Source organism: Stenotrophomonas sp. 85239_Sma, assembly GCF_056481725.1.
Map to the genome: position 1 here is coordinate 3,735,300 of NZ_CM151163.1, position 54,454 is coordinate 3,789,753.

Annotated in this window: 57 protein-coding genes, 1 tRNA gene and 1 other RNA gene (2 of these 59 only partly in view); 30 read left to right on the forward strand and 29 right to left on the reverse strand. The window is 67.4% G+C overall.

Going from position 1 to position 54,454, the window contains the following annotated elements:
- Positions 1–5: transfer RNA gene (locus ACYKG1_RS17335), tRNA-Sec, on the forward strand; it begins 91 nt to the left of the window's first position.
- Between the two features lie 26 nt (positions 6–31).
- Entirely contained in the window at positions 32–1,111 is a 1,080-nt protein-coding gene (gene selD, locus ACYKG1_RS17340; protein WP_478471002.1) for a selenide, water dikinase SelD, read from the forward strand.
- A gap of 65 nt (positions 1,112–1,176) precedes the next feature.
- Here selD and ACYKG1_RS17345 read toward each other — a convergent pair whose 3' ends face one another.
- Complete coding sequence (locus tag ACYKG1_RS17345) at positions 1,177–2,037, reverse strand: YicC/YloC family endoribonuclease (protein WP_005410888.1); 861 nt, start codon at positions 2,035–2,037, stop codon at positions 1,177–1,179.
- Positions 2,038–2,161: 124 nt separating this feature from the next.
- On the opposite strand from ACYKG1_RS17345, the gene rph reads away from it, so the two are divergent.
- From rph to pepQ, 7 genes are all read left to right on the forward strand, one after another.
- Complete coding sequence (rph, locus tag ACYKG1_RS17350) at positions 2,162–2,887, forward strand: ribonuclease PH (RefSeq protein ID WP_478471003.1); 726 nt, start codon at positions 2,162–2,164, stop codon at positions 2,885–2,887.
- A complete protein-coding gene (locus ACYKG1_RS17355) occupies positions 2,884–3,273 on the forward strand; it encodes a VOC family protein (protein ID WP_478471004.1) in 390 nt (129 codons plus the stop codon). Before rph ends, ACYKG1_RS17355 begins: the two co-directional genes overlap by 4 nt.
- Entirely contained in the window at positions 3,270–3,866 is a 597-nt protein-coding gene (gene rdgB / locus ACYKG1_RS17360) for an RdgB/HAM1 family non-canonical purine NTP pyrophosphatase (RefSeq protein WP_100473801.1), read from the forward strand. Before ACYKG1_RS17355 ends, rdgB begins: the two co-directional genes overlap by 4 nt.
- A gap of 57 nt (positions 3,867–3,923) precedes the next feature.
- Positions 3,924–5,150 (forward strand): radical SAM family heme chaperone HemW, encoded by a 1,227-nt coding sequence (hemW, locus tag ACYKG1_RS17365; protein WP_262083748.1) that lies wholly within the window; start codon positions 3,924–3,926, stop codon positions 5,148–5,150.
- Positions 5,151–5,285: 135 nt separating this feature from the next.
- Positions 5,286–7,559 carry a DUF1631 family protein gene (locus tag ACYKG1_RS17370; protein WP_478471005.1) on the forward strand — a complete coding sequence of 758 codons (2,274 nt, stop codon included), beginning with the start codon at positions 5,286–5,288 and terminating at the stop codon, positions 7,557–7,559.
- Positions 7,556–7,930, forward strand: coding sequence for a PilZ domain-containing protein (locus tag ACYKG1_RS17375; protein ID WP_262227656.1), 375 nt, complete (start codon positions 7,556–7,558; stop codon positions 7,928–7,930). Before ACYKG1_RS17370 ends, ACYKG1_RS17375 begins: the two co-directional genes overlap by 4 nt.
- Positions 7,931–8,005: 75 nt before the next feature.
- Positions 8,006–9,337 carry a Xaa-Pro dipeptidase gene (gene pepQ / locus ACYKG1_RS17380; RefSeq protein WP_478471006.1) on the forward strand — a complete coding sequence of 444 codons (1,332 nt, stop codon included), beginning with the start codon at positions 8,006–8,008 and terminating at the stop codon, positions 9,335–9,337.
- 554 nt (positions 9,338–9,891) lie between these two features.
- On the opposite strand, the gene ACYKG1_RS17385 is transcribed toward pepQ, so the two are convergent.
- Complete coding sequence (locus ACYKG1_RS17385) at positions 9,892–11,214, reverse strand: aminopeptidase P N-terminal domain-containing protein (protein ID WP_100475244.1); 1,323 nt, start codon at positions 11,212–11,214, stop codon at positions 9,892–9,894.
- Positions 11,215–11,219: 5 nt separating this feature from the next.
- Positions 11,220–11,768, reverse strand: coding sequence for a YecA/YgfB family protein (locus ACYKG1_RS17390; RefSeq protein ID WP_262083745.1), 549 nt, complete (start codon positions 11,766–11,768; stop codon positions 11,220–11,222).
- Positions 11,769–11,921: 153 nt separating this feature from the next.
- Here ACYKG1_RS17390 and ACYKG1_RS17395 point away from each other — a divergent pair, with 153 nt between their 5' ends.
- From ACYKG1_RS17395 to ACYKG1_RS17430, 8 genes are all read left to right on the forward strand, one after another.
- The gene (locus ACYKG1_RS17395; RefSeq protein ID WP_005410898.1) at positions 11,922–12,143 is read left to right on the forward strand and encodes a TIGR02449 family protein; all 222 of its coding nucleotides are present in this window, start codon (positions 11,922–11,924) and stop codon (positions 12,141–12,143) included.
- A complete protein-coding gene (locus ACYKG1_RS17400; RefSeq protein ID WP_262083744.1) occupies positions 12,140–12,460 on the forward strand; it encodes a cell division protein ZapA in 321 nt (106 codons plus the stop codon). Before ACYKG1_RS17395 ends, ACYKG1_RS17400 begins: the two co-directional genes overlap by 4 nt.
- A gap of 131 nt (positions 12,461–12,591) precedes the next feature.
- A non-coding RNA gene (ssrS, locus tag ACYKG1_RS17405) (6S RNA) lies at positions 12,592–12,777 on the forward strand.
- Positions 12,778–12,860: 83 nt separating this feature from the next.
- Positions 12,861–13,454, forward strand: coding sequence for a 5-formyltetrahydrofolate cyclo-ligase (locus ACYKG1_RS17410; RefSeq protein WP_478471007.1), 594 nt, complete (start codon positions 12,861–12,863; stop codon positions 13,452–13,454).
- On the forward strand, positions 13,451–13,930 hold the full coding sequence (locus ACYKG1_RS17415; RefSeq protein ID WP_100473809.1) for an EVE domain-containing protein: 480 nt from the start codon (positions 13,451–13,453) through the stop codon (positions 13,928–13,930). Before ACYKG1_RS17410 ends, ACYKG1_RS17415 begins: the two co-directional genes overlap by 4 nt.
- Before the next feature lie 22 nt (positions 13,931–13,952).
- Positions 13,953–14,600: a ribose-5-phosphate isomerase RpiA gene (gene rpiA, locus ACYKG1_RS17420; protein ID WP_478471008.1), complete on the forward strand. Its 648-nt coding sequence runs from the start codon at positions 13,953–13,955 to the stop codon at positions 14,598–14,600.
- A gap of 21 nt (positions 14,601–14,621) precedes the next feature.
- Positions 14,622–15,065: a DUF192 domain-containing protein gene (locus ACYKG1_RS17425; protein WP_262083741.1), complete on the forward strand. Its 444-nt coding sequence runs from the start codon at positions 14,622–14,624 to the stop codon at positions 15,063–15,065.
- Between the two features lie 145 nt (positions 15,066–15,210).
- Positions 15,211–16,056: a SirB1 family protein gene (locus ACYKG1_RS17430; protein ID WP_100473812.1), complete on the forward strand. Its 846-nt coding sequence runs from the start codon at positions 15,211–15,213 to the stop codon at positions 16,054–16,056.
- Between the two features lie 59 nt (positions 16,057–16,115).
- Here ACYKG1_RS17430 and ACYKG1_RS17435 read toward each other — a convergent pair whose 3' ends face one another.
- Positions 16,116–16,340 (reverse strand): rubredoxin, encoded by a 225-nt coding sequence (locus tag ACYKG1_RS17435; protein ID WP_006467103.1) that lies wholly within the window; start codon positions 16,338–16,340, stop codon positions 16,116–16,118.
- A 34-nt stretch (positions 16,341–16,374) separates the two neighbouring features.
- Between ACYKG1_RS17435 and thiE the strand changes: the two genes are divergently transcribed.
- Positions 16,375–17,001 (forward strand): thiamine phosphate synthase, encoded by a 627-nt coding sequence (thiE, locus tag ACYKG1_RS17440; RefSeq protein ID WP_262083740.1) that lies wholly within the window; start codon positions 16,375–16,377, stop codon positions 16,999–17,001.
- A 16-nt stretch (positions 17,002–17,017) separates the two neighbouring features.
- A complete protein-coding gene (gene hemL, locus ACYKG1_RS17445; RefSeq protein WP_100473814.1) occupies positions 17,018–18,307 on the forward strand; it encodes a glutamate-1-semialdehyde 2,1-aminomutase in 1,290 nt (429 codons plus the stop codon).
- 88 nt (positions 18,308–18,395) lie between these two features.
- Here hemL and azu read toward each other — a convergent pair whose 3' ends face one another.
- Complete coding sequence (gene azu, locus ACYKG1_RS17450; protein WP_100475245.1) at positions 18,396–18,845, reverse strand: azurin; 450 nt, start codon at positions 18,843–18,845, stop codon at positions 18,396–18,398.
- A gap of 123 nt (positions 18,846–18,968) precedes the next feature.
- On the opposite strand from azu, the gene ACYKG1_RS17455 reads away from it, so the two are divergent.
- Complete coding sequence (locus tag ACYKG1_RS17455) at positions 18,969–19,571, forward strand: HAD-IA family hydrolase (protein ID WP_262083737.1); 603 nt, start codon at positions 18,969–18,971, stop codon at positions 19,569–19,571.
- Between the two features lie 53 nt (positions 19,572–19,624).
- On the opposite strand, the gene ACYKG1_RS17460 is transcribed toward ACYKG1_RS17455, so the two are convergent.
- The gene (locus ACYKG1_RS17460) at positions 19,625–20,851 is read right to left on the reverse strand and encodes an acetylornithine transaminase (RefSeq protein WP_478422796.1); all 1,227 of its coding nucleotides are present in this window, start codon (positions 20,849–20,851) and stop codon (positions 19,625–19,627) included.
- A gap of 63 nt (positions 20,852–20,914) precedes the next feature.
- Between ACYKG1_RS17460 and ACYKG1_RS17465 the strand changes: the two genes are divergently transcribed.
- Entirely contained in the window at positions 20,915–21,787 is an 873-nt protein-coding gene (locus ACYKG1_RS17465; RefSeq protein WP_049439908.1) for an ion transporter, read from the forward strand.
- Positions 21,788–21,849: 62 nt separating this feature from the next.
- Here ACYKG1_RS17465 and ACYKG1_RS17470 read toward each other — a convergent pair whose 3' ends face one another.
- The 3 genes from ACYKG1_RS17470 to ACYKG1_RS17480 form a co-directional block, all read right to left on the reverse strand.
- Entirely contained in the window at positions 21,850–22,791 is a 942-nt protein-coding gene (locus ACYKG1_RS17470) for a YiiG family protein (RefSeq protein WP_478471009.1), read from the reverse strand.
- Positions 22,792–22,951: 160 nt separating this feature from the next.
- On the reverse strand, positions 22,952–23,944 hold the full coding sequence (locus tag ACYKG1_RS17475) for a YiiG family protein (protein WP_478471010.1): 993 nt from the start codon (positions 23,942–23,944) through the stop codon (positions 22,952–22,954).
- 93 nt (positions 23,945–24,037) lie between these two features.
- Positions 24,038–24,856, reverse strand: coding sequence for an SDR family oxidoreductase (locus ACYKG1_RS17480; protein WP_262083734.1), 819 nt, complete (start codon positions 24,854–24,856; stop codon positions 24,038–24,040).
- Between the two features lie 108 nt (positions 24,857–24,964).
- On the opposite strand from ACYKG1_RS17480, the gene ACYKG1_RS17485 reads away from it, so the two are divergent.
- Complete coding sequence (locus ACYKG1_RS17485; RefSeq protein WP_100473820.1) at positions 24,965–25,648, forward strand: hypothetical protein; 684 nt, start codon at positions 24,965–24,967, stop codon at positions 25,646–25,648.
- 193 nt (positions 25,649–25,841) lie between these two features.
- Here the strand turns inward: ACYKG1_RS17485 and ACYKG1_RS17490 are convergent, their stop codons facing one another.
- From ACYKG1_RS17490 to ACYKG1_RS17500, 3 genes are all read right to left on the reverse strand, one after another.
- The gene (locus ACYKG1_RS17490) at positions 25,842–26,201 is read right to left on the reverse strand and encodes a DUF6984 family protein (RefSeq protein ID WP_478471011.1); all 360 of its coding nucleotides are present in this window, start codon (positions 26,199–26,201) and stop codon (positions 25,842–25,844) included.
- 175 nt (positions 26,202–26,376) lie between these two features.
- Positions 26,377–26,883: a DUF2867 domain-containing protein gene (locus ACYKG1_RS17495; RefSeq protein WP_262083732.1), complete on the reverse strand. Its 507-nt coding sequence runs from the start codon at positions 26,881–26,883 to the stop codon at positions 26,377–26,379.
- On the reverse strand, positions 26,880–27,542 hold the full coding sequence (locus ACYKG1_RS17500; RefSeq protein ID WP_478471012.1) for a serine/threonine-protein kinase: 663 nt from the start codon (positions 27,540–27,542) through the stop codon (positions 26,880–26,882). The genes ACYKG1_RS17495 and ACYKG1_RS17500 overlap by 4 nt, the downstream gene beginning before the upstream one ends.
- A gap of 85 nt (positions 27,543–27,627) precedes the next feature.
- Here ACYKG1_RS17500 and ACYKG1_RS17505 point away from each other — a divergent pair, with 85 nt between their 5' ends.
- Entirely contained in the window at positions 27,628–29,625 is a 1,998-nt protein-coding gene (locus tag ACYKG1_RS17505) for a bifunctional DedA family/phosphatase PAP2 family protein (protein ID WP_100473824.1), read from the forward strand.
- Between the two features lie 125 nt (positions 29,626–29,750).
- Here the strand turns inward: ACYKG1_RS17505 and ACYKG1_RS17510 are convergent, their stop codons facing one another.
- The 3 genes from ACYKG1_RS17510 to ACYKG1_RS17520 form a co-directional block, all read right to left on the reverse strand.
- Positions 29,751–30,329, reverse strand: coding sequence for an LON peptidase substrate-binding domain-containing protein (locus ACYKG1_RS17510; protein ID WP_100473825.1), 579 nt, complete (start codon positions 30,327–30,329; stop codon positions 29,751–29,753).
- The gene (mpl, locus tag ACYKG1_RS17515; RefSeq protein ID WP_478471013.1) at positions 30,326–31,690 is read right to left on the reverse strand and encodes a UDP-N-acetylmuramate:L-alanyl-gamma-D-glutamyl-meso-diaminopimelate ligase; all 1,365 of its coding nucleotides are present in this window, start codon (positions 31,688–31,690) and stop codon (positions 30,326–30,328) included. The genes ACYKG1_RS17510 and mpl overlap by 4 nt, the downstream gene beginning before the upstream one ends.
- Positions 31,691–32,019: 329 nt before the next feature.
- On the reverse strand, positions 32,020–32,583 hold the full coding sequence (locus tag ACYKG1_RS17520; RefSeq protein WP_100473827.1) for an adenylate kinase: 564 nt from the start codon (positions 32,581–32,583) through the stop codon (positions 32,020–32,022).
- 136 nt (positions 32,584–32,719) lie between these two features.
- Here ACYKG1_RS17520 and ACYKG1_RS17525 point away from each other — a divergent pair, with 136 nt between their 5' ends.
- From ACYKG1_RS17525 to ACYKG1_RS17535, 3 genes are all read left to right on the forward strand, one after another.
- Complete coding sequence (locus ACYKG1_RS17525) at positions 32,720–33,976, forward strand: 6-phosphofructokinase (protein ID WP_100473828.1); 1,257 nt, start codon at positions 32,720–32,722, stop codon at positions 33,974–33,976.
- A gap of 167 nt (positions 33,977–34,143) precedes the next feature.
- The gene (locus ACYKG1_RS17530) at positions 34,144–34,938 is read left to right on the forward strand and encodes a hypothetical protein (RefSeq protein ID WP_019338785.1); all 795 of its coding nucleotides are present in this window, start codon (positions 34,144–34,146) and stop codon (positions 34,936–34,938) included.
- Between the two features lie 120 nt (positions 34,939–35,058).
- The gene (locus ACYKG1_RS17535; RefSeq protein ID WP_478471014.1) at positions 35,059–35,448 is read left to right on the forward strand and encodes a DUF488 domain-containing protein; all 390 of its coding nucleotides are present in this window, start codon (positions 35,059–35,061) and stop codon (positions 35,446–35,448) included.
- Between the two features lie 56 nt (positions 35,449–35,504).
- On the opposite strand, the gene ACYKG1_RS17540 is transcribed toward ACYKG1_RS17535, so the two are convergent.
- The gene (locus ACYKG1_RS17540) at positions 35,505–36,008 is read right to left on the reverse strand and encodes a hypothetical protein (RefSeq protein ID WP_100473829.1); all 504 of its coding nucleotides are present in this window, start codon (positions 36,006–36,008) and stop codon (positions 35,505–35,507) included.
- Between the two features lie 282 nt (positions 36,009–36,290).
- On the opposite strand from ACYKG1_RS17540, the gene ACYKG1_RS17545 reads away from it, so the two are divergent.
- Positions 36,291–38,318 (forward strand): sodium-translocating pyrophosphatase, encoded by a 2,028-nt coding sequence (locus ACYKG1_RS17545; RefSeq protein WP_100473830.1) that lies wholly within the window; start codon positions 36,291–36,293, stop codon positions 38,316–38,318.
- A gap of 78 nt (positions 38,319–38,396) precedes the next feature.
- Here the strand turns inward: ACYKG1_RS17545 and ACYKG1_RS17550 are convergent, their stop codons facing one another.
- From ACYKG1_RS17550 to ACYKG1_RS17570, 5 genes are read right to left on the reverse strand one after another with little or no spacing between them, the layout of a single operon-like run.
- Entirely contained in the window at positions 38,397–39,116 is a 720-nt protein-coding gene (locus ACYKG1_RS17550) for an energy transducer TonB (RefSeq protein ID WP_262227666.1), read from the reverse strand.
- Positions 39,113–39,538 (reverse strand): TonB system transport protein ExbD, encoded by a 426-nt coding sequence (exbD, locus tag ACYKG1_RS17555; protein WP_262227667.1) that lies wholly within the window; start codon positions 39,536–39,538, stop codon positions 39,113–39,115. The genes ACYKG1_RS17550 and exbD overlap by 4 nt, the downstream gene beginning before the upstream one ends.
- A gap of 9 nt (positions 39,539–39,547) precedes the next feature.
- Positions 39,548–40,276, reverse strand: coding sequence for a tonB-system energizer ExbB (gene exbB, locus ACYKG1_RS17560; protein ID WP_478471015.1), 729 nt, complete (start codon positions 40,274–40,276; stop codon positions 39,548–39,550).
- Positions 40,263–40,730: a YbaN family protein gene (locus ACYKG1_RS17565; protein ID WP_478471016.1), complete on the reverse strand. Its 468-nt coding sequence runs from the start codon at positions 40,728–40,730 to the stop codon at positions 40,263–40,265. Before ACYKG1_RS17565 ends, exbB begins: the two co-directional genes overlap by 14 nt.
- 31 nt (positions 40,731–40,761) lie before the next feature.
- The gene (locus ACYKG1_RS17570; RefSeq protein WP_100473835.1) at positions 40,762–41,349 is read right to left on the reverse strand and encodes a biliverdin-producing heme oxygenase; all 588 of its coding nucleotides are present in this window, start codon (positions 41,347–41,349) and stop codon (positions 40,762–40,764) included.
- A 108-nt stretch (positions 41,350–41,457) separates the two neighbouring features.
- Between ACYKG1_RS17570 and ACYKG1_RS17575 the strand changes: the two genes are divergently transcribed.
- Positions 41,458–41,715, forward strand: a complete 258-nt coding sequence (locus ACYKG1_RS17575) for a DUF2789 domain-containing protein (RefSeq protein WP_006390068.1) — start codon at positions 41,458–41,460, stop codon at positions 41,713–41,715.
- 97 nt (positions 41,716–41,812) lie between these two features.
- Here ACYKG1_RS17575 and ACYKG1_RS17580 read toward each other — a convergent pair whose 3' ends face one another.
- The 5 genes from ACYKG1_RS17580 to ACYKG1_RS17600 all read right to left on the reverse strand — a co-directional run bounded on the left by ACYKG1_RS17580 (position 41,813) and on the right by ACYKG1_RS17600 (position 47,648).
- Positions 41,813–44,731: a TonB-dependent receptor gene (locus ACYKG1_RS17580; protein WP_478471017.1), complete on the reverse strand. Its 2,919-nt coding sequence runs from the start codon at positions 44,729–44,731 to the stop codon at positions 41,813–41,815.
- Positions 44,732–45,055: 324 nt separating this feature from the next.
- A complete protein-coding gene (locus tag ACYKG1_RS17585) occupies positions 45,056–45,991 on the reverse strand; it encodes a FecR family protein (protein WP_478471018.1) in 936 nt (311 codons plus the stop codon).
- Positions 45,992–46,095: 104 nt separating this feature from the next.
- Positions 46,096–46,596, reverse strand: a complete 501-nt coding sequence (locus tag ACYKG1_RS17590; RefSeq protein ID WP_100473838.1) for an RNA polymerase sigma factor — start codon at positions 46,594–46,596, stop codon at positions 46,096–46,098.
- An 84-nt stretch (positions 46,597–46,680) separates the two neighbouring features.
- Positions 46,681–47,157: a hypothetical protein gene (locus ACYKG1_RS17595; RefSeq protein ID WP_262083722.1), complete on the reverse strand. Its 477-nt coding sequence runs from the start codon at positions 47,155–47,157 to the stop codon at positions 46,681–46,683.
- Entirely contained in the window at positions 47,157–47,648 is a 492-nt protein-coding gene (locus tag ACYKG1_RS17600; RefSeq protein ID WP_478471019.1) for a hypothetical protein, read from the reverse strand. The genes ACYKG1_RS17595 and ACYKG1_RS17600 overlap by 1 nt, the downstream gene beginning before the upstream one ends.
- 184 nt (positions 47,649–47,832) lie before the next feature.
- Between ACYKG1_RS17600 and ppa the strand changes: the two genes are divergently transcribed.
- Positions 47,833–48,369, forward strand: a complete 537-nt coding sequence (ppa, locus tag ACYKG1_RS17605; protein ID WP_057497596.1) for an inorganic diphosphatase — start codon at positions 47,833–47,835, stop codon at positions 48,367–48,369.
- A gap of 158 nt (positions 48,370–48,527) precedes the next feature.
- Positions 48,528–49,649: an HDOD domain-containing protein gene (locus ACYKG1_RS17610; RefSeq protein ID WP_014038392.1), complete on the forward strand. Its 1,122-nt coding sequence runs from the start codon at positions 48,528–48,530 to the stop codon at positions 49,647–49,649.
- 222 nt (positions 49,650–49,871) lie between these two features.
- Here ACYKG1_RS17610 and ACYKG1_RS17615 read toward each other — a convergent pair whose 3' ends face one another.
- The 3 genes from ACYKG1_RS17615 to ACYKG1_RS17625 form a co-directional block, all read right to left on the reverse strand.
- Positions 49,872–52,721 (reverse strand): TonB-dependent receptor, encoded by a 2,850-nt coding sequence (locus tag ACYKG1_RS17615; RefSeq protein ID WP_100473841.1) that lies wholly within the window; start codon positions 52,719–52,721, stop codon positions 49,872–49,874.
- A gap of 49 nt (positions 52,722–52,770) precedes the next feature.
- Positions 52,771–53,670, reverse strand: coding sequence for a helix-turn-helix transcriptional regulator (locus tag ACYKG1_RS17620; RefSeq protein WP_478471020.1), 900 nt, complete (start codon positions 53,668–53,670; stop codon positions 52,771–52,773).
- Between the two features lie 116 nt (positions 53,671–53,786).
- Positions 53,787–54,454 carry the 3' portion of a winged helix-turn-helix domain-containing protein gene (locus tag ACYKG1_RS17625; RefSeq protein ID WP_478471021.1) on the reverse strand. The gene runs 1,654 nt beyond the window's last position, so only the last 668 of its 2,322 coding nucleotides appear in the window; its start codon lies beyond the right edge, outside the window; it ends in the stop codon at positions 53,787–53,789.

Here is a 54,454-nt window from a genome sequence, read left to right on the forward strand (position 1 = left end):
CGCCATTCGTGTTTCCGCAGGAGATGTCGGCATGGCCACGCACGCGCAGTCCCCCGCTCCTTCAACGGCCGATGTCCCACAACGACTGACGTCTCTCGCGCATGGCGGTGGCTGCGGCTGCAAGATCGCGCCGGGCGTGCTGGCTGATCTGCTGCGCGGGGTCCCCTCGCTTCCGGCACCGGCTGAGCTGCTGGTCGGCCGCGAGACCAGCGACGACGCGGCGGTGTATCGCCTTGATGACCATCAGGCGATCGTCGCCACTACCGACTTCTTCATGCCGATTGTCGACGACCCGTTCGACTTCGGCCGCATCGCCGCCACCAACGCGCTGTCGGACCTGTATGCGATGGGCGCGCGCCCGCTGTTCGCGCTGGCCATCGTCGGCATGCCGATCAACACCCTGCCGCAGGACACCATCCGCGGCATCCTGCAGGGTGGCGAGCGCGCCTGCGCCGATGCCGGCATCGTGGTTGCCGGCGGCCACAGCATCGATTCGGTGGAACCCATCTACGGCCTGGCCGCGATCGGCGTGCTCGATCCGCAGCGGCTCAAGCGCAATGCCGATGCCCGCGCCGGTGATGTGCTGGTGCTGGGCAAGCCGTTGGGCGTGGGCATGTATTCATCGGCGCTGAAGAAAGAAGTCCTGGATGCCGAGGGCTACCGGCAGATGATCGCGTCGACTACCCGCTTGAACAGCGTGGGCGTGCCACTGGCCGCGCTGGACGGCGTGCACGCGATGACCGACGTCACCGGCTTCGGCCTGCTCGGCCACCTGCTGGAAGTGTGCCGCGCCAGCGGCGTCGCCGCCGAAGTGGACAGTGCACAGGTGCCGCTGCTGCCGCAGAGTCTGGACCTGCTGCAGCGTGGCTGCGTGACCGGTGCCTCCAGCCGCAACTGGGCCTCGTATGGTGCCGAGGTGCGCTTCGACGAGGGCTTGGCCGCACACTGGCAGCCGCTGCTGACCGACCCGCAGACCAGCGGCGGCCTGCTGGTGTCCTGTGCCCCGGAAGCGGTGGATGCGGTGCTGGCCTGCTTCCACGACGCCGGATTCGGCCAGGCGGCCGTGGTGGGGCGCTTGAGCGAGGGAGCGCCGGCCGTCAGGGTGCACTGATGCACTGATGCGCTGAAACAACAAGGGCACCCGAAGGCGCCCCTGCTGTACGGCTGGATGCAACATCACTCGATGTTCTGCACCTGTTCGCGGATCTGGTCGATCAACACTTTCAGCTCCACCGCCGCATTGGACGTACGGCTGTCCACCGACTTGGAGCCCAGCGTATTGGCTTCGCGGTTGAACTCCTGCAGCAGGAAGTCCAGGCGGCGGCCGACCGGTTCGCGCTGCTTGAGCACGCGCCGGATCTCGACGATATGGCTGCCGAGGCGGTCCAGCTCTTCATCCACGTCCAGCTTCTGCAGCCACAGCACCAGTTCCTGCTCGGCGCGGCCGGGGTCGACCGGGTGTGGCAGGTCGGCCAGGCGTGCGGCCAGCTTGGCGCGCTGCCCGTCGCGAATGGCCGGAATCAGGGTGCGGACTTCGGTGGCGATGCGTTCGATGCCGTCCACACGCTCGCTGATGGCCGCGGCCAGCTTGCCACCTTCGCGCTCACGGGCCTCGACGAAGCCGTCCAGCACCTGGTCCAGCAGGGCCAGCGCCTCGACCTGCAGGGCGGCGGCATCCGTGGCCTCGCCGCGGGTCACGCCCGGCAACTGCAGCAGATCGGTGAAGCTGACCTGCAGGTTCGGGAAATCGGAGGTCAGGCGGTGGGCCAGGCGGCCCAGCTGGCCCAGCAGGGCCTCGTCCACCTGCAGGTTGGCCGCCGCTTCCGGCGCGCGCAGGCGCATCACCAGATCCAGCTTGCCGCGGCTCAGGCGTGCGGCAATGCGCTCGCGCAGCTGCGGCTCCAGCGCCCGCAGTTCCTCGGGCAGGCGGGTTCCGACCTCCAGGAAGCGGTGGTTGACCGAGCGCAGCTCGCAGCCCAGCGTGCCCCACGGGGTGACCCGCTCGCCGCCGGCGTAGGCGGTCATGCTTCGAATCATGGATTGTGTCCGGTGCGTGCAAAGGGGGAATGGTACCCTAGCGCCCTCACCAGAGCCCCCTTGCCCGCCCCGTGAAGGCCGCGGGCGTGGCGGCGTACTCCCACGCCATTACGGAACCCGCACCATGTCCGATTCCCGCCCCAGCGGCCGCCAGCCCGACCAGCTCCGCCCGGTCGTCATCCAACGCGGCTTCACCCGCCACGCCGAAGGTTCGGTGCTGGTGTGCTTCGGTGAAACCCGTGTGCTGTGCACCGCCAGCGTCGAGAACCGCGTGCCGGGCTTCCTGCGCGGCAAGGGCGAAGGCTGGGTGACCGCCGAGTACGGCATGCTGCCGCGCGCCACCCACACCCGCAGCGACCGCGAAGCGGCCCGTGGCAAGCAGGGTGGCCGCACGCTGGAGATCCAGCGCCTGATCGGCCGCAGCCTGCGTGCCTGCGTGGATCGCAACGCGCTGGGCGAGCGCACCATCACCCTCGACTGCGACGTGCTGCAGGCCGACGGTGGCACCCGCACCGCTGCCATCACCGGCGCCTACGTGGCGCTGGTCGATGCGGTGAACGTGCTGATGAAGCGTGGCGACATCAAGCGCAACCCGATCCTGGGCGCAGTGGCCGCCGTGTCGGTGGGCGTGTACCGCGGCACCCCGGTGCTGGACCTGGACTACGCCGAAGACAGCGACTGCGACACCGACATGAACGTCGTGATGAACGACGGCGGCGGCTTCATCGAGCTGCAGGCCACCGCCGAAGGCCATGCCTTCCGCCGCGATGAACTGGACGCGCTGCTGGGCCTGGCCGAAAAGGGCGTGCGCGAGCTGCTGGACGCGCAGCAGGCGGCGCTGTCGGCATGAACCGCCGCATCGCCCTGGCCACCCTGGTGGTGGCCGACTATGACGAAGCCATTGCCTGGTACACCGGCAAGCTCGGCTTCGCGCTGCTGGAGGACATCGACCAGGGCCACAAGCGCTGGGTGGTGGTCGGCCCGACCGACGGCGGCGCTGCCGCCCTGCTGCTGGCCCGTGCCAGCGACGAGGAACAGCGCAGCCGCATCGGCAACCAGACCGGTGGCCGGGTCGCCTTCTTCCTCAACACCGGTGACTTCCACCGCGACCACGCGGCGATGCTGGCTGCCGGGGTCGAGTTCCTGGAAGCGCCGCGCGAAGAACCCTATGCAACGGTCGCGGTGTTCCGCGATCTTTATGGCAACACCTGGGACCTGCTGGAGCCCCGTCAATGAAGAAACTGGTACTGGCCAGCCACAACGCCGGCAAGCTGGTGGAGATGCAGGAGATCCTCGCCGACCTGCCGCTGCAGATCACCTCGGCCGCCGAACTGGGCCTGGGCGATGTGGAAGAAACCGGCCTGACCTTCGTCGAGAACGCGCTGCTGAAGGCGCGCGCGGCCTGCGAAGCGACCGGCCTGCCGGCGCTGGCCGATGATTCGGGCCTGATCGTCGATGCCCTCGGCGGTGCACCGGGCCTGTACAGCGCGCGCTATGCCGGCCACCCGACCAATGCTGCAGCCAACAACGCCAAGCTGCTGGACGCGATGGCCGACGTTCCCGATGGTCAGCGCAGCGCCCGCTTCTATGCGGTGATCGTGCTGCTGCGCCACGCCAGCGACCCGCAGCCACTGATCTGCGAGGGCCGCTGGGAGGGCCAGATCATCCGCGAACTGCGTGGCACGAATGGCTTCGGCTACAACCCGGTGTTCCTGGACACCACCCACGGCCTGACCGCTGCAGAAATGGAGCCGGCCCTGAAGAACGCCATCAGCCACCGTGCCCTCGCCCTGCAGCAGCTCAAGCAGCAGCTGGCCACCTGGCTTTGACGCCTTGCTGAATACCCCAGGGAAGCCGGCCAGCGGCCGGCACTACCGATGACGCCCATGCCGCACGCCCACGACCACTGCAACCACCTGCCCGGCGAAGCCTGCCCAGGCGACCATGACACCGCGCCGCGCCTGGTACCACCGCCACTGTCGCTGTACGTGCACCTGCCGTGGTGCGTGCGCAAGTGCCCGTACTGCGATTTCAATTCGCACCAGGCCAAGGGCGAGCTGCCGTTCGATGCCTACATCGATGCACTGCTGCGCGACCTGGACCAGGACCTGCCGCTGGTCTGGGGCCGGGTGGTGCACAGCGTGTTCTTCGGTGGCGGCACGCCCAGCCTGTTCCCGCCGGAAGCGATCGACCGCTTCCTGCAGCAGGCCAGCGCCCGCCTGCGCTTCGCACCCAATGCCGAAATCACCCTGGAAACCAACCCGGGCACGGCCGAGCATGGCCGTTTCGACCGCTACCGCGCAGCCGGCGTGAACCGCCTCAGCTTCGGCATCCAGAGTTTCGACGATGCGATGCTCAAGCGCCTGGGCCGCATCCACGACAGTGGCGAAGCCGAGCGCGCGGTGAAGATGGCGCAGGACGCGGGCTACGACAACTTCAACATCGACCTGATGTACGCGCTGCCGGAACAGACCCTGGCCGGTGCCGAGGCCGATCTTGAACGCGCGTTCGCGCTGCAGCCGGCGCACATCTCGCACTACCAGCTGACCCTGGAACCGAACACGGTGTTCTTCGCGCGGCCGCCGCAGGGCATACCCGATGAAGACAACGCCTGGGACATGCAGGAACACTGCCAGGCGCTGCTGGCGCAGGCCGGTTTCGGCCAGTACGAGGTCAGCGCCTACGCGCGCCCCGGCCGGCAGAGCGCGCACAACCTGAACTACTGGCGCTTCGGCGACTACCTGGGCATCGGTGCCGGCGCGCACGGCAAGATCAGCTCGGGTGCCGAGGAACACGTGCTGCGCCGCTGGAAGCTGAAGCATCCGCAGGCTTACCTGGACAGTGCCGGTACTCCGGGCTCGTTCGGGGGTGACGATGTGATCGCACCCGAGCGCCTGCCGTTCGAGTACATGCTCAACCTGCTGCGCCTGCACGAAGGTTTCAGCCTGCGCGATTTCGAGTCGCGTACCGGGCTGCCGCGCAGCGTGCTGGACGCCCCCCTGGCCGAGGCCGTCCAGCACGGCTGGCTGGAAGTGACCGACGGCCATGTGCGGCCGACTGAACTGGGCCGCCGCTTCACCAACGATGTGGTGAGCCTGTTCCTGGAGGCGTGATCCCTGCCGCGGCAACGGGTAGTGCCGGCCGCTGGCCGGCGCAGGCAAGCGACATTCACCCTAAAGTAGCGCCAACCGCGGCCGACACGGTAGATTCACAGAATCGATCCGCGGGAATCCGGGTACCGCTCGCCGATGTCAGCTGTCTTTTCCATCACCTCTGCCGACAAAGCCCGCCTGGCCGCCAGCGACCTGCCACCGCGGGTGCGTGAGCTGCTGGGTGCATTGATCGGCCTGTGCCGGCAAACGCTGGCCGCCCCCCTGATCCTGACCGTCGAAGCGCTGGAGCAGACGCTGCTGCACGACGCCGACCGCGCGCGCAATCCCATGCAGCAGGCGGACCTGATGGCCCAGCGTGGCCAGCTGCATGCCTTCGCCGGCCATTTCGCCGACCGCATGCTCGATGCCGTGGCCGAGGCGCTGGCGACCCTGCGCGCGCCGTCCACCGCCGCTGCAGCCAACGCCACGCCACCGCCCCTGCCAGGCACGCTCGGCCTTTCACTGGTCGATGAGCACGAGGTTGATCGCGACCTGCTGCTGACCGAGATGGTGCGCCGGGAGACGCTGCGCTCGGCCAACACGCTGAACCTGCTGGGCCAGCGCCTGGGTGTGCTCGCTGCGGCGCCCGCCTTCGAGGCCGATACCCTGCCCCTGGCACCACAGGCCCTGTGCACGATGGTGCGCCGGATCGCCGAGCAGGACGCCCTCGGGGTGGAGGTGCAGCTTGCGCTGTACCGCAGCTTCGAACGGCAGGTGCTGGAACGCCTGGGCGAAGTGCTGGACCGCGCCAATGCGCTGCTGGCCCAGCACGGCGTGCTGCCGGGGCTGGTCTACACCCCGTACCTGGCACGCTCGTCGAGTACCCGGCGGATCCTCACCCAGTCGGTGGGCGGTGGCCGCGCAACCCAGCCTGCCAAGCGTGCCGCCGCACCACTGACGGGCTGGAACGGCTCCGCTGCCGCCGGTTCCTGGTCGAACCTGGTGCAGGATGCCTTCAACGATGCGGTCACCCCGGGTGCCGCAACTCCCGGCGTGACCACGTCCACCGGCAGTGCGCTGCATGAACTGCTGCAACAGGCGCGCCACGCCACGGCGCCCCCCGCAGAGGCCGTGCCCAGTGCGGCGGTCGACGCGGTCCTCGCGCGCCTGCAGGCCCAGTCCAGCGCGGCCACCGGCGTCGTCGACCTGCAGGCGGCGGTGGTCGCCCAGCTGCGCAGCGAGCACGGCGCGCAGGCCCAGTTGGGCAGCCACGACCGCGACAACCTCGACCTGCTGCGCCTGCTGATGCAGCAGGTACAGCAGCAGCAGCGTCCCGACCCGGTGCCGGCGGCCCTGCTGGCGCGCCTGCAGGTGCCGCTGGCGCGCGCGGCGATGGCCGACCCCGGCTTCTTCGTGCGCGACGAACACCCTGCACGCGAACTGCTCAACCAGATTGCCGAAGTCGGCGCGAACTGGCTGGGCGACGATGATGTTGACCCCCAGCTGCTGCAGCGCATGGCGCAGAGCGTGCAGGGCCTGCTCAGCCAGGATGCGCGCTCGCCCGAGTCCTTCGCCACGGCCAACGAAGACGTGCAGCAGCACCAGCGCGCGGCGGCCCACCGCGCCGAACTGGCCGAGCGCCGTCACGTCGAAGCCGCGCGTGGCAAGGAACGGCTGGAACTGGCGCGCCGCCAGGCCAATGCACAGATCGACCAGTGCTGCGACGCACAGGAACCGCCGCGCTTCGTGCAGACCCTGCTGCGCCAGGCCTGGGCCGATGCACTCACCCTCACCCGCCTGCGCCATGGCGACGATTCACTGCAATGGCAGGAGCGCCTGCAGCAGACCCAGCGCATCGCTGCGATCACGGCACAGGCCGTCGATGCTCCCGGCGGCACCGATGCCGCACTCGCCGCGGACGTCGAGGCCGCCCTGCTGCAGGTCGGCTACCACGCCGAGGAAGCCGCCGCCGTCGCTCGCCGGCTGGCCACGCCCGGCGGCGAGGACGAAAGCACCTCGCGTACCGAACTCAGCGCCCGCCTGAAGGCGCGTGCGCGCCTGGGCGAGCATGCCGGCACGACGGCCGGCACGGCGCCCGCGACACCGCGCAGCAGTGCCGAAGAAGCTGCTTACCAGCAGCTGTGCACCCTGCCGTTCGGCAGCTGGTTCGACATCGATGCCGGTGATGGCACGCTGCGTCGCCAGCGCCTTTCCTGGTACAGCCTGCTGACCGGCCACGCCCTGTTCGTCAATCCACGCGGGCAGAAGATCGTCGACACCGATCTGGATACGCTGGCCCGGCAGATCAGCGCTGGGTACGCGCAGCTGGTCACCGAAGACAAGGCCCGGCTGGTCGACCGCGCCTGGGAAGCCAGCCTGGGCACATTGCGCGCACTGGCAGCCAGCCGCACGCAGGAGACCCACGCATGAAAGCCGTACCGCCGCAGGACACACGCCGCGCGCCCCGCCGCCAGGTCTCGGACCTGGTGCCGGTCACTGACCAGATGCGCGAATGCGTGGTCGGTCGTCTCGGCAATGTTTCTGAAACCGGCATGCTGATGCTGGCCAGCGCGCCACTGCGCGAGGATGCGTTGTACCAGCTGCGCTTCCCGCTGCCGCTGGGCGATGGCCGCCAACAGGACATCGATGTGGGCGTGCACCTGCTGTGGAGCGAGCCCGCGCATGCCCCCGGCCAGAGCTGGACCGGCTTCCGGTTCCTCACCCTGTCGCGCGAACACCGGCAGCTGCTGCGCCAGTGGGTAGGCGAAGACAGCGACGAGGGGCCGGTTTCGACGACCTGAGTGCCGGTTCCAGCACAGCGGTTTTTCCCGGTATGCGGCAGAATCTAGGGCCGTTTCCCGTGTCGAGCCACCGCAATGATCCAGCAAGACCCCGGCGCCCTGTATCCCGACCACCTGGCCGTGCTGTGCCGACGTGCCGAACTGGCGCTGGCCCGCGGCGGCTTCGATCATCTGGTGGTGCCCAGCGGCACCCTGCACTACCAGGTGTTCGATGATCGCGACTATCCCTATGCCGCCAATCCGCAGTTCAAGGCCTGGCTGCCACTGACCCGCGTACCCAACAGCTGGATCGTGTTCACCCCCGGCAAGCGCCCGGCGGTGATCTTCCACCAGCCCTTCGACTACTGGCACGTGGTGCCGGATGCGCCGAGCGGCTGGTGGGTGGACCACTTCGACATCCACATCATCCGCACGCCGGAAGAGGCGCTGGCCCTGCTGCCGGCCGATCCGTCGCGCTGCGCGATCCTCGGCGAGCCGCAGAGCGCACTGGGCAACTACGTGCCGAACAACCCGGCGCCCGTGGTGAATTACCTGGAATGGCACCGCGGCAGCAAGACGCCGTATGAAATCGCGCTGATGCGCCAGGCGCAGGTGCTGGGTGTGCGCGGCCACCGCGCCGCCGAAGCCGCGTTCCGCAACGGTGCCGACGAGTTCAGCATCCACATGGCGTACTGCCAGGCCGTCGGCCAGGATGCCAACGAGCTGCCCTACGGCAACATCGTGGCACTGAACGAACATGCCGCCGTGCTGCATTACACCGAGCTGGGTCGCAAGGCACCGCAACCGCTGCGCAGCTTCCTGATCGATGCGGGTGCCAGCGCGCACGGTTACGCCAGCGACATCACCCGTACCTACGCCGCGCACGGCCACGACGAATTCGCAGCGATGATCGCCGCCGTCGACGCCGCCCAGCAGCAGATGTGCGCAGCCGTGCGCCCCGGCTTCGACTACAAGCAGCTGCACGTGGACGCACATCTTTCGCTGATGGGCGTGCTGAAGGACTTCGGGGTGATCAAGGTGTCGCCGCAGACCGCGCTGGAAACCGGCGTCAGCGCCGCGTTCTTCCCGCACGGCATCGGCCACCTGATCGGCCTGCAGGTGCACGACGTGGCGGGTTTCGCAGCCAGCGACGAAGGCGGTCGCATCGAGCGCCCGGCCGGCCACCCGTACCTGCGCCTGACCCGCGTGCTGGAACCGGGCATGGTGGTGACCATCGAACCGGGCCTGTACTTCATCGACATGCTGTTGAACGAAGTGAAGGACGCCGGCCATGGCGATGCGATCAACTGGGAGCGCGTGGACTTCTTCCGTCCGTATGGCGGCATCCGCATCGAAGACGAAGTGCTGTGCACCGAGGGCGAAGCGGACAACCTGACGCGGCCGGAGTTTGCGGCGGCGAACGGCTGAGCCCCTCGTGGTTGGTCGCTGAAATCAAAAGCCGCGCTTGGCGGGGCGGGGTGGGTTCGCGGGGGACGCCGTGAATCCATCCCTGGAGGCTTGGCCGCGGCATCCATGCCGCGGACACCCCCGCGAACCCACCCCGCCCCACCTCTGACAGTTTCTTGCGCGCGTTCAACCACGGAAAAGAAAGAAGAAGAGCAAAAGCGGGTCGCTCGCTGCGCTCGCTCTGTGTCGACCAAGGTCGACACCTACCAACAGCCGCGCGTTCCAACGGCCGCAGTCGCCAGTAGATCCACGCCATGCGTGGAGGATTCATTCGATATCTGACAGATGTGCCGACCAACGGTCGGCACCCACCAACAGCCGCGTGAACCTGTCGAAGGCGGGGCACTGTGGGTCTGCGGGGTGTGAGCCGCATGGATGCGGCGACCAAGCCTCCAGGGATGGATTCACGGCGTCCCCGCAAACCCACAGTGCCCCGCCATCCCACGGAATGCCCGCCGTTGCTGTTGCTCTTGCGTGTAGCGGATGCAGGGCTGCAAGCCCTGCAGAAAAGCCCCTTACCCCGCCATCACCGCTTCGATCTCATCGGCGCTGCGCGCCAGGCCTTCGGTCAGCACGCGATGGCCGTCGTCGGTGATCAGCACGTCATCCTCGGTACGGATGCCGATACCGCGCCAGCGCGGCTCCACCGTCGTGTCGTCCACGCCGATGTACAGCCCCGGCTCGATGGTGAACGCCATGCCCGGCTCCAGCAGGCGCGAGTCGCCCGCCAAGCGGTAGTCGCCCACGTCGTGCACATCCAGCCCGATCCAGTGCCCGGTCTTGTGCCGGTAGAAACGCTGGTACAGGCCTTCGGACAGATTCTTTTCCAGCGTGCCCTTCAGCAGGCCCAGCCGCAGCAGGCCCTCGGTCAGGGTCTGCACCGCCGCGAGGTGACCGGCCTCGTATGGCACGCCCGGCTGGGCCTGGGCCAGCGCCGCAGCCTGTGCCTCGCCGACCAGGTCATGCAGCGCGCGTTGTTCGGCACTGAAGCGGCCGTTCACCGGGAACGTACGGGTGATGTCACTGGCATAGCCGCGGTATTCGGCACCGGCATCGATCAGCACCAGTTCGCCATCACGCGAACGTGCGTTGTTGTCGCGGTAATGCAGGATGCAGCCGTTGCGGCCGGCACCGACGATGCTGCAATAGGCTGGCACTGCGTCGTTGGCGCGGAACACGCGCTCCAGTTCCGCCTGCAGTTCGTACTCGTGGATGCCCGCCCTGGCGGCCTTCATCGCGGCCAGATGCGCACGCACGCTGATCTGCGCGGCGTGGTGCATCAGCGCCACTTCTGCACCTGATTTGAACAGGCGCTGCTCGTGCAGCAGGTGCCCCAGTTCCAGGAACTCATGCGGTGGCTGTGCGCCGTGGCGCACCTGCGAGCGCACGCGGTTGACCCAACCGATCAGCTTGAGGTCGAAATCGGCATCGCGGCCGAAGTGGTAGTAAACGCGCGAGCGCCCTTCCAGCAGGCCTGGCAGGATGTCGTCCAGATCATCGATCGGGTAGGCATCGTCCATGCCGTACTGCGCCACTGCCCCTTCCTGCCCGGCGCGACTGCCGTCCCAGGCCTCGCGCTCGGCATCGCGCTCGCGGCAGAACAGGATGGCCTCGCCGTGGCGGCGGCCCGGAATCAGCACCAGCACTGCTTCCGGTTCCGGGAAACCGCTCAGGTACTGGAAGTCCGAATCCTGCCGGAACGGATAGTGGGTATCGAGGCTGCGCACCTTCTCGGCCGCGGCCGGCAGTACCAGGATCGCGTCCTCGCCGGCCATGTCCATCAGCTGGCGGCGACGACGCTTGTATTCGCCGGCCGCGATGCCGGTGCGCTGCTTGATGTCCATCAGTTCAAGCGCTGCCGATGGCGCGAGGCCAGCACCACGTCGCCGTGCAGCAGCAGTACTGCCACGCGGATGAATTCCTCGATCTCCGACAAGGCTTCGTCGTCATCGTCGCCACCGGCCTCGAAATCCTCGCTGGAGGCACGGGCCAGGCTGGCCATGTCGGTCAGCGCTTCTTCGCCCTCTTCAGACAGGGCCGGGCGGCGACCACCGCTGCCCAGGCCGAAGCCGCCCAGGAACGAGCGGGTCCAGCTGAACATGGCATCAGCCTGCGCGGACACGTCGTCGCCGTCGGTCAGCAGCAGTTCGAAGGCGAAGTCGCGGTCTTCCAGCTGCTTGATGGTGGCCTGCAGCAGCTGCCCCAGCACGCTGTCGGCGGCCACCGGCGGCAGGTTGTCGTCGGCCAGCACCCGCGCCGGCCAGTCATTGCCGGGGGCGCCGCCCGCGGCCAGCCAGCCACACAGCGCACCATGCAGCTCGGCAGCGGTGGCGCCCAGGCCCAGTTCCTGGCTGGCGCGGGTAACGTCGTCGACGGAGGGAAGTTCGGTCATCGTGCGGCTCGTTCGGAAAGGAAACCCGGGGCGCGCACGCGCGCGCCCGTGAGACCCCGTAGTGTAGCAACCCCGCAGCATCCTCTCTGCGGCCGCCAGGCCTTGCTGCGACAACGCTTGACCGCCCTTACCCGGCTTGCCTATCGTGCCTGCATGGAACCCGCCGATCCCCTTGCCCAGCTGCAGGACTTCGCCGCCCGCGTGGAAGCGTTGCTTGAACGCAACCAGCGCCTGGCCGAGGAGAACCGCAGCCTGCGCCACCAGCAGGAACAGCTGGTGGCCGAGCGTTCCACGCTGCTGGCCAAGAACGAGCAGGCACGCTCGCGGGTGGAAGCAATGATCAGCCGGCTCAAATCCCTGGAGCAGCACACATGAGCGCCGAACCGGTCAGTGTCCGCATCCTCGATCGTGAATACACCGTGGGTGTTGGCGGCGATGAACGCGACAGCCTGATGGCCGCCGCGCGCCTGCTCGATGCGCGCATGCGCGAAATCCGCGGCAGCAATCGCATGGCCGCCGTCGACCGCGTCGCCGTGCTGGCCGCACTGAACCTGGCCCACGAACTGCAGCTGCTGCGCGACGAGAACGCCCGCCAGGCAGTGGCCCTGCAGCAGACGCTGGCCGACCTGAACCGGCGCCTGGACCGCGCGATCGACGCCCCCCCCATAGAAAAAGGGGACGGAGGGAATTAAGGCGCATTCGCCCCTTCCGTGCTGGAAACGTCTTAATTCCCTCCGTCCCCTTTTTCGCGTATCTGAATTGGCACGGACTGTTGCCGACGAACGGCCTATCCAGATCCTGCACGCTGGCTATAATGGCCACGCGTTCTCTGCGGTACTCGACGGCATGTGCAAACATTCGCCTTGTCCCTTAAGAACGACACCGGGAGCGCGACAGCGCCGGGAGTGCAGGTCCGCCTTGTAGCGGGAAGCCCGATGGTTCTCCAGCGTTCCCACTTGAGCCCCCGGGTTCAAGGTCGTTTCGCATGCATCGACATTGCGGAGAATGCAATATTCCAGCAAGGGCGGCGTCTTCGGGCGTCGCCCTTGTTCTTTCCGGCACAATGGCGGCTGATCCTTGCCGCACGCTGCCATGACCGACCCGCGCCAGGCCCTGCGCCACGACCTGCGGCAACGCCGCCGCGACCTTTCCGCCGGTGAGCGCATTGCCGCCGCCGAATCGCTTGCCGAGTCTCTGCTCGCCCTGCCGTTCGCCCCGCGCGAAGGCGCCGTGGCCGGCTACTGGGCGCTGGATGGCGAAATCGCCCTGCACCGCTGGCAGCTGCAATTGCCCGAGGGACTCACCTACTGCCTGCCGGTGCTGGCCGGCGACGTGCTGCGCTTCGCGCCGTGGCGGCCCGGGCAGCCGCTGACCAGCAACCGCTATGGCATTCCCGAGCCGGACCTGGCCATGGAGGACACCCTGGAACCGGCGCAGATGGCGCTGGTGGTGGCCCCGCTGGTGGGCTTCGACACGCAGTGCCAGCGGCTGGGCATGGGGGGCGGCTGGTATGATCGCAGCTTCGCCTTCCGCCACGACCGGCCGGCGCCGCCCTGGCTGGTCGGTGCAGCGTTCGCGGTGCAGCAGGTCGAGTCCTTGCCGGTGGCGTCGTGGGACGTGCCGGTGGATGCGATCTGCACTGAAGAAGGCACCCTGTTCCCCTCCGCTGCCCCTGTGAACGCATGACCGCCCGCAAGCGCTACTGGCTGATGAAGTCCGAACCGGACGCCTTCTCCATCGATGACCTGGCCAAGGTCAAGGTCGAACCCTGGAACGGGGTGCGCAACTACCAGGCGCGCAATTTCATGCGCGATGGCATGCAGGTGGGCGACGGCATCCTGTTCTACCACTCCAATACCAAGGTCCCCGGCATCGTGGGGCTGGCCACGGTGGCCAGCACGGCCTACCCGGACGACACCCAGTTCGACCCGACATCCGATTACCACGACCCCAAGAGCACGCGCGAGAACCCGCGCTGGATGCTGGTGGACGTGGCCTTCGACCGCAAGCTCAAGCAGGTGATCGCGCTGGACGAGATCAAGCTGCACGCCGACGAACTCGGCGAAGGCTTCCCGCTGGTTGCCAAGGGCAACCGTCTGTCGGTGTTCCCGGTGACCGCCGCGCAGTGGAAGCTGCTGCTGTCGCTGGAAAAGAAATCCTGATCCCCTGCCTGAGAGTTCTCCCATGTCCGAAGCCAAGCGCCTGGCCGCCGAGAAAGCCATCGAGTACGTTGAAGACGGCATGATCGTCGGTGTCGGCACCGGTTCCACCGTGGCCTATTTCATCGATGCCCTTGCCCGCATCCAGCACCGCATCAAGGGGGCCGTGTCCAGCTCCGAACAGAGCACCGCGCGCCTGAAGCAGCACGGCATCGAGGTGATCGAGCTGAACCACAGCGGCAACCTGTCGCTGTACGTCGACGGCGCCGATGAGTGCGACGCCAACAAGTGCCTGATCAAGGGCGGCGGCGCCGCGCTCACCCGCGAGAAGATCATCGCCGAGGCCAGCGAGCGCTTCATCTGCATCATCGACCCGAGCAAGCGGGTGCCGGTGCTGGGCAGGTTCCCGCTGCCGGTGGAAGTGATCCCGATGGCGCGCAGCCTGGTCGCCCGCCAGATCCGCGACATGACCGGCGGCCAGCCGGCCTGGCGCGAAGGCGTGATCACCGACAACGGCAACCAGATCCTGGACATCCACAACCTGCAGATCACCGATCCGGAAAAGCTGGAGCGCGAGCTGAATCAGCTGCCGGGCGTGGTCTGCGTCGGCCTGTTCGCGCGCCGCCGCGCCGATGTGGTGATCGTCGGCGGCGAACCGCCGGTCGTGCTCTGACCCTTTCGAAGGATCCTGACGATGTCGCTGTTGCGTTCGCTGCTGATGCTTCCGCTGCTGGCCCTGGCCGGTTGTGCCACCGATGCGGCCCGCCACTGGGTCGAGCTGGATGGTGCCCGCTACCAGGTCGAGCTGGCCACCAACGATGAAACCCGCGCGCGCGGACTGATGTTCCGCGACCAGATGTCGGCCGACCACGGCATGCTGTTCATCCACGACCGCGAAGAAATGCAGGCGTACTGGATGAAGAACACCAGGATCGCGCTGGACATCCTGTACTTCGACAGCCAGCGCAAGCTGGTCAGCCAGCAGCGCGACGTACCGCCGTGCTCGGCCGGCGACATGTGCCCGCCCTACCCCAGCGGCGGCCCGGCACGCTACGTGCTGGAGCTCAACGCCGGCCAGGCCGAGAAGCTCAAGCTGAAGGATGGCACGGAGCTGAAGCTCGGACCGGGCATCGAGTAACAAGGGTTCTGCCAGCGGTAATGCCGGCCGCTTGCCGGCAATCCTGCCGGGGTCAGATCCCTTTCGCACGCGAAAGGGATCTGACCCCTGAATTTTTCACGCGGCACCGCTTGAAACCGCCTGCGAATGACGCCAGTCTGTGGCCATGCAGGACCGGATCACACTCCCCGACTGGGATGCACTGGCCGACCTCGAAGACGAGGCGCTGCCACTGCTGCCGACCGCGCTGCTGATCGCGCGCGATGAATACCCCGATCTGCAGCCGTCGACCTACGACGCACTGATCCAGAGCCATGTCGACCACCTCCGCTCGGAAGTGGACAGCATCGACAACAGCCCGCTGAAGATGGCGGCGATCAACCGCCACCTGTTCGACGAGCTGGGCTACAGCGGCGACCACGACGAGTACTACGACCCGCGCAACAGCTACCTCAACCAGGTCTTCGAGCGCCGCCTGGGCAACCCGATCTCGCTGGCACTGGTGCAGATGGAAGTCGCGCGCCGGCTGGGCATTCCGCTCGACGGCGTGTCCTTTCCCGGCCACTTCCTGGTGCGCCTGCCGGTAGACGACGGCGTGCTAGTGATGGACCCGTTCAACGGTGGCCGCCCGCTGGACGTGGACGAACTGCGCGAACGCGCCAAGTCACATCTGGGTGGGCAAATGCCGGACGACCAGGTACTGGCGCAGATCCTGGACCCGGCGCCGGCGCGTGCGATCCTGATGCGCATGCTGCGCAACCTGCATGGCGTGTACGCCGAAGCCGGCGAATGGGACCGTGCCGCGCGCAGTGCCGACCGCCTGCTGAAGCTGGCCCCGGAGCAGGACGACGCGCTGCGCGACCGCGGCCTGGCCTACCTGCAGCTGGAATACCTGGCCGGTGCCCGCCACGACCTGGGGCAGTACCTGAAGCGCAACCCGGAAGCCAGCGATGCGCAGTGGCTGCGCGAGAAGCTGATTGACCTCGGCGGACCGGTGCCGCGGTTGCATTGAGGGTGTCAGTGTGTGGACCAACGGTCCACACCCACCGGAGGGGCCGGGTGGCCCACCCGTCAATCGACCTCGACCATCTCGAAATCGGCCTTGGTCACGCCACAGTCCGGGCAGGTCCAGGTCTCGGGAATGTCCTCCCAGCGCGTCCCCGGCGCGATGCCCTCCTCCGGCAGGCCGTCCGCTTCGCTGTAAAGGAAGCCGCAGACCACGCACATCCAGGTGCGCAAGGTGGTGGGGGTGGCATCGCTCATCGGATAATCAGGGCTGGATTCACGGGCCGCCATTGTCCCATCGCGGTCCACTCACCGGTAGCCATCGATGACTTCTGCTTCCCCGGCGCCCCGCGGCGTCTACCTGATCACCCCGGACGAGCCCGATACCGCGCGCCTGCTGGCCCGTACCGCGCCGCTGCTGGCTGCGGGCGCCACCTGGCTGCAGTACCGCAACAAGACCGCCAGTGACGCGCTGCGGCGGGAGCAGGCCACCGCCCTGCAGGCGCTGTGCGTGGAACACGGCGTGCCGCTGATCGTCAACGATGACCCGGCGCTGGCCAAGGCAGTCGGCGCCGCCGGCGTGCACCTGGGCGGCACCGACGGTGACATCCCCAGCGCGCGCGCCCTGCTCGGCCCCGAAGCCATCATCGGTGCTTCCTGCTACGACCAGCTGGCCAATGCCGAGCAGGCCGTGGCCGCCGGTGCCAGCTACGTGGCCTTCGGCGCCTTCTTCCCGACCACCACCAAGATCACCAGCAGCCGCGCCCATACCGACCTGCTGCGGCAAAGCGCCGCACTGGGCGTGCCGCGGGTGGCGATCGGCGGCCTGACGCCGGACAATGTCGGTCCCATCATCGACGCTGGCGCCGATCTGGTCGCCGTGGTCAGCAGCGTGTTCGCCGCCGAAGACCCGGTTGCGGTCCAGCGCGCCTACCTCGCCCAGTTCGCGTAATGCCCAGGAAATCCGCATGAACCACGACCAGTCCCACGCCCTGTTCTCCCGCGCCCAGCAGCTGCTGCCGGGCGGCGTCAATTCGCCGGTACGCGCGTTCAAGTCAGTCGGTGGTGAACCGTTCTTCGTCGAGCGCGCCGACGGCGCCTACCTGTACGACGTCGATGGCAACCGCTACATCGACTACGTCGGTTCCTGGGGCCCGATGATCGTCGGCCACAACCATCCGGCCGTGCGCCAGGCGGTGAAGAAGGCGATCGACAACGGCCTGTCGTTCGGTGCGCCGTGCGCGGCCGAAGTCACCATGGCCGAGACCATCACCCGCCTGGTGCCGTCGTGCGAGATGGTGCGCATGGTCAACTCCGGCACCGAAGCCACGCTGTCGGCGATCCGGCTGGCGCGTGGTGCGACCGGCCGCAACCGCATCGTGAAGTTCGAAGGCTGCTACCACGGCCATGGCGACTCGTTCCTGGTCAAGGCCGGCAGTGGCATGCTGACCCTGGGCGTGCCGACCTCGCCGGGCGTCCCTGCCGGCCTGAGCGAACTGACCCTGACCCTGCCCTACAACGACTTCGAAGCGGCCACGGCGCTGTTCGAACAGCAGGGTAACGAGATCGCCGGCCTGATCATCGAACCGGTGGTCGGCAACGCCAACTGCATCCCGCCGCGCGAGGGTTACCTGCAGCACCTGCGCGAACTGTGCACGAAGCACGGCGCGCTGCTGATCTTCGACGAGGTGATGACCGGCTTCCGCGTCGCCCTCGGCGGTGCGCAGGCGCACTACGGCATCACCCCGGACCTGACCACCTTCGGCAAGATCATCGGCGGCGGCATGCCGGTGGGTGCCTACGGCGGCCGCCGCGAGCTGATGCAGCAGATCGCCCCGGCCGGCCCGATCTACCAGGCCGGCACGCTGAGCGGCAACCCGGTGGCGATGGCTGCTGGCCTGGCGATGCTGGAACTGATCCAGCAGCCGGGCTTCCACGCCGACCTGGCCGAGCGCACCGCGCGCCTGTGTGCCGGCCTGGAAGCGGCCGCCGCCGAAGCCGGCGTGGCAGTGACCACCACCCGCGTGGGTGCGATGTTTGGCCTGTTCTTCACCAGCGAGAAGGTGGAGACCTATGCGCAGGCCACATCCTGTGACATCCCGGCGTTCAACCGCTTCTTCCACGCGATGCTGGAACAGGGCGTGTTCCTTGCGCCGTCGGCATACGAGGCCGGGTTCCTCTCCAGCGCCCACGATGATGCCGTGATCGAGGCCACCTTGGCCGCTGCACGCGTGGCATTCAAGACCGCCAAGGGCTGAGCCCGCTCTGCACGAAAAAGGGGACGGAGGGGATCAAGTCGTTTGTGCACAAACGACTTGATCCCCTCCGTCCCCTTTTTCCATCCACTCAACCAAAGACGAATTTGCCCTTCATCATCGCGAAGTGGCCGGGGAACGAGCAGAAGAAGGTGTAGTCACCGCCCTTCTGCAGGCCCTGGGTAGAGAAGCGCACGCGCGTGGTCTCGCCGCCGCCGATCACCTTGGTGTGCGCCAGCACACGCTTGTCAGCCTTCGGCAGGTAACTGTCGGCCAGGGTCATGCGCATGCCCGCCATGGCCACCGGCTGGTAATCGGCGGTGCGGGTCAGCACCCAGTTGTGGCCCATCGCGGTGGCGGCGAGCTTGCCGGTGTGGCGCAGGGTCAGGTCCACGGCGGTGCAATCAGCGGCGACCTTGATCTCGCGACTGCTGAAGCTCATCTGGTCGGTGCTGTCGATGCTCACCGCACACACCCGCGCCATCGCCGACGGCGCCAGCACCAGCGCACCCAGCCCCACTGCCACCATCCAAGCCTTCATCATTGCGTCTCCTGCGGATTCAAACGCCATTCTAGGCAGGCCCCCGCGTCCCCGTCTGCGACCGTCTGTCGCATGCCAACTCCAGGCTTTCCCGCGCACTCACTGCAGTGGCATGCTCGGGCGATGCGGATCGATCTGTTGCTGCTGGATGTAGATGGCGTCCTGGTGCAATACCAGCGCGCGCAGCGCGTGCTGCACCTGGCACAGGCACTGCAGGTTCCGACGCCGGCCGTGCAGGCCGCGCTGTATGACAGCGGGCTGGAAGCTGCGCATGACAATGGCACGCTGGACGGTCCGGCCTACCTGGCACGGCTGGGGGCGCTGCTGGGCAGAACCGTTGATGTGACGACATGGACCGCCGCGCGCCAGGCCGCCAGCCACCCGCAGTTTGCCGTGCTGCAGCGGCTGCAGGCCCTGCAGCTGCCAATGGCAGTACTGACCAACAACGGCGCGCTGATGGTGCAGGCGTTGCCCAGCCTGTTGCCGGATCTGTTTCCTGCCTTGCAGGGCCGCGTGTTCTGCAGCGCGGATTTTGGCCTGCGCAAGCCTGCGCCAGCAGTGTTTCTGCGCACGCTGGAAGCGCTGGGCGTGGCGCCTGCGCGAACGCTGTTCGTCGATGACCTGTTCGCCAATGTGCGTGGCGCGCGCGCTGCCGGCCTGCACGCGGAAACCGTGCGCGATGGCCGTGGGTTGGGCAAGGTGTTGAAGCGTTACGCCGTGAACTGATCGGGGCCAGAGCCCTCTCCGCAGGAGAGGGATCCGATCCCAGCGCCGGGGCTTCAGCGCGCTGCGATGAACGCTGCAATCGCAGCGCGAAGGCGCTTCAGCCCTTCGGCCACTTCTTCGTCGGTGATGTTCAGCGACGGCACGAAGCGCAGCACGTCCGGGCCGGCCTGCAGGGTCAGCAGGCCCTGCTCGGCGGCATGATCGAGGATCGCACCGGCCTGGCCGGCGAAGTCCTTGCTGAGCACCGCGCCCAGCATCAGGCCGCGGCCACGCACTTCGCTGAACACACCGAACTCGTCGTTGATGCGGGCGAAGCCATCGCGCAGCGCCTTCGACTGGCGGCTGACGTTGGCGGCGATCTCCGCCGAGGCCAGCTTGCGCAGCGCCACGCGGGCCACCGCGGCAGCCAGCGGGTTGCCACCGAAGGTCGTGCCATGCGCGCCGAACTGCATGGTCTCGGCCACCTTCGGGCCAGCCAGCATCGCACCGATAGGGAAGCCGCCGCCCAGCGCCTTGGCCAGGGTGACCATGTCCGGCACCACATCGTCCTGCCAGTGCGCGAACAACGTGCCGGTACGGCCCATGCCGGCCTGGATCTCGTCCAGCACCAGCAGTGCGTTGTGCTGGTCGCACAGCTCGCGCACGCGCTTGAGGAAGCCGGACTTGGCCGGCATCACGCCGCCCTCTCCCTGGATCGGCTCCAGCATCACCGCAGCCACGTCGCCGGCGGCCATCGCGGTTTCCAGCTGGACCTCATCGTTGAAATCGATGTAGCGGAAGCCACCGGGCAGCGGCTCGTAGCCTTCCTGGTACTTCGGCTGGGCGGTGGCGGTGACCGCGCCCATCGTGCGGCCGTGGAAGCTGCCACGGAAGGTGATGATCACCCGCTTGTCGGCCGGGCGACCCTGGCTGGAAGCCCACTTGCGGACCATCTTGATCGCCACTTCGTTGGCTTCGGCGCCGGAGTTGCACAGGAACACGCGCTCGGCGAAGCGGCTGGCCTTCACCAGCTCCTCGGCCAGGTGCAGCGGCGGTGCGCTGTAGAACACGTTGCTGGTGTGCCAGAGCTTGCCGGCCTGCTCGACCAGCGCGGCCACCAGGTCCGGATCATTGTGGCCCAGGCCGCACACGGCGATGCCGGCGGCCAGGTCGATGAACTCACGGCCCTGGCTGTCCCACACGCGGGCGCCCTGGCCTCGCTCCAGTACCACCTGGCGGGGCTTGTAGACCGGCAGGTAGTAGTGCGACAGGGAGATCAGCGGATCGGTAGCGGCGGTCATGGCAGTCGGCAGGGTTCAGGAACACCCATTCTCGCGCCGGAACCCCTGCGGCACAATGCGCCCATGCGACCGTTCTCCGCCCCCCAGCTGAACCCCGCCACCGAGACCGGCTGGCGCCGTCGGTGGTTCGACATCATCTACCGCCACGACTCGCGGCCCTCGCGCAATTTCGACCTGATCCTGGTGGTGGCGATCGTCGCCAGCATCCTGGTGGTGATGATCGACAGCGTGCAGCACCTGCATGCCGAGTGGTCCACCGGCCTGTACATCCTGGAATGGGGCTTCACGATCATCTTCACCGCCGAGTACCTGCTGCGGCTGGCGGTGGTCAAGCGACCGCTGCGTTACGCGGTGAGCATCTGGGGCATCATCGACCTGCTATCGATCCTGCCCGCCTACCTGTCGATGTTCATTCCAGGCGCGCAGAGCCTGCTGGTGGTGCGCGCACTGCGCATCCTGCGGGTGTTCCGCATCCTCAAGCTGACCCGCTACATCGAGGAAAGCGGCGTCCTCATGACCTCGCTGTGGCGCAGCCGGCGCAAGGTGCTGGTGTTCCTGTTCACGGTGATCACCATCACCATCATCGCCGGTGCGCTGATGTACGTGATCGAGGGCCCCGAACACGGCTTCACCAACATTCCGGCCAGCATGTACTGGGCGGTGGTGACCATGGCCACGGTCGGCTTCGGCGACATCGTGCCGCAGACCGTGCTCGGTCGCTTTGTCACCTCGGTGCTGATCCTGATCGGCTACAGCATCATCGCCGTGCCCACCGGCATCTACACCGCCGAACTGGCCAGCACCATGCGCGAAGCCGAACTGGCTGCGCGCCGTGACGCGCGCGGGTGCCCGCACTGCGGGCTGGAAGGCCACGAACCCGACGCCCGCCACTGCCGCAGATGCGGCGGTGAACTGCCGGATGCATTCAGCCATTGAGGGTCATGCCGGCCAACGGCCGGCACTACCTCCGGCAGAACCACGCCTCGCGTGGATCCTGCTCAATGCATGCGGTTGCTGGTGGTCACCAGGTCGTTGTAGGCATCCAGAATCGTCGACTGCGCCCCTTCAGGATCGGTGGTGAGCCAGCTGCCCGATGCCTTGCGCTCGGCCGCCAGCGCATCGGCGGTGATCGGCTTGCCCTGTTCCAGGCGCTCGACTCCGCGCCCGGCGGTACGCACCAGCTTGTCGGCCGAACGCTGCACATGGCCCCACATCGGGTCATCCTTGCCGACACCGCTGTTCTGGATGTCCGTCACCAGCGCCTGGTAGTCGGCCAGCTGGCCGCGCAACGCCGCAACGTCCGGCGCGTCGCTCTGGAACGCCATCGCCAGCTGCTTGCCGTCACCGACAAGGCGCAGGTGGTAATAGGCCAGCGAGCGGCCTTCGCGTTCCTCGATCTGCTTCAGCTGCGCGGCGCGACGATCGTTCTCGTTCTGTTCCAGCGCCGCATCCATCGCTTCGCTGGCCTTGAAGAACTCGGCATAGGCCTGCATCAGCGGGGCATGCTGGCTGCGCATTCCTTCACCACCATCGCGGCGATAGTCTTCGCGGGTGAAGTAGCCATCTGCGCGCTCGACCAAGGTGTTCAGTGCCTGGAACGCCTGCTGGTACTGCCGCGCGGGCGCATCCAGCGGCGTCGCGGGGCTCTTTGCCAGCGCATCGGTCAGCGGCTGGCCGCAGTACTCGACGCGGTGCGACAGCACCTTGCCGGGGGAGCGCGGCTGCGCTTCCTTGCCGGTTGGACCTGCCTTGGGATCCTTCATCCTGCCCGTGTAGGTCTGGAAACCTTCGTGGATGGGCTGTTCGACGCCGTTGTAGCACTCGATGTAGGCGTTGATCTTTTCCAACCCGGGATCGGCGACAGCCAGGCCCGCCGGGTTGTTGCAGCCGGCCAGCGCGCCGAGCAGGAGAACAGGAAGCAGGCGTGTGGATGTGTTCAAATCAGTTCCTTGCACAAGTGAAAACTGCATGCATCGTCATGCTTGGCGCGGGCGCGCGCTCCAGCACCTCGGGAAGGTGCTGGCATTCGGGGCTGCGGGGTGTGTCATGCCGCAATCAACCTGCTCAATCGCGACAAAAATGACGCGCTGAGCTTCCCGTTTACTGGCGGTTGCTCTGGAAAACCAGCGAGTTGTATTCCTGCATCAGCTTGCTGGCCGAGCCGCGCGGCGCCATCGAGGGCGAATCCAGCATGCGCCGTTCGAAATCGCTGTAGGGCGTCTTGCTGCTGACCCGCTGCAGCCGCTCCTTGCCTTCCCGACGGAAGTTCTCGGCTTCGCGCTCGAAGCTGTTCCAGTCCAGCTTGCCCGGCTCCTGATCGGCCACCTTGGCATGCGCCTCGTCGGAAATACGGTTGAAGGCGTCGAGGCGTTCACGGGCTTGGGCCGGATCAAAGTCGTCCTCGCTCATCAGCTCCACGATGGCCTTGGCTTCCAGCATCATCGCCAGACGGTAGTACTCGCGCGTGCGCCCCTCGGCCTGTTCCAGTGCCTTGAGCTGCTCGCGCTGGGCAGCGTCGTTCTGGCGCTCCAGCTCGGCATTGAACGTTTCGCTGGCAGCCACGAAGTCCTTGAAGGCGGCCATCAAGGGCGCGTGCAGCTGCTTGCCCCTGGCAAACTGGTCGTCTTCGTAGTCCTGGCGATCATAGTAGTCGTGCGCCTCCTTGCTGACCGGCACCAGCGCCTTCAGCGCCTGCTGATAATGGCTGGCAGCAGCATCGAGTTCGGCCAGCGCCGGCTTGGCAGCCATCGCCTCGGTCACCGGGCCATCGCACTGCTTCATGTCGTAATCGCTGATCTCGAACGGACCGTACACCTGGGTCTCGCGCCCGGTCGGGCCGGCCTCGACGTCCTTGATCCAGCGCGTGTAGGACTGGAGGCTGTCGTGCGTCTTCGAATCAAGCGTGTTGAAGCAGCCGATGTAGGCGTTGAGCTTGGCGGTCAACTGCTGCTGTGTGTCGGACGGGGCCGTGCTGGCGTCCGGCGTGCCGGAAGCAGCGGCGCCAACCGCAGCCGCGGGGGCCTTGCCACCGCAGGCAGTCAGGATCAACGACAGCGAAGCGGCCAGCGCCGCGACGGAAAGCGTACGTGACATGCGTTCACATCCCTGTTGGAAACGATTACAGCCACGCATTCTAGCGCAGCAGGCCGGGGGGCGCAGCCCTCGGCCTCTTCCCGCGACGCGCGGTCAATCCAGGAACAGATCCGGCAACAACGGACGCGACGGATCCACCGCGTAGCCCGAAAGATCGGTGATACCGGCCTGCGCCAGCACTTCATCGTCGATCAGGAACTGGCCGTGGAAGCCCGCCGCTTCGCGCACCAGCACCGCATGCGCGGCGTCGGCCATGATCTGCGGCGTGCGGCAGCCGGCCGCATCCACGCCCGGAATCATGTTGATCGCATCAGTGGCGATCACCGTGCGCGGCCACAGCGCGTTCACCGCCACCCCCTGCGGACCGAACTCCGCGGACAGGCCGAGCGTGACGAAGCTCATGCCCATCTTCGCCAGCGTGTAGCCGGTATGCGCGCCCCACCACTTCGGCTCAAGGCTCGGCGGCGGTGCCAGGGTGAGGATGTGCGGGTTCGGCGCCTGCAGCAGATACGGCAGGCAGGCCTGCGCACACAGGAAACTGCCACGCGAATTGACCTGCTGCATCAGGTCGAAGCGCTTCATCGGCGTATCCAGCGTGCCACGCAGCCAGATCGCACTGGCGTTGTTGATCAGGATGTCGATGCCACCGAAGGTGTCGACCGTGGCCGCAACTGCGGCCTGTACCTGCTCCTCCTCGCGGATGTCGCACTTCAGCGCCAGCCCTTGGCCCCCGGCCGCCGTAACGGCCTCGGCCGCGGTGTGGATGGTGCCCGGCAGCTTCGGGTTCGGCACCGACGACTTGGCCGCGATGGCCACGTTGGCGCCGTCGCGCGCAGCGCGCAGTGCGATGGCCAGGCCGATGCCACGCGAGGCACCGGTGATGAAAAGGGTTTTGCCCTGCAGACTGCCCACGTTCCACACTCCAGCGTATGCAATGAGCCGCTAGTATGCCGCGCCGACGCGGAGTTCACCCGGCCTTGACGATACTCGGGCCTCCAGTCAACGCACGAGGTCCACGCCATGCGCCGTTCCCGCCTGTTGCTGCCTGCCCTGGGGCTTGCCCTGCTGACCGCCTGCCAGGGCCGTTCGCCGGAACCGGGCAAGGAGCCACCTGCCGGTGACACGCCCAGCGCAGAGAAGGCCGCCGCCGACGGCAAGCTGCGCTGGAGCGAGGCCGTGGTGTGGGATGGCGACCTCAACGCCTGCCGCCAGGGCGAGAATGCGGCCACCCGCGAGTGCCTGCGCGATGCGATGCGCGCCGGTGGCGCCAGCGCCGATGCCATTGCTGCCGCCGAGCAGTTGTCCACCGGCGGCGAGCTGGCCTACGTGACGGCCTGGCACGAGAACGAAGGCCTGGGCATTGCCACGGTCGAGTATCCGTTCCGCGCCAACACCAACGAAGGCACCCGCCTGGTCGACGCCAGCGGCAAGCGCATCGATGTGGATGCCGTGCAATTGGACGACACCCTGCGTGCCGACCCCGCCGTGCAGGAACTGCTGAAGGCCAACCCGCAGGCCACGCCGTTCGCCCCGGCGCAGTCGGCCGGGGCCACGCCACTGGAGAATGGCGGCATCCGCGTGATGTATCGCACGCCACTGCGCGACTGCCACGCCTGCCCGGATGTGGGCCAGCTGCAGATCGCCTACGACTTCGACGCCAAGCGCAACTTCATCGGCCAGCAGGTGGTGCCGGCGACGCCGTAAGGTCACCGGCGTCTGTAGAGCCGAGCCATGCTCGGCTCATTGAATGCAGCCGAGCATGGCTCGGCTCCACATCATCGCCACTAGCAAGACCCTTCACTCGAATTCGCAAGAATCGTCCGCGACGTCCACCGGCTCTTCGAGGCCGGCCATCCGCACATCGTGCTTGTTTCCACCAGAACCCTTCATTGCCACCTCAGGCATAGCAGACCAAGCTTTCAATTCGAGGAGATATCAGCTCGGCACCGTCCCAGCGGATGATTTCCAGCTCCAGCAGACGGTCGTTTGCGTCCGCATGAAGAATCGGCGTGAGTTCAGCACCATCTGCGTCCTGCATCTGCAGCTCGACGGGATACGCGTGCTGGCCTTGGTACGGAGGACGCTCATATCCGGAAATGACGAATCCCACCCGAGCTCCACCAAGACCCATTTCCATGGCCGCTGCGAGAGCAAGGTCGGCGTGAAGCTGCGAGGCAGAGGCCTCAGGCAGATGAGATGCCACAGCCTCGATCAACTGCCTTTCAAAGCAGGAAACAGCACGCGTCGGATTGCTCATCGCATCGTTGATCTCAGGGTTGCTCCCGTACCGACTCACCGCGCCCCCCGGCCCTGCTTACATCGCGTTGGACTGGTGCTGGAGTGCCGCATGCAGAATCCACGTTTCAGTGACACTTGGCAATGACCGACGAGCATGTAATGGATCGCAAACTGCATCCACGCATGGCGTGGATCTACCGGTACCCCTGCACCTGCTTCCTCAGCAGATGCGGCACGATCAACCGATGCACCGGCGCAACCGGCAGCATGTACACGCGCCCGAACGCGTTGTGCGTATGCACCACCGTCGCCACCTCCAGCACGGCGCCCTGCCACTGCAGGGCTAGCTGCACACGCAGGTGGCGATCGTCGTCTTCCAGCACGATCGCATCGTCAGTCAGCGACTGCAGGGTGAAGATGCCCAGCCGCTGCCCGGGTTGAGGATCCGCAACATCCTGCACCGCGCGCAACGAGCCCAGGTGCTTCATGCCGAGCAGGCGCATGCCGTGGTTGCGCAGCGCCATCAATCCGTCGAACCAGCCGGGAATGGTCGCGGCCATATCGCGATAGGCCTGCAAGGCCGAGCGTCCATCACGATGGGTCGTTGCCTGGCAGGCATGCACGAAGTCGGCGCCGGCCAGCTGTGGGCGCAGGACACTGCCCGCGCTCGGCGGGCCGGCCACCACCTGCGCAGTGCTCACGGCTTCGGCCCCTGCCCCTCGTTGTCTTCCCAATGCAGGATGCGGCGGGTGACGAAGCGGTAGACCGGCTTGCCGGTGGCGAACCACAGTTCGCGCACCCACGAGGTGCGCTTGAGCACGCGCTTCTCCACCGGGGTGAGCGACTCGCGGCAATACATGCGCTTGTGCTTGAGCAGATGGCGCAGATCCTCGCGGGCCAGCAGGCGCATCCAGCGCGAGCGCGGGTTGCCGATCACCGCCAGCTGGAAGTCGATCAATGCCGGGCGGCCATCGTCGGTGACCAGCCAGTTGGCTTCCTTGGCCAGATCATTGTGTGCCACGCCCTTGCGATGCAGCTGCTGCAGCAGGCGACGCGCGGCGCGGAACCAGGCCAGGTCACCGCGTGGCGGACGCTGGTACATGGCATCGCCGGCCATGAAGCTGCGGTCGAGATGACGGCCATCCCACGCCAGCAGCTGCGGCACATCGGCCATGCCGTGGATGTGGCGCAGCGCGCGCGCTTCGCGGCGGGCCAGCCACCAGGCCGGCAGCCGCAGCCACAGCGGCGTGGCGCCCAGGTCACGGCGTACGAAGGGACCGGCAGGCCCGTCCACAAGGAGGATGCGACCGAAGCTGTCGGCCTTCAGGGCGTGCGAGGGCGTGTCTGGGGAATGCGGCATGTGCCCATTCTAGGCGATGGCGCCGGTTGCAAACGGTCACGAAGCGGCTGGGAACCAGTCACCTTCACGCCCCTATAATCGGGCAATGGACTCTTCATGGATCGACGCCACCCTTGCGTGGATTGCCGCTCACCCCGTGCTGGCGGGTGCCGTTATCTTCCTCATCGCCTTCTGCGATGCGGTGATCATTCTCGGTGCCATCGTGCCGGCCCTGCCGCTGCTTTTCGCGGTGGGCGTGTTCATCGGCCTGGGCCAGATCTCCGGGCCGTATGCGGTGGCGGCGGCGGCGCTGGGTGCGTTCGCCGGCGATGGCATCAGCTACTGGATCGGCCGCCGCTGGGGCGACCGCCTGCGTGGCGTGTGGCCGTTCAGCCGCTACCCGCAGCTGCTCGACCGCGGCGAGAACCTGTTCCGCCGCAATGCCTTCAAGAGCATCCTGATCGCACGCTACGTGGGCGCTATCCGCCCGTTCGTGCCGGCCATCGCCGGCATGATGAAGATGCCCGCCAGCCGCTATGTGCAGGCCAGCGGCATCGCCAGCATTTCCTGGGCGGTGCTGTTCCTGGCACCGGGCTGGATTCTCGGCGAGGCCTACGACGCGGTGGCTGCGGTGGCCGGGCGACTGGTGGTGGTGGTCGGCCTGCTGGCGGTGATCCTCGGCCTGGTCTGGGCCATCGTGCTGTACGGCTACCGCTGGTCGGCCGCACGCATGGACAACTGGCTGGCACGCCTGCTGGACTGGTCCAACCGCCACCCCACGCTGGGCCGTTATACCGTCGGTGTGCTGGACCCGAAGCGGCGCGAGTCGGTGCCGCTGGCGATGCTGGCGCTGATGCTGCTGGTGCTGGGCTGGGGCTGGTTCGCGCTGCTGACCGTGGTGGTCGCGCACGGCGAGCCACTGGCCATCGACCTGCTGGTGCACCAGGCCATGCTGGCGCTGCGCAACCCGCTGGCCGATTACCCGATGGCCGCGCTGGCTTCGCTGGGCGCCTGGCAGGTATTGCTGCCGGCCACTGCGGCGGCGATGGGCTACCTGGTCTGGCGCCGGCGCTGGATGGCGGCCGCGCACTGGCTGGCCGCGCTTGCGTTCGGCCTGGCGTTGACCATGCTGCTCGGCGCCACGGTGGATGTGGTGCGCCCGATCGATGCCAGCAGTGGCTTCGGCTTCCCGTCGGTGTCGGTAACCATGGCCACCATCACCTTCGGCTTCTTCGCGGTGCTGATCGCCCGTGAAATGCCCGGCCGCACCCGCGTCTGGCCGTACCTGGTGTCGGGCATCGTGGTGAGCCTGATCGGCTTCGCGCGCCTGTACCTGGGCGCGCATTGGCTGAGCGATGTGATCGGCGGCATGCTGTTCGGCACGTTCTGGCTGCTGGTGCTGGGCATCGCCTACCGCCGCCGCTTCAACCGCTCGTTCTGGGTGAAGCCGGTGGCGTGGCTGTTCTACGGCGTCTTCGCCGTCGCTGCGATGTGGTACGCACCGCGCCATATTCCGGTGAAGCTGGAACGCTTCGAGCCGACCCTGCCGGCACCGCAGGCGATGGACATGCAGGCCTGGTGGCAGCACGACTGGGCGACGCTGCCAGCGCGCCGCAACGAGTTCGACGACGACCAGCGCTGGCCGTTGGACGTGCAGGTGGCGGGCCCGCTGGCGCCGCTGCAGGCGCAGCTGGAAGCACGCGGCTGGAAGCGGCAGGAACAGGCCGGCTGGCAGGAAGCGCTGCTGATGCTGGACAAGAACACCGGCGCCGAGGAATTGCCGGTGCTGCCGGCCACGCTGGAAACGCGCGTGGAAGCGCTGCTGATGGTGCGCCAGGGTGCGAAGCCGGATGAGCGCTATGTGCTGCGCCTGTGGCCGGCGCCGGCCCAGCTGCAACCGGGCCACACGCCGCTGTGGCTGGGCAGCGCGCAGACCCTGCGCTACGAGCGCCATTTCGAGTGGATCGGCATGTGGCACCCGCTGCGTGGCGTCGACCCGGCGCTCAATGCAGTGAAGGAAGCCGTGCAGGACCTGCCGCAACGCGAGGCTGTGCACAGCGAAACCGGGTTGCCGGTGCTGCGGTTGAAGACCACCACGCCCTGACTGCAAGCGACGTACCGTGGAGCCGAGCCTACGCTCGGCTGCGCTTCGCGCGATCCAACCAGCCGAGCACGGCTCGGCGCCACCCAGCGTGTGCACCAAGGTGCACATCCACCTGAGGCAGGCGGCTACGGCATCCAGCCCAGCAACTGCTGCAGGCGCTGGTGCGGGTCGTCCATCTGCAGCAGCTGCAGGCGCTGCTGCTCGCTCAGCGGCAGCAGCTCGGCCAACCGCCAGCCGACCCAGCTGGCCTGGTCCAGCAACGCCGGGTTGGACGGCGCATAGGCCTCGCCGGCCTGTTCGATGATGTGCCCCAGTACCGTGGCCAGCAGCGCATGCTGTGGCCGAAGTTCGTCGTCAGGATCCTCCTCGCACCAGTGCACGTCGGCCACCACCAGGCCGTTGTCACGCACACGGGTGCGCTCGACATGGAAGCGACGGGTACCGCGCAGGCGCAGCTGCAGCACGCCATCGGCGCCGACATCGAAGTCTTCGATGCGTACCTGCACGCCGTAGGCCGCCGGTGTCGCTGGTGCGCCGACTTCCTCGCCATCAAGGATCAGGCAGACACCAAACCCCTCACCACTGCGGCCGCAGTCGCGGACCAGGTCCAGGTAGCGCCGCTCGAATACGCGCAGGCCCACCGCCGCGCCTGGCACCAGCGTGGTGTGCAGCGGAAACAGCGGCAGCGAGCTGTCGACGCTCATCGGGCCTGCAGCGCGGCGAGGAAGCGGCGCGGGGCGCCGTCGAAGCCGCCGTTGGACATGAACACTACGTGGTCGCCGCTGCGCGCGCTGGACTGCAACTGCGCGAGCAATGCGTCGGTATCCGGCACCGCGTGGGCTTCACCGCGCACCGCGGCGATCACCGCAGCGGCATTCCAGGCCAGTTCCGGGCGATGCAGGAACACCACTTCATCGGCCAGCGCCAGCGACGGTGCCAGCGCCTGCGCATGTGCGCCCAGCCGCATCGAGTTGCTGCGCGGCTCCATCGCGACCACGATGCGCGCATCGCCGACCTTGGCACGCAGGCCTTCCAGCGTGGTGGCGATCGCGGTCGGATGATGGGCGAAATCGTCGTAGACGGTGATGCCGCCATGACTGCCGATCACTTCCATGCGGCGCTTGACGCTGCGGAAGCGTGCCAGCGCCGGAATAACTTGGGCAGGTGCCACGCCCACCGCATGCGCGGCGGCCAGCGCGGCCAGTCCGTTGAGCACGTTGTGGCGGCCCAGCAGCGACCACTGCACATCACCCAGCGCCTGCCCACGATGGTGCACGCGGAAGGCGCTGCCATCGGTGGCCAGCAGTTCGGCATGCCATTCCAGCGACGGATCGAATCCGAAACGTTCGACCGGGGTCCAGCAGCCCATCGCCAGCACTTCGGCCAGGTGCTGATCCTCGCCATTGACGATCAGGCGGCCGCGCGCCGGCACCGTGCGCACCAGGTGGTGGAACTGGCGCTGGATCGCCGCCACGTCCGGGAAGATGTCGGCGTGGTCGTATTCAAGATTGTTGAGAATGGCCACCAGCGGCCGGTAGTGCACGAACTTGCTGCGCTTGTCGAAGAAGGCAGTGTCGTACTCATCGGCCTCGACCACGAACTCGCGGCCCTGGCCCAGGCGCGCGGAAACACCGAAGTCCTCGGCTACGCCGCCGATCAGGAAGCCGGGTGATCGCCCGGCGCTTTCCAGCAGCCAGGTGAGGATGGTGGTGGTGGTGGTCTTGCCATGGGTACCGGCCACGGCCAGCGTGTCGCGCCCCGGAAGCACCTGCTCGGACAACCACTGCGCACCGGAGATGTAGCGCTGGCCGGCGTCGAGCACGGCCTCCACGGCTGCGTTGCCGCGTGAGAGTGCGTTGCCGATCACCACCTCGTCGGTGCCGGCCGGCACGCTGTCGGCGCGGTAGCCCTGGTCCAGGGTGATACCCAGCTGTTCCAGCTGGGTCGACATTGGCGGGTAGATGGCCTGGTCGCTGCCACTGACCGAGTGGCCCAGTTCCCGCGCCAGGGCGGCCACGCCGCCCATGAAGGTGCCGGCGATTGCAAGGATATGTACGCTGCTCATGACCGAGGATTGTGACCGATGACGGCTGTATAGGGCCAATGTCCGATTCCGGGTAAGACAACCCCTACACGGGATGTGAGAAAACTCCAATGAGCTGTCAGGGAATTCCCGATAGCGATGTTCTGTGAACCCGGACACAATTCGAACTGCCAGCCGCAGTACCCGAACCGGTCCTACTCCCCAAGAGGCCATCCCCAAGGGAGCTCATGCTGCGGGGCCCTGAGCAAGCCCTTCGCTGGCGCCTATCAAACGACACAGGCCTGATCCTCGCGGACCAGGCCTGTGTTTTTTTGCGCCCGAAGCGCCGGAAGCGTACCGGCCCTTCCGGATCAGGCCTTGATCGCCGCCAGGATGCGGGCTTCGATCTCGTCCAGCTCACCGACGCCGTCAACGCGGGCCAAGGTGCCACGGCTGGCGTAGAAGTCGACCACCGGGGCGGTCTGGTCGTTGTAGACCTGCAGGCGCTGGCGCACCGCTTCCGGATTGTCATCGGCGCGGCCCTGCTCCTTGGCACGACCGGCGATGCGGTCGACCAGCAGCTCGGTGGCCACGTCCAGCTGCACCACGGCGTCCAGCGGCTGGCCGATCTTGGCCAGCAGGCCGTCCATCGCATTGGCCTGGGCCACATTGCGCGGGTAGCCATCGAGGATGAAGCCCTTGGCGACATCAGCCTGGGTCAGGCGCGACTCCAGCATGCCCAGCAGGATGTCGTCCGACACCAGGTTGCCGGCATCCATCACCGTCTTGGCCTGCTTGCCCAGCTCCGTGCCGGCGGCGATTTCCGCGCGCAGCATGTCACCGGTCGAAATGTGGGCGATCCCCAGCTTTTCCTTCAGGCGCGTCGCCTGTGTCCCCTTGCCCGAACCGGGCGGTCCCAACAGAACCAATCGCATTGACCTGACTCCAACGTGTTGAAAACAAAGAAGGTTCGCGTCCCGGACGGTCCGGTATCGCTGCACCGCAATAGCGCCACTTTACCGCATCCGGGTAATGTCCCTGCAATGTCCCCTCCCCCGAGCAGGTAGAAGCATGCGCAACGGTACTCTCCTTTATGCCCAGTCCGGCGGTGTCACCGCCGTCATCAATGCCACGGCGGCAGCGGTGATCGAGCAGGCCCGGGCCAAGGGCATCAAGGTCCTGGCCGCCCGCAACGGCATCCTTGGCGCCCTGCGCGAGGAGCTGATCGACACCAGCAAGGAGAGCGCCGCAGCCATCCGCGCGCTGGCCCATACCCCGGGCGGCGCCTTCGGCTCGTGCCGGGTCAAGCTGAAATCGCTGGACGCCGACCGTGCCCGCTACGACCGCCTGCTGGAGGTGCTGCGCGCGCATGACGTGCGCTGGTTCCTCTACAACGGTGGCAACGATTCGGCCGATACCGCGCTGAAGGTCTCGCAGCTGGCCAAGGCCTCCGGCTACGACCTGACCTGCATCGGCGTGCCCAAGACCATCGACAACGACCTGGCGGTGACCGACACCTGCCCCGGCTTCGGCTCGGCGGCCAAGTACACCGCCGTCTCGGTGCGCGAGGCGGCGCTGGACGTGGCGGCCATGGCCGAGACCTCCACCCGCGTCTTCATCTACGAGGCGATGGGCCGCCACGCCGGCTGGCTGGCCGCAGCCGCTGGCCTGGCCGGCAACGGCGATGACGAAGCACCGCACATCATCCTGCTGCCCGAGCGCGCCTACGACGAGGCCGCGTTCCTGGCCAAGGTGAAGGCCGTGGTCGAGCGCGTCGGCTACTGCGTGGTGGTGGCGTCGGAAGGCATCGCGACCGCCGATGGCCGCTTCGTCGCCGACGCCGGTGGCGGCAAGGATTCGTTCGGACATTCGCAGCTCGGCGGCGTAGCCGCGCACCTGGCCGGCCGCGTCAAGGATCAGCTGGGCCTGAAAGTGCATTGGGCATTGCCCGACTACCTGCAGCGCTCGGCCCGCCACCTGGCCAGCAGGACCGACTGGGAGCAGGCGCAGGCGGTCGGCAAGGCCGCCGTGCAGCTGGCGCTGAAGGGTCAGAACGGCGTGATGCCGGTGATCGTGCGCAGCAGCGATGCGCCCTACCGCTGGAAGATCGAAGCAGCGCCGCTGTCGAAGATCGCCAACCACGAGAAGAAGATGCCGGCCGGCTTCATCCGCCGCGATGGCTTCGGCATCACCGCCAAGGCGCGTGCCTACCTGTCGCCGTTGATCAAGGGCGAAGCCCCGCTGCCGTATGGCACCGATGGCCTGCCGAAGTACGTCACCCTGAAGAACGTGGCGGTGAAGCAGAAGCTGCCGGCCTTCGAGGGCTGAGGTGCACCCGCGCCCAGTGTGGAGAGCACAGGGCGCATTGCGGCGGCCGACGAAGCGCCTCACAATCGGGGTCCGGCCCGGGGCAAAGGGGCCGCCGCAAGCCAGATTCGACGCTGCCCGGCCTTCAAGGCCCGGGCCTGTGCTGCCATTTCACAAGGACTGTAACCATGAAGCACCCGATCCTGATCGCCGCGCTGCTGTGCGGTGCTGCCGCGCCGGCCTTCGCTGCGACCTGCGAAAGCAACTTCCAGAAGAAGGGCAATCCCTTCGTCGGCACCACCTTCACTTCATCGGTCACCCACCCGGACCTGACCGTGGCCAGCGCCATCGGCCAGATGCGGGTGATCGCCAAAAACGCCAACATGGACGTCCTCAGCGAGGACGTGGAAGGTGGCTCGATGCTGATCGAAGAGCCGGAATCCATGGCCCACAAGCCGATTCCGATGATCATCAGTGCCACCTCCGAAGGCGGCCAGGGCACCGTCGGCATGGTGGTGAAGGTCAACAAGGGCGCCATCGCCTCGGCCGACGGCGTGCGCGAAGAAATGTGCAAGCTGCTCAACCAGATCAAGCCGGGCAAGGCTGGCGAACAGGCGGCCAAGGCGACTCCGCAGGCGTCGGTGGTAACGATTGCCGCCGACCGTTTCGGCTTCCAGCTGCGCAACCAGAACAAGGACAACCCGGCCGCAGTCGAGCCGCGCTACAAGGGCAAGACCTACGCCATTACCGGCCGTATCACCACCGTCCTGCGCAGTGGCGGCACCTACAACACCAGCTTCGACCTGCCCAGCGATGGCAGCATCGACTTTGAACGCGTGGCCATTTCCTGCTCGTTCGCAGCCAACCAGGCCGCGTATGCGCTGGCCCTGCGTCCGCGCGAGAAGGTGACGCTGACCGGCGTGGTCGACAGCTACGACCAGATTGGTCGTGTGTTGTGGCTGAAGGACTGCCGCGGCAATTGATCGCTGCCGGCATGGGGAAAGGCCCGGGTGCGCAAGCGCCCGGGCCTTTTCGTTTCCACAACGGTTCACGCCTGGCGCACGTGCGTCGCAGCATGATGGATGCCCCGCCTGGAGATCACCATGGCACTGCGTGTTGTTCGACTGGGTACGCCGCGCCACCCCAGCGAAGGGCTGCGTATCGGCACCGTTCGGCGCCCGCCGCGCGGCGTACCACGCAGCGAATTCGCCAGACAGGACTGGTACGACGTCTGGTTCCCGACCCTGTCACCCAGCGCGGAACTGGTGAAGCAGGCGCACGAAGCGAAAACCGCGGCCGACTGGAATGCATTCTTCCGCCACTACAAGGCCGAGATGAAGGTGCCGGATGCGGCCCACGCGCTGGATCTTCTGGCCGCGATGTCACAGCACAGCGACATCAGCGTGGGCTGTTACTGCGAGAATGAAGCGCGCTGCCACCGCACGGCGCTGCGCGAGCTGCTGGTGGCGCGCGGGGCGACGCTGGCGGAGTGACGATTACAGGGTTGCCGGCCAGCGGCCGGCACGACCGAGTACCGTGCCGGATGGCCTCAATTGCAGGCCTTGCCTTCCATCTGCAGCTGCGCGGCGAACATCGTCACCTGCGGAATCTGACCGGCCGCAGCCAGCTTCTTCGCTTCTTCCAGGTAGATGCGCGACTGGCCCTGCCCATCCAGCTCGACCTTGTTGCTCGATGGCAGGCGCCACACCCGCACCACGGCCTGCTGCGCCGGGCACGCGGCATTGGGCACGCGGATTACATCGTTGAGCTTCCAGCCCTTGTCGGCACTCGGCTGTGCCTTGGTGTAATCGACGAAACGCGCGCGCGGCTGGCACTGCTCGCTGGTACGCACGGCGGAGAAGCGGTACGGCGCAGCGGCGTCGCCGGTGAACGCACCTTCCAGGCGCGCGCAGGCCTCGGGGATCTGGCGCAGGGTATGCACCGCGCCCACCGCCTGGGGGGCACCCACGGCGCGCTGCAGCTCCGGGGTTTCCGCGGCGAGTGCCGGCATGGCCGGGACCAGGGCGGCAAGCATCAACAGGGACAGGCGCATGGGGGATCTCCTTCAGGACTCCGCGCAGGCTTGCAGAGGCTGGCTTAACGGGGTGCAAAGGCGCATCCATCGAGCAGCCTCTGCGCTCGCCGGGCATGGACCGGCGCTACCATCCGGGCGCAGGTGCACGCATACTGCGGGCACCAGGGAATGCTGAACACCGCCATACGTCGGACGACCACCAAGGTCGGTACGGGTTGGTTCCAGGCTGCAGCCCGTCGTCCCCCTCGTGGTGCCGTTCATCGCCACTGGATGCCTACATCCATTCTGCGGAGGGGTCTAATGCTGGAACGTCACGGGCTGTCACTGGCGCTGGGTTGCGCCATTCTCGCGATCCTGTTCGGAATCGTCTCGGCGCGCTGGATCCTGCGCCAACCCACCGGCAATGAACGCATGATCGCGATCGCCACCGCGATCCAGGAAGGTGCGCGTGCCTATCTCAACCGCCAGTACCTGACCATCGGCATCGCCGGCGTGGTGTTGTTCGTGCTGGTCGGCATCTTCCTCAGCTGGTACACCGCGATTGGATTCGCGGTCGGTGCGGTGCTGTCCGGCGCCGCCGGCTATATCGGCATGAACGTCTCGGTGCGCGCCAATGTGCGCACCGCGGAGGCGGCGCGCCACGGCATCAGCGCGGCGATGGATGTCGCCTTCCGCGGCGGCGCGATCACCGGCATGCTGGTAGTCGGGCTGGGCCTGCTGGGCGTGGCCGGCTATTACGCACTGCTGCTGCGCATGGGCCTGCCGATGGAGCAGGCGCTGCACGCCCTGGTCGGGCTGGCGTTCGGCTCCTCGCTGATCTCGATCTTCGCGCGGCTGGGCGGCGGCATCTTCACCAAGGGTGCCGACGTCGGTGCCGATCTGGTCGGCAAGGTCGAAGCCGGCATTCCCGAGGACGACCCGCGCAACCCGGCGGTGATCGCCGACAACGTCGGTGACAACGTGGGCGACTGCGCCGGCATGGCCGCCGACCTGTTCGAGACCTATGCGGTGACCGTGATCGCCACCATGCTGCTGGGCAGCCTGATGCTGGCCGAGGCTGGTGCCAATGCGGTGCTGTATCCGCTGGTGCTGGGCGGCGTATCGATCATCGCATCGATCATCGGTGCGTTGTTCGTCAAGGTGAAGCCAGGCGGCTCGATCATGGGTGCGCTGTACAAGGGCGTGATCGTCTCCGGCGTGCTGGCCGCGATTGCGTTCTACCCGATCACCACCGGGTTGATGAGTGACAACGCACATGGGCCGATGGCGCTGTATGGCTGTGCGTTGATCGGGCTGGTGCTGACCGGCCTGATCGTGTGGATCACCGAGTACTACACCGGCACCCAGTACAGGCCGGTGCAGCACGTGGCCCAGGCTTCAACCACCGGCCACGGCACCAACATCATCGCCGGCCTCGGCATTTCGATGAAGTCCACCGCGCTGCCGGTGGTGGCGGTGTGTGCCGCGATCTGGGGCGCATTCGCGCTGGGGGGCCTGTACGGCATCGCCATCGCCGCCACCGCGATGCTGTCGATGGCCGGCATGATCGTCGCCCTCGATGCCTACGGCCCGATCACCGACAACGCCGGTGGCATCGCCGAAATGGCCGAGCTGCCCTCGGAGATCCGCGACATCACCGATCCGCTGGATGCAGTGGGCAACACCACCAAGGCGGTGACCAAGGGTTACGCGATCGGCTCGGCGGCGCTGGCGGCACTGGTGCTGTTCGCCGACTACACCCACAACCTGCAGGCAGCACATCCCGGGCAGGAATTCCGTTTCGATCTCAGCGACCACACGGTGATCATCGGCCTGCTGATCGGCGGCCTGATCCCGTACCTGTTCGGTGCGATGGCGATGGAAGCGGTCGGCCGCGCTGCCGGTGCGGTGGTGGAAGAAGTGCGCCGCCAGTTCCGCGAGATCCCCGGCATCATGCAGGGCACCGGCAAGCCGCAATACGACAGAGCGGTGGACATGCTGACCCGCTCGGCGATCCGCGAAATGATCGTGCCGTCATTGCTGCCGGTGGCAGTGCCGGTGGTGGTCGGCCTTCTGCTGGGGCCGCGCGCGCTCGGAGGCCTGCTGATCGGCACGATCGTGACCGGCCTGTTCGTGGCCATTTCGATGACCACCGGCGGCGGTGCCTGGGACAACGCCAAGAAGTACATCGAGGATGGGCACTTCGGCGGCAAGGGCAGCGAGGCGCACAAGGCGGCGGTGACCGGCGATACCGTCGGTGACCCGTACAAGGACACCGCCGGTCCGGCGATCAACCCGCTGATCAAGATCATCAATATCGTGGCGCTGCTGCTGGTGCCGTTGCTGTAGATTCGCGCCATGCGTGGATGGCGGGCTTGACGGGGTCAGAGCCCTTTCCTGGGGAAAGGGATCCGACCCCGATGGCGGTCAACGCCCGCGCAGGAAGAACGACACCGGCACCATCACTTCCACCGGGTCGCCGGCCACTTCGGCCGGCGGCGCCGGTACCGGGCTTGCCCGCTGCACGGTGTCCAGCGTCTCCTGGTCGAGCAGCGCAAAGCCACTGCTGCGGCCCAGTTTCAGCCCCGAGACCGCGCCGTCGCGGGCCACGGCAAAGCGCACGTAGACCACGCCCTGCTGGCGCAGCCGCTCGGCCTGGCGAGGATAGCGCCGGTGCTTCTGCAGGTGCCCGAGCAGGCGCCCTTCCCAGCTTGCCTCGGCACGACTGCGTTCGCCGGCCGTGGTCTGCGGTGCGGTGTAGCGTGTAGCCGCGTCAGTCGCCACCTGCGGCGGTGCGCTGGTCTGCGCGACATTGGCCTCGGCGGTGTCCGGCGAGGGCGTCGGCTCCGGTGTACGCGGCGGTGGCAGCTCGCCCTGCGGCTGCACCGGCGCCTTGGGCTGTTCACGCACGGCCGGCGTCGGCGCCTGCCGCTGCTGTTGCTGCTGCAAGGGCCCGGTGGCGACCTCGCGCGGCGGTACCGGCGGTGCCTGCGCCATCGGCGCCAGTTCCAGCATCAGCGCCGCGGGCGGCGCCGTTGCAGCCAGCGCTGGCGCACGGGCCGCCCACCAGCAGGCCGCGCCGATCAACAGCGCATGCACCAGCAGCACGATCGCCAGGCTGGTCGCCCAGCGCCGCAGTCCACTCATCGCGCGCCCTGCTCCAGGCCGACCAGCGCCACCTTCAGGTAGCCGGCCGCTCGCAGCGCATCCAGCGTGGCCATCAGTTCGCCATAGGGCACGCGGGTATCGGCACGCAGGAAGATGCGCTGCGTGGTGTCACTGTGAGTGGCCGCCTGCAATGCAGCCGCCAGCCCGTCGCGCGCCACGGCCTGTTCACCAACGCGCAGCGACAGATCGGCCTGCACGGTCACATACACCGGTGCCTGTTCCGGCGGCGTGGCGCTGGCACTGCTGGCCGGCAGCTTTACCGGTACCGACACGGTGGCCAGCGGTGCGGCCACCATGAAGATGATCAGCAGCACCAGCATCACGTCGATGAAGGGGGTGACGTTGATCTCGTGCGCTTCTTCGGGTGCATCGTCACGGTCGGACGCGGTCCTGATCGCCATCGTCGAGCCTCACTGCACCGCGCGCAACGCCGTCGTTGCGGTGCGTGGTGCCGTGCGATCGAGATCGCGCGAGACCAGCTGCTGCACGGCCGCCGACAGATCGCCGAGCAGCCCACGCAGGCCAGCCAGCACGCGGCTGAAATGGTTGTAGACCAGTACTGCGGGAATCGCCGCAACCAGGCCCAGCGCGGTCGCCAGCAGGGCCTCGGCGATGCCGGGCGCGACCACCGCCAGGTTGGTGGTGTTGCTGTGGGCGATGCCGATGAAACTGTTCATGATGCCCCACACCGTGCCGAACAGGCCGACGAACGGCGCCACCGCGCCGATGCTGGCCAGCACGCCGATGCCGCGCCGCTGTACGCGCGCGGTTTCCAGTTCGATGCGGTCCAGGCGCGAGGCAACGCGTTCCTTGGTGCCATCGCGGCTGTCCAGCTCCTGCGACAGGCGCAGCTCGGTTCGCGCCGCGTCCAGCATGGCGAGTGCGGTGCCCTGCTGCAGGCTGGCCTCCGCGCTCCCGCCGGGCAGGCTCGGCGCCTGCAGCAACAGCGCACGCGCTGCACGCAGCTGCCGGCCCTGGCGAGCCAGCTCCCAGCCCTTGGCCAGCAGCACGGTCCAGGTGGCCAGCGACGCCACTGCCAGTGCGATCATCACCGTCTTCACCACCACGTCGGCGGCCAGGTACATGCCCCACGGGGTCAATGCGGGGGCGGCCACAGGGGCCAGGTCAGCAGGCAGCATCGTCTCGGTTTCCATCAGCATCAGAGGGCGCGGCGCGGCGGCGGGCCGCGCGCGGATCATTGGCATCGTCGACTTCCACGACCGGGTTGGGCTCCAGCCGCGGCGCCGGGCGGCTGAGCACGTAGCCGGCGCTGACCGCGAAGAACAGGCCCACGCCCAACAGCAGGCGCCACGACGGGTGCGCGCCCCAGCAGAACAGCGCGAAGCCCACCGCCATGCCGGCGCTGGCGAACGCCTTGCCCTTGCGCGACACCGCGCCCTGCTCGCGCCACAGCCGCAACGACGGGCCGTAGCGCGGATGCGCCAGCAGGCGCTGCTCGAACTTCGGCGAACTGCGCGCGAAGCAGCCCACGGCCAGGATCAGGAAGATGGTGGTCGGCATCACCGGCAGCAGCGCGCCGATCACCCCGAGGCCGACCATCAGCCAGCCCAGCGCGAACCAGAGCCAGCGCATCAGCGTTGCGCCTGCGGGCGGGCGCCGTGCATCAAGCAAATTCCACTTCGACGTGGCCGTGCACGCTGCGGAACGCGGCGTCGGCCGCGTCGATCACCTGCTGCTCCTGCCCGGCACTCAGCGGTACCGCGTCCAGCGCGGCGGTGAACTCACGCCAGTGGCGCGCCGCGCCATCGGGGTGCGCGGCCAGGTGGCGGGCGCCGAAATCACGATCCAGGCCGAGCTTGGCAGCCATCTTGTACAGAATGGTGCCGCCCAGGTTGGAGCCTTCAGCCACATACAGCCATCCCAACGCGGCGGGCAGCGCCAGATCGGACGGCAACGGTGCGATGTCGGCCCCCGGCAGGGTCTGCTCGAGATCCTGCAGGTCGCGCGCGACCTGAGTCAGGCGGCGGCGCTCGCCCAGGTCCGGCAGCAGTGCGTCCAGCGCAGGATTGGCATACAGCGCATCGATGCTGCGGTGGAAGCGGTACTGCACGCGCAGGAAACGGGCGAAGTTGCTGCGGTCGGCGAAGATGTCGCCGGCCATGATGCGCTTGTCCAGCGCACCATGGCTGTCGCGGGTGGCGGCCTTGAGCCGCAGGCTGCGGCTGTCTTCAGGGGCGATGTGTGCGTTCATGGGGGATGCCGAGGGGGGTTCGTCCTGCTGTAGACGTTCGCCACGGGGCTTTCCCCAAGGCCATGTGCACCGATAATGGCGCATCCCTTCTTCCCGCAGGAACCGACGATGATCACCACCGAACCGCGCATGACCAACCTGTTCCTGCAGCTGGGCCTGGATGCCAGCGCTGAGGGCATCGCCCGCTTCATCCGCGAACACCAGCTGGCCACCGACGTGGAAGTGGTCGAAGCACCGTACTGGAACGATGCCCAGCGCCAGTTCCTGTCCGAATCACTGCAGGCCGATGCGGCATGGACCACGGTGGTGGATGAGCTGAACGAGTCGCTGCACGAAGATGCGGTGAAGGCGGCGACCGGGCTGTAACTGCCTGGAGGAAGGCGCCGGGCATGGTCCGGCGCTACCGTTGTCTCCCGCAGGGGTCAGAGCCCTTTCCCCAGGGAACGGGATCGGACCCCGACGATCAGTACTTCCAGGTCAACGCCAGCCGCGCGGTACGGCCCGGGGCCGGCATCACGCCCAGGGCAAGCGGGTCCAGGTAGTAACGGTCGGTCAGGTTGTCCACGCCCGCTTCCACCGACAGCTGGTCGTTGAAGCTCCAGCTGGCGAACAGGTCGACCAGGGTGGTCGGCCGGTACAGCTGCTGGATCGCCGACAGGCCCACGTTCCAGTCCTTGTCCAGCTTGCTGATCGGACCGGCGTTGTGGACCACGCGGGTGCCGAAGGTCAGGCGCTCGTCGAACAGGCGCGAGCCCAGGGTCAGGTTGACCATGTAGCGTGGCGGGTTCTGCGTGTTGGTGTACGAGCCCTCGAAGCCGCCGTCCACGCAGTTGGGCGTGTTGGCCAGCTCGTCATTCCTGCGCTGCGCACCGTACGCGCGTCGCTCGGCGGCGATGTCCGGCGCGCAGGTCTTGGCCTTGAAGTAATAGTGCGCGGACAGATCGGCAAACACTTTGCCGCTGTCATAGCTGGACTGGAACTCCATGCCCGAGACCTTGAACTGGTCGACGTTGCGGATCAGTCCGGCCGACAACGTGCGGTAGTCACGGGTGATCAAGTCGTCGATGCGGGTATCGAAGTACGCCAGCTTCAGCGCCAGGCGATCGCCGGCGGTGAACAGGTCATAGCGGATGGTGCTGGCACCGATCTCCCAGCTGCGCGCACGCTCCGGCTTCAGTTCGCCGACCGGTTTGGCGGCGGTGAACAGGCCCAGCGTGGTCTCGAACAGGCTCGGCAGCTTGGTGCCTTCGGCGTACTTCACGTAGATCATGGTGTCTTCGTTGAAGCGGTAGGCCACGCTGGCGGTTGGCGAGAACGCGCTGTCGCGGCGCCGGATCGGCTGCGACCAGCTCCAGCTGACCGGCACCTCCAGGTCCTGCGCCTTGCCGGCGTCGTAGAAGTTCCAACCACCGATGTCGCCCACCGTGCCCTTCTTGTACGGTGAAGCCAGCAGCGATTCCTGGGTGAAGTTGCCGTTGGCATCCGGGTACCAGTTCAACAGCGCGATGCGCTTGGCGCGCCACGAGGGCAGTGCCGGGTTGCCGTTGAGCAGTTCGGTGTAGCGGTACTGGCCCTGCACCTCGTAGGCGTCCGGCGTGGCCAGGCGGTTGCGGTCATGCACATCCACGCGGTTCCAGCGGCCACCGGCCAGCAGCTCCCAGTGCTCGTCGGGCTGCCACTTCAGCGAGGCCACGGCACTGTATTCCTTGCGCTCGGCGTTGCGCAGGAAGCGGTTGTTGACCAGATCGTCGTGCATGATCGGTGCCGAGCTGCCCGGGGCGATGTCTTCGTCGCTGTAGGACAGGCCGTAGTCGAGGGTGAACGCGCCGGCACGAGTGTCGAACGTCGAGGTGTTGCTGGCGTCCAGGCCGAAGCGTTTCTGTCGCAGCGGATTGCGGTAGGCATCCTTGTAGCCGGGGTCGCCGCTGAAGCTGGGCGCGTCATACCACTCGGTGCGGCGATCGAAGTACCACGGCGTGATGCCGGTCAGGCTGTTGTACATCACGCTGTCGGTGTCGGTGTAGGCGGCATTGACGCGCAGGTCGACCAGCTCGCTGTCCGGGTTGAAGCGGTAGCGCAGGCTGTAGCTGTCCATGTCGACATGGCCCGGATCCCATTGCGGAATGCGGTCACGATCCACGCGGATGATCTGCGAGGCCATGATCTCGCCAGCGGTGCCTTCATAACGGCGGTAGCCGGCCTCCAGGGTCTGCGCGTCGTCGATGCGCCAGGTGCCCTTGAGCAGTGCCGATTTCGAGCGCGACGAGGTATTGAACACCTCGGTACGCGGCGGATTCAGCGGCGCCAGCGTGCGCCGGGTCTGCGGGAAATCGTCGTAGCCATGCTTGCCGGAGAAGTGGTTGCCGTTGTCGCGGTAGGCGTAGGCAGCGACCAGATCGAAGCGGTCCCAGTGCCCCGCGGCGGCGACGTTGAAGAACTGGCTGCCTGTAGCACTGCGATCAGTACGCGGCGCGGCACTGTAGGACGGCAGGTTGTTGGCGCTGCCGTTGGCCAGGCCACCGCGCACGCGCACGCCGAAGTCGCGGCCCTCGCGCAGCACGTCACCGATCTTCAGAGTTTCCATTTCGACCACGCCACCGATGCCGCCGGAGGCGTTCGCCTGCAGGCTCGGGCCCTTGGTGATGGTCAGGCTGGAGATCAGATCCGGGTCGAGGTAAGTACGCTGTGACTGGCCAGCGTAGCCTCGGTAGGTGTCCATGCTGGACTGGCCACCGTCGATGATCACCGGCACGCGGCCCTGGCCCTGGATGCCACGGATGTTGACGTCGAAGCCGTTGCCCACGCGCGGATCACCAGCGGTGACACCGGCCACGCCCTTGACGATGTCGCCGTTGGAGGTACCGCGGAAACGCTCCAGGTGCGTGCGGTTGAGCGTGGTGGTTGAGCCCACGCTGCGGTAGCTGTCAAGCAGGCGCGCTTCATCACTGGTCGCACCGCTGTCGACGCGGTCGCCGGCCACGCTCAGCGTGTCGGTGACGATCACACCGCTGTCGGCCTGCACCGGCGTTGCCGCCTCCAGCGAGACTGCATCGGCGCTGACCCGGCGCACCGCCAGGCCACTACCCTGCAGCAGATGCTGCAACGCCTCGTTGGCCGACAGGCTGCCGCTGACCGCGCGCGAGGTTACGCCACGCGCCAGTGACGCGGGGTACACCACCTGTACGCCGGACTGGCGCATGTAGCTGCGCAGCGCGTCATCCAGCGGTTGCGCCGGGATGTCGAAGCGCTGCACGGCAGCGTGGTCGCCGCTGGCGCTCTGCGCCAGCACGGGCGGCGCGGCACTGGCCAGACCGGCCGCGAGCAACGCGATGCACAGGCGGGACGGGCGCAGCACGCGGCCCGGACGATGGGAGTCGAACATGGGGGAACCTGTCAGGTAATCGGTGCCGCGGACGCGGCGTCATCCGCAACACGGGCGGACACGGCGACGTACGTGGCGGCGGCGGGTACGTTCGCGGAGTAAGACGGATGAAAGCGTGGCAACCCCAAGGGCAATTGCGGTCGCGGCAGGTGCCGGCCGTTGGTCGGCCGGTTGCAGTGGTGGGTGCCCACCGTTGGTCGGCCGGTTGCAGTGGTGGGTGCCGACCGTTGGTCGGCCGGTTGCAGTGGTGGGTGCCGACCGTTGGTCGGCCGGTTGCAGTGGTGGGTGCCGACCGTTGGTCGGCACAGGGGGAATGGCGTCGATCTACCGATGGACGATGGCCACGCCGAGCGGCAGCCGGGTCACCTGCAATCCGGCCGTCGCAGCCAGCGCATCCAGTGCCTGTTCCGGGCGGTCGATGCGCAATGCTGCACTGACCGCCGGCAGCTGCGACAGATCACCACGCACGAAGGTCGGGCCAGCGCGATAGCGGCCCACCCTCTGTACCGCATCGGCGACGCGGGCCTGTTCCAGCAGCAGCTCGCCCTGGCGCCAGGCGCCGACGCTGTCGGCCGCCAGGTCCGCCAGTCGCGTTACACCGCTGTGCTCACCATAGGCCGCGCGCTGGCCCTGTTGCAGGTAGGTCCAGCCACCGTCAACCGGGTTGGCCACACGTACCCTGCCCTGCCCGACCTGGGCTTCCACCCGGCCATCGCCCCGCGCAACGGTGAACGCGGTCGAGATGTCCTCTACCACGCCATTGCCGGCGCGCACGCTGAAGCGCCGCTGTGCGTCCGCAGTGACCTCGAACCAGGCACGACCTCGCAGCAACTCGACCTCGCGCGCGTTCGCATCGAAGCGCACGGCAATCGCGCTGTCCGCATCCAGCACGGCGCGACTACCATCGGGCAGTCGCACGCTCTGCACGAAATGCGTACTGCGATGGTCGGCCTGCAGGCGCAACCAGGCCTCGGGCCACGCCACCAGCACCGCCAGTGCCGCCGCGGCGGCCATCGCCCAGCGCAGCCGCCGCGGCCGACGGCGCTCGACCGGCGTGGCTTGCGGGCGCGGCCCCACACTGCGCCACAGCGCGCGCTCCTGCTCGAAGGCCCGACGGTGCCCCGGCTGTGCCAGCCAGCACTCGAACTCGCGCATGCGCCCCTCGCCGATGTCCCCCGAGGCCAGCCACGCGATCCAGCCCCGGGCCTGTTCGGCCAGGGCGTCGTCATTGGCGGCGGGCAGTGTGTTTGGCGGGCTCATCGGCTGGCGGGCAGGCGCATTCAAGCGCGGGCGGGGGAACTAGACCGCATCCACGGTCCAGTGATCAAGACGTTTGCGCGAAGGCCAGCCCCAAGCTGGCGCGATCATCGACCGCTGCGCGCCCAGGCCAGGCGTTGCAGCGCGGCGCGTACGTGATTCTCCACCGTGGTCACCGATACCCCAAGGCGACGCGCGATCTCGGCCTGGGTCAGGCCCTGCAGTCGATTGAGACGGAAGATGGTGCGGGTCGGCTCCGGCAGATGGCCGGCCGCGTCGAGTACCCGCTGCAGCTCGTCCTGCGCCATCGCCTGTTCCTCGGTCGAAATCGCCTCATCCGGCCCCCACAGGTAGTGATCGGCCAGCAGGCGGTTGCGTCGGGTCGACTCGCGGCCGTGGTCGGTGGCCAGGTTGGCGGCCAGCCGGTACAGGTAGGCGCGCGGATTGTCGATCGCCTGGCTGTCATCGACCCCACGGGCCTTGAACCACACCGCCTGGATCACGTCCTCGGCGCCGTTGTCGCCCCCCAGGATGCGTTGCACCCGGCGCAGCAGCGCTGGCCGCTCGCGGATCAGCAGTTCGGTGAGGGAGACGGCATTGGAGGACATGCGCGGAGCCGGGACGACAGACGGGAGGCGCCGCGCATGCTACTCCGTTAATGCGAATCAGTCACGTTCGCATCATCCGCAGGGTCATAGGCAGTCGGTCAACCCGTCATAGACATGGGTCCGGGTGCCAGGCAGCGTCGCATGCAGGGCGTCGTACCCGGTTGCTGCATCCCACACAGCCAGCAGCTCGGCCAGACGGGTTCCCGGTGCAATCGGGAGCACGCAGGCATAGCTCCCATGGTCGACGTTGATCTGCCCGGTCTGTTGCACCTGGGTATAGCTTCCAGCGAAGGTCCAGATGCAGCTACCCACCACGCCGGTGGTTCGATGCACCGAACAGCGCAGGCGCATGGACCGGAGGTTGTAGTACTGCCCTTCGCAGAAGGTGTCGCCGCAGATATCGTCGAAGCCGCGCACCAAAAGGCGCTCAGCGGCAAGGAAGCGCTCGCGGCCGGCCGCCGGATCGGGATGGTCACGGGCATCCACATAGGGCGGCGCTGCCTGGGCGCCCGCTGCCATCAGCAGCCCACAGGCCAGCCATCGGGCGGGGAAGATGCGCATCAGCCCACCCTCCCAGTCTTCCGGATGCAGTCAGGCAGTGCGTCGAACAGGCCATCGTCGAGGCCGGGCAGAGCGGCCGTCAGACCATCGGGCGCTTCCAGCGAAGCATGGAAGGCTTCTACGGGCACACCCGGCTGCAGCTCCACCGGACAGGCCCAACGACCATTGTCGACCTGCACTTCACCCGTGTCGGCCTGCACGACCAGCTCGCTGGCCGCCACCACCCACACGCATCGCTGCACCGTCCCGCGCTGCGCCAGCACCGCGCAGCGGAACTCCATCACCCGGTAGTTGCTGTACTCCCCCTCGCACCAGGTATCGCCGCAGAGCCTGTCGAATTCACGCACGAGGGCGGCCTCCAACCCATAGGCGCGTTCCCAGTTGGCCTCGGGCGCGGGGTAATCGATCAGGTCCACGTGCAGGCCGCGGGCGAGGACAGGCAGGGATACCAGCAACAGCACGGCCCCGATGCATCGGGCATACCAGGACATGGCAGGACTCCTTGGGAATGGGCATCCAGCCTGCGCCAGCACGCCCCCCGGCCCCATCAGCCCAGGCCGTAGTGCCCCGTCAGGCCTTGCCGCGCGGGCGGGTCGGCGCCCTCCCCCTGCACAGCGCCCGGCAAAGGCATAAAATGGTGAGCTGTCCGTCTATATCCCCCACCTGGAGCACACCATGGGTCTGGAACTCGTCTCGCCCGGCAAGAACCCGCCGGAAGAAATCAACGTCATCATCGAGATCCCGAAGGACTCGGAGCCGGTGAAGTACGAAGTGGACAAGGAAACCGGCGCGATCTTCGTCGACCGCATCCTGTCCACCCCGATGCGCTACCCGTGCAACTACGGCTACGTGCCGAGCACCCTGTGTGGCGATGGCGATCCGGCCGACGTGCTGGTGGTTCTGCCGCTGCCGCTGGTGCCGGGCTCGGTCGTGCGCTGCCGTCCGGTCGGCGTGCTGAAGATGAGCGATGAGGCAGGCAGCGACGAGAAGATCCTGGCCGTGCCGGTCTCGAAGATCTTCAGCGGCTATGCGCACGTCGAAGACATCGCCCAGGTCTCGAGCCACTGGCTGGAGCGCATCGGCCACTTCTTCGAGCACTACAAGGACCTGGAGAAGGGCAAGTGGGTCAAGCTGGACGGTTGGGGCGGCGCCGCTGAGGCCAAGCAGATCCTGGTCGAGGCGCACCAGCGCCATCTCGACAGCAAGGCCTGAGCCTGAGCCTGAACCGGATCGCTCCGGCGGTACCCTGCCGGAGCGATGCGGGTCACGTTTCATGACGACGGCACATCACTCTTGCTGCCGTATTAGGTAAATTGCGTCACTTCACACGTCATCGACATCCATCGTCGAGACAGCCAGGGGAATGTGTCGTGCGTATTCTGCTTGTTGGGGATGCAGCCAGCCTGCCGGCCGAGCTGACCGAATTCATTGCCGATCTTGGGGAAGACTGGCAGCCGTTGACCGCCACCGATGGCCAGGCCGCGATGACCGCGGTGGCCACGCAGGGCGTGGACGCGGTGATCGTCTGCCCGCAGTTGCCCGATCTCAATGCCACCACGCTGCTGGGCCAGATCCGGACCTTGCGCCCGGAGACCATCCGCATCGCGCTGGTCGATGCGCAGCATGGCAACCGGCCACCGCCGGCGCGCCTGATCGGTGTTGCCCACCGCTTCCTGCCGCTGCCGCTGGCGCCGGAAGTGCTGCTGGAGGCGCTGACCAGCCTGGAAGAACTGCGCGAAGTGCTGGACAGCCCGCGCCTGCGCGATGCCATCGGCCGTATCGAGAAGCTGCCCTCGCCGCCGCACCTGTACCTGAGCCTGACCCAGGCCCTGGAGCATGACGACGATGCCGACAGCGCCGATGTAGCCAAGCTGGTCGCCGCCGATCCGGCGATCGCGGCCAAGGTGCTGCAACTGTCGAACTCCGCGTTCTTCAGCCAGGGCCGCACCATTGCCGACCTGCGCACCGCAGTGACCCGGCTGGGCCTGGCGACGCTGCGCGACCTGGTGCTGGCCAGCGAAGTGTTCTCCGCACCGACGCTGTCGGCCGCCGAGCGCAACTCGCTGCAGCAGCGTGCGCTGCTCGCTTCGCGGCTGGCGGCACGCCTGCTGCCCGAATCCAGTGCCGAACTGGGGGCGACCGCCGCGCTGCTGGCCGACATCGGCCTGCTGCTGCCGGGCGTGCGCAACGAGCGCAGCGAGCCTTCGCTGGCCGGTGACACCCGCCCCGGCCATGCCGAGGCCGGCGCCTACCTGCTGGGCCTGTGGGGCCTGCCGATGCCGATCATCGAAGCGGTGGCATTCCACCTGCAGCCGCAGCGTGCCAACACCCGCAGCTTCTGGGTGACCGGCGCGGTGCACGTGGCCCTGGCGCTGGTCAATGGCGATCCGGTGGACGAGGACTACCTGCAGCGCGCAGGCGTGCTGAACAAGCTGCCGCAATGGCGCGAACACGCCAACGCGCTGATGGGGCTGGTGCCCAGCGACGCCTGAGCGCGTTGCACGATTGCCGAAGGGCAGAGGGCGCACCCGCAAGGTGCGCCCTTTCTGCATCTGCGGGTCCCGCAGGCCGTCCTGCACGCAACGACGGCACTGCGACCGGCGGATGACCGGCGGCTTGCCGCTGGCCAGGCACTGCTGGCGGACTCTTCGCAGAAAAAAAGAGGGCGGACCTTGCGGTCCGCCCTCCTCCTGTTGCTACCGCACTTCGATGGATCAGAAGCGCTGGGTGTACTTCATGTACAGGAAGCGACCCACGTCGAAGCCGCCGTAGTAGGCGAACGCCGAGTTCGGAGCCGAGTACTGCAGCGAACCCTTGTGGTCGAACACATTGTTCGCGCCCAGGGCGACGGTTGCATCCCACGGCGCCTTCCAGCTGACCTGCAGGTCGTGGAAGGTGTTGGAGCCAGTGTGACGCAGCGGATCGCTCTCGCCGTTGGCCATGTGGTTCGGGGCATCGCACCAGCCGTCGTCCAGCGAGATGCAGCTTTCCTTCATGCCGGAGTAGTAGCGCGCGGTGTAGTTCACACCGAAGTCGCCGTACTGCCAGTTGACGCCCAGGTTCGAACGGACGCGGAACAGGCCCGGCTCGCTGACGCGGCCGATCATGATGTTGTTGCCGGCGCTGTCCTGGCCCTGCTCGTCGTACTTGGAGGTGTAGCTGGTGGTCCAGTCGATGCTGAACTGACCGATGGCCAGTTCCGGCAGGCGGTACTTGACGCCCAGGTCGTAACCTTCGGTCTTCATCTTGCCGAGGTTGGCGGTACCGTAGGTGATCGCACTGACGTGGCCGTCAGCCGCACGGGTCACGCTCGAGCAGCGATCGGCATTGCCCAGCACGTAGCAGTCACGCAGGATGCGGTCAACGCTGTCAGCGATGATCATGTCGCTGATTTCGTACTTGTACCAATCCAGCGACAGGTCCAGGCCCTGCACCCAACGCGGGCTCCACACCAGACCGAAGGTGGTGCTCTTGGAGGTTTCCGGCTTCAGGTTCGGGTTGGCACCAGAGATGAACTGGTCACCCGACTGGCACGGCAGAGTCGAGCATTCCTTGCCACCCTGGCCCAGCTGCACGTAGTTGGCCGGCACGCCTGCGCCGGAGCACGCGGCATTGCCGGCAACGCTGCCCGGAGCCTTCACGCCGCACGGATCGATGTACGACTCGAAGCTCGAGCTCAGGCCACCGTACAGATCGCTGATGGTCGGAGCGCGGAAGCCCTCGGCGTAGGTGCCGCGGACCAGCAGCTCGTCGAGCGGACGCCAGGTCAGGCCGAACTTGCTGTTGGTGGTGCCACCGAAGTTGCTGTAGTCCGAGTAACGGCTGGCAACGTTCAGGGTCAGTTCCTTGGCGAAGGCCATGTCGGCCAGCAGCGGCACGTTCAGTTCGAGGTAGACCTCGTTCAGATCGTATTCGCCGCGGGTCGGCTTCTGGCCCAGGCCGGTGGACTGGCCCGACTGCGCGAAGGCGTCCGGCACGTAGCTGCCTTCTTCCTTGCGGTGCTCGACACCCAGGGCGAAGCCCAGGTCACCGGCCGGCAGGGTCACGATGGAACCGGACAGGTTGGCGGTGAAGCTGGTGGTCTTGGTGACACCACGGGTGGTGAAGACCGGGAACAGGAAGTCCTGCAGCTCCTGGTTCGCCAGCGAGCCCTGGCCATCAACGCCGTACGGCAGCAGCGGGTTCCACGGGCGGCAGTCGCCCAGGATCGGGTTGGCGGCGGTACCGCAGCGGGCAACGCCACCGGCATCGATGAACGACGGGCCCAGCGCCTGGCGTGCACCGATCAGGCTCATGTCACCACGGTTGCTCTTGATCGACTCGTTGCGGTTCCACAGCGCGCCGACATCCCAGTCGAAGGTCTTGCCGCCCAGCTCGAAGAAGCCGGTCAGGGTCGGAGCGAAGCGCAGGGTCTTCAGCTGGCTGTCAGTGGTACGCGGCACTTCCCACAGGCGACGGCGGAAGCTGACGTCCTGGCCCACCGGGTTGAAGGCGCTGGCGGCCGACAACGGGGTGTTGATCGACTTCGAAGCGGACTGGTACGGGTAGCCGGCGATCTGCTGGAACGTCTGGCGCTCGTTGTAGAGCACGTCGGTGTTCAGGCTGATCGAATCGGTGAAGTCGTAGGTGCCGTTGATGTAGACCGACTTGCGCTTCACACCGGTGAGCAGGGTCATCTGCTCGTTCGAGTTGGCGAACTCGTCTTCGGTGATCGCGTGGTAGTCGTTCGGGTTCTTCGGATTGCCACCCGGGTTCAGGGTCTGCCACACGGCGCTCGACTTGCTGCAGTCATACAGCGCCGGGTTACACCAGCTGCCGTTCTGGCTGATCGGGCTCCAGTCAGCCGAGGTCGAGTTCGGACCCAGCGAGCCGTCACGGCTGTACCAGCGGTCCTTGGCCCACACCGGGTCCTGCTTGGAGTACTCGGCCGACAGGGTCAGGCTGCCGCGCTCGCCGCGGGCACCGAGGGTCATCGAGTAGGTTTCGGTGTCGCCGTCGCCCTTGCCGTACTGGCCGACGTAGACGTTGGCTTCGCCGCCGTCGAAGTTCTTGCGGGTGATCACGTTGACCACGCCGGCGATGGCGTCGGAACCGTAGATCGACGAAGCGCCGTCCTTCAGGATCTCGATGCGCTCAACGGCCGACATCGGGATCTGGCTCAGGTCCTGCAGGCCCGAGGTGGAAGCGCCCAGGCGCTTGCCGTTCATCAGCACCAGGGTGCGCTCGGCGCCCAGGTTGCGGATGTCGACGTAGTAACCGCCCACGTTCTCGCCCGAAGCCAGCGACTCCGAACGCGAGATGGCCGGGGAGCCGGCCGAGGTCAGGTTGTTCAGCACGTCGGCGACGCTCGAGAAGCCCTGCTTTTCCAGGGATTCGCGGGTCATCGTCAGGATCGGCTGCTGGGTCTCCACCGAGGCGCCGCGGATGCGCGAGCCGGTGACCGAAATGCGGTCCAGGTCGGTGGTGCCCTTTGCTTCCTGAGCCGAAGCAAAGGCCGGCGCCAGCGCCAGCGCAATGCCGGCCGGCAGCAAGCCGAACCGCACTGCGGGATTACGAACGTTCATCTATCTCTCCAAGGTACGTGTTAGCAGCGTGTTAAAACACCCCAGCACGTTACGATTGCGTTGCAGCGCTGTATTTGCGCGAACCAACCGGAGACTTTGCGGATTGTGGCGGGAGCAAGCCGCCGTTCTCCCTGAAGCGCGATGCGGACTGGCCGTAGCGGGCACGGAACGCACGCGCGAAGCTGCAGCAGTTGTCGAAACCACTGGCGGCGGCGACCTCGCCCACCATCATGTCGGTGTCGCGCAGCAGGTCGGCGGCGCGCTCGAGGCGCAATCGTGCCGAAAGCGACTGCGGGCTTTCCTCGTACAGGCTCTGGAAGGTCTTGGAGAGGTACCAGCTGGAGAAGTTGGTCAGCTCGGCCAGTTCGCCGATGCGCACCACCCGGTGGCTGTTGCCTTCCAGGTACAGGCGCGCGCGCTGCATGCGGCCGAACACCTGGCGCTTGCGGCTGCGCGAGCGGCCCGGGCAGCGCTGCACGTTGTCGGCCAGGCCACGCTGCAGGCCAGCCAGGTGCAGCAGCAGCGGGCGCAGGGCCTGGGCCGGCTGGCCGCTGGCCAGCGCATCGCGCCACAGGCGCAGTGCCACGCGGGCGTCACTGCGGTTCATGCGGCCACGACCGGCATACAGGCCGCAGTCGGCCATCTCGGTCAGCACGCGAAGTGCTTCGACGTTGAGGTTCAGGCCGACGCACAGCCCGTTGCGACCGGCCTGCACCAACGGCCGCGATTCCTTTTCGAAGGCGATCCACTCGCCCTGGCGCAGGCGGAAGCGTCCTTCCTTGGCTTCGACCCACGAACTGCCACGCACCTGCATCCAGACGGTGAAGCTGGAGCCGGCGGTCTGCAGGCTGCCCAGCCGGGCCACGCCCAGGCAGGTCGGCGCGACTTCATCGAGCGACCGGTCCAGGGAGACGGTTTGGCCGCGATCGGCCAGCGAGAGTTGACGCATGGGGGGCACCACGGATTTGCCTAGTACAGGGCTCCGTTTTGCCTAATCAGGCGGCACCGCGTCAGGAAAGTCAGACGAGATCGCCACGAATTCGCGACGAGATCCTGACGAAGAAATCACGAAGGTCCATTTCCCTTGAACAACAACAACTTGGAGAACGCCGGGAACAGTGCGGGCGGGCGTTCGGGCAACCGCATCACGCCGATGTCGGCGCCATCGCTGACCGCCATCGCCACGAAAAGGTCACGTCCGTCAGTGCTGGCGCTGAGCCCGTTGCCCGCGCTGAGCCGCTCGGCGTCCAGGCAGCGTTCGGGCTCCTCGCGGCCGGGCTGGATGCGCACGAGCGTGGTGCCACAGGTCGTCGAGGTTCCAAGGTAGCCGATGCCACTGTTGCCGGCCACGGTCCAGGCCCGGTATCGCCAGCGGCTGGGCCGGTCATCGCTGATCTGCTGCACGCTGCCCGACGACAACGCCGCATCGACCGACCACAGGCCACCGGCGGCAAGGCGGGTGAACAACACGCGGCCACTGCTGCGGTCGAAGCGCGCCTGCGACACCCCGTCAATGCTGGCCAACCGGCGCCACGGCTGGGTACTGCGGTCGAACAGGCTCAACCGGGTGCGCTGGTCGGCATCGCGTTCGACCACAAACAGCTGCTCCGGCGACGCGCCATACAGCGCCTGCAGCGGCTGTTCGGCCGGTACCGGCAAGGGTTGCAGGCGTTCATCGCGTGGCGCGATCTCGTAAACCACCGTGCGCCCGTGCGCATCGCGGCCAACCACGA

What these genes read in the sequence shown, in the direction of transcription:
- selD (WP_478471002.1), top strand. Translation starts at nt 32, where the DNA reads ATGGCCACGCACGCGCAGTCCCCCGCTCCTTCAACGGCCGATGTCCCA.
- ACYKG1_RS17345 (WP_005410888.1), bottom strand. Translation starts at nt 2,037, where the DNA reads ATGATTCGAAGCATGACCGCCTACGCCGGCGGCGAGCGGGTCACCCCG.
- rph (WP_478471003.1), top strand. Translation starts at nt 2,162, where the DNA reads ATGTCCGATTCCCGCCCCAGCGGCCGCCAGCCCGACCAGCTCCGCCCG.
- ACYKG1_RS17355 (WP_478471004.1), top strand. Translation starts at nt 2,884, where the DNA reads ATGAACCGCCGCATCGCCCTGGCCACCCTGGTGGTGGCCGACTATGAC.
- rdgB (WP_100473801.1), top strand. Translation starts at nt 3,270, where the DNA reads ATGAAGAAACTGGTACTGGCCAGCCACAACGCCGGCAAGCTGGTGGAG.
- hemW (WP_262083748.1), top strand. Translation starts at nt 3,924, where the DNA reads ATGCCGCACGCCCACGACCACTGCAACCACCTGCCCGGCGAAGCCTGC.
- ACYKG1_RS17370 (WP_478471005.1), top strand. Translation starts at nt 5,286, where the DNA reads ATGTCAGCTGTCTTTTCCATCACCTCTGCCGACAAAGCCCGCCTGGCC.
- ACYKG1_RS17375 (WP_262227656.1), top strand. Translation starts at nt 7,556, where the DNA reads ATGAAAGCCGTACCGCCGCAGGACACACGCCGCGCGCCCCGCCGCCAG.
- pepQ (WP_478471006.1), top strand. Translation starts at nt 8,006, where the DNA reads ATGATCCAGCAAGACCCCGGCGCCCTGTATCCCGACCACCTGGCCGTG.
- ACYKG1_RS17390 (WP_262083745.1), bottom strand. Translation starts at nt 11,768, where the DNA reads ATGACCGAACTTCCCTCCGTCGACGACGTTACCCGCGCCAGCCAGGAA.
- ACYKG1_RS17395 (WP_005410898.1), top strand. Translation starts at nt 11,922, where the DNA reads ATGGAACCCGCCGATCCCCTTGCCCAGCTGCAGGACTTCGCCGCCCGC.
- ACYKG1_RS17400 (WP_262083744.1), top strand. Translation starts at nt 12,140, where the DNA reads ATGAGCGCCGAACCGGTCAGTGTCCGCATCCTCGATCGTGAATACACC.
- ACYKG1_RS17410 (WP_478471007.1), top strand. Translation starts at nt 12,861, where the DNA reads ATGACCGACCCGCGCCAGGCCCTGCGCCACGACCTGCGGCAACGCCGC.
- ACYKG1_RS17415 (WP_100473809.1), top strand. Translation starts at nt 13,451, where the DNA reads ATGACCGCCCGCAAGCGCTACTGGCTGATGAAGTCCGAACCGGACGCC.
- rpiA (WP_478471008.1), top strand. Translation starts at nt 13,953, where the DNA reads ATGTCCGAAGCCAAGCGCCTGGCCGCCGAGAAAGCCATCGAGTACGTT.
- ACYKG1_RS17425 (WP_262083741.1), top strand. Translation starts at nt 14,622, where the DNA reads ATGTCGCTGTTGCGTTCGCTGCTGATGCTTCCGCTGCTGGCCCTGGCC.
- ACYKG1_RS17430 (WP_100473812.1), top strand. Translation starts at nt 15,211, where the DNA reads ATGCAGGACCGGATCACACTCCCCGACTGGGATGCACTGGCCGACCTC.
- ACYKG1_RS17435 (WP_006467103.1), bottom strand. Translation starts at nt 16,340, where the DNA reads ATGGCGGCCCGTGAATCCAGCCCTGATTATCCGATGAGCGATGCCACC.
- thiE (WP_262083740.1), top strand. Translation starts at nt 16,375, where the DNA reads ATGACTTCTGCTTCCCCGGCGCCCCGCGGCGTCTACCTGATCACCCCG.
- hemL (WP_100473814.1), top strand. Translation starts at nt 17,018, where the DNA reads ATGAACCACGACCAGTCCCACGCCCTGTTCTCCCGCGCCCAGCAGCTG.
- azu (WP_100475245.1), bottom strand. Translation starts at nt 18,845, where the DNA reads ATGAAGGCTTGGATGGTGGCAGTGGGGCTGGGTGCGCTGGTGCTGGCG.
- ACYKG1_RS17455 (WP_262083737.1), top strand. Translation starts at nt 18,969, where the DNA reads ATGCGGATCGATCTGTTGCTGCTGGATGTAGATGGCGTCCTGGTGCAA.
- ACYKG1_RS17460 (WP_478422796.1), bottom strand. Translation starts at nt 20,851, where the DNA reads ATGACCGCCGCTACCGATCCGCTGATCTCCCTGTCGCACTACTACCTG.
- ACYKG1_RS17465 (WP_049439908.1), top strand. Translation starts at nt 20,915, where the DNA reads ATGCGACCGTTCTCCGCCCCCCAGCTGAACCCCGCCACCGAGACCGGC.
- ACYKG1_RS17475 (WP_478471010.1), bottom strand. Translation starts at nt 23,944, where the DNA reads ATGTCACGTACGCTTTCCGTCGCGGCGCTGGCCGCTTCGCTGTCGTTG.
- ACYKG1_RS17485 (WP_100473820.1), top strand. Translation starts at nt 24,965, where the DNA reads ATGCGCCGTTCCCGCCTGTTGCTGCCTGCCCTGGGGCTTGCCCTGCTG.
- ACYKG1_RS17490 (WP_478471011.1), bottom strand. Translation starts at nt 26,201, where the DNA reads ATGAGCAATCCGACGCGTGCTGTTTCCTGCTTTGAAAGGCAGTTGATC.
- ACYKG1_RS17500 (WP_478471012.1), bottom strand. Translation starts at nt 27,542, where the DNA reads ATGCCGCATTCCCCAGACACGCCCTCGCACGCCCTGAAGGCCGACAGC.
- ACYKG1_RS17505 (WP_100473824.1), top strand. Translation starts at nt 27,628, where the DNA reads ATGGACTCTTCATGGATCGACGCCACCCTTGCGTGGATTGCCGCTCAC.
- ACYKG1_RS17510 (WP_100473825.1), bottom strand. Translation starts at nt 30,329, where the DNA reads ATGAGCGTCGACAGCTCGCTGCCGCTGTTTCCGCTGCACACCACGCTG.
- mpl (WP_478471013.1), bottom strand. Translation starts at nt 31,690, where the DNA reads ATGAGCAGCGTACATATCCTTGCAATCGCCGGCACCTTCATGGGCGGC.
- ACYKG1_RS17520 (WP_100473827.1), bottom strand. Translation starts at nt 32,583, where the DNA reads ATGCGATTGGTTCTGTTGGGACCGCCCGGTTCGGGCAAGGGGACACAG.
- ACYKG1_RS17525 (WP_100473828.1), top strand. Translation starts at nt 32,720, where the DNA reads ATGCGCAACGGTACTCTCCTTTATGCCCAGTCCGGCGGTGTCACCGCC.
- ACYKG1_RS17530 (WP_019338785.1), top strand. Translation starts at nt 34,144, where the DNA reads ATGAAGCACCCGATCCTGATCGCCGCGCTGCTGTGCGGTGCTGCCGCG.
- ACYKG1_RS17535 (WP_478471014.1), top strand. Translation starts at nt 35,059, where the DNA reads ATGGCACTGCGTGTTGTTCGACTGGGTACGCCGCGCCACCCCAGCGAA.
- ACYKG1_RS17540 (WP_100473829.1), bottom strand. Translation starts at nt 36,008, where the DNA reads ATGCGCCTGTCCCTGTTGATGCTTGCCGCCCTGGTCCCGGCCATGCCG.
- ACYKG1_RS17545 (WP_100473830.1), top strand. Translation starts at nt 36,291, where the DNA reads ATGCTGGAACGTCACGGGCTGTCACTGGCGCTGGGTTGCGCCATTCTC.
- ACYKG1_RS17550 (WP_262227666.1), bottom strand. Translation starts at nt 39,116, where the DNA reads ATGAGTGGACTGCGGCGCTGGGCGACCAGCCTGGCGATCGTGCTGCTG.
- exbD (WP_262227667.1), bottom strand. Translation starts at nt 39,538, where the DNA reads ATGGCGATCAGGACCGCGTCCGACCGTGACGATGCACCCGAAGAAGCG.
- exbB (WP_478471015.1), bottom strand. Translation starts at nt 40,276, where the DNA reads ATGCTGCCTGCTGACCTGGCCCCTGTGGCCGCCCCCGCATTGACCCCG.
- ACYKG1_RS17565 (WP_478471016.1), bottom strand. Translation starts at nt 40,730, where the DNA reads ATGCGCTGGCTCTGGTTCGCGCTGGGCTGGCTGATGGTCGGCCTCGGG.
- ACYKG1_RS17570 (WP_100473835.1), bottom strand. Translation starts at nt 41,349, where the DNA reads ATGAACGCACACATCGCCCCTGAAGACAGCCGCAGCCTGCGGCTCAAG.
- ACYKG1_RS17575 (WP_006390068.1), top strand. Translation starts at nt 41,458, where the DNA reads ATGATCACCACCGAACCGCGCATGACCAACCTGTTCCTGCAGCTGGGC.
- ACYKG1_RS17580 (WP_478471017.1), bottom strand. Translation starts at nt 44,731, where the DNA reads ATGTTCGACTCCCATCGTCCGGGCCGCGTGCTGCGCCCGTCCCGCCTG.
- ACYKG1_RS17585 (WP_478471018.1), bottom strand. Translation starts at nt 45,991, where the DNA reads ATGAGCCCGCCAAACACACTGCCCGCCGCCAATGACGACGCCCTGGCC.
- ACYKG1_RS17590 (WP_100473838.1), bottom strand. Translation starts at nt 46,596, where the DNA reads ATGTCCTCCAATGCCGTCTCCCTCACCGAACTGCTGATCCGCGAGCGG.
- ACYKG1_RS17595 (WP_262083722.1), bottom strand. Translation starts at nt 47,157, where the DNA reads ATGCGCATCTTCCCCGCCCGATGGCTGGCCTGTGGGCTGCTGATGGCA.
- ACYKG1_RS17600 (WP_478471019.1), bottom strand. Translation starts at nt 47,648, where the DNA reads ATGTCCTGGTATGCCCGATGCATCGGGGCCGTGCTGTTGCTGGTATCC.
- ppa (WP_057497596.1), top strand. Translation starts at nt 47,833, where the DNA reads ATGGGTCTGGAACTCGTCTCGCCCGGCAAGAACCCGCCGGAAGAAATC.
- ACYKG1_RS17615 (WP_100473841.1), bottom strand. Translation starts at nt 52,721, where the DNA reads ATGAACGTTCGTAATCCCGCAGTGCGGTTCGGCTTGCTGCCGGCCGGC.
- ACYKG1_RS17620 (WP_478471020.1), bottom strand. Translation starts at nt 53,670, where the DNA reads ATGCGTCAACTCTCGCTGGCCGATCGCGGCCAAACCGTCTCCCTGGAC.